Source organism: Sphaerisporangium sp. NPDC049003 (assembly GCF_043197795.1).
In the GTDB taxonomy this organism is placed as follows: domain Bacteria; phylum Actinomycetota; class Actinomycetes; order Streptosporangiales; family Streptosporangiaceae; genus Sphaerisporangium.
In genome coordinates, this window is sequence record NZ_JBICTU010000021.1 from 30,965 (window position 1) to 87,221 (window position 56,257).

52 protein-coding genes (1 of these 52 only partly in view) are annotated in these 56,257 nt (G+C 70.7%); 23 read left to right on the forward strand and 29 right to left on the reverse strand.

From position 1 onward, the window contains the following. The 6 genes from ACGFIV_RS22860 to ACGFIV_RS22885 all read right to left on the reverse strand — a co-directional run. Positions 1 to 771 (reverse strand): CocE/NonD family hydrolase (locus ACGFIV_RS22860; protein ID WP_392837642.1); only part of this gene is annotated, 771 nt, incomplete at its 3' end. A gap of 131 nt (positions 772 to 902) precedes the next feature. Beyond that, a complete protein-coding gene (locus ACGFIV_RS22865) occupies positions 903 to 2,093 on the reverse strand; it encodes a Glu/Leu/Phe/Val dehydrogenase dimerization domain-containing protein (protein ID WP_392837644.1) in 1,191 nt (396 codons plus the stop codon). Between the two features lie 5 nt (positions 2,094 to 2,098). Then, a complete protein-coding gene (locus ACGFIV_RS22870; protein WP_392837493.1) occupies positions 2,099 to 3,820 on the reverse strand; it encodes a thiamine pyrophosphate-binding protein in 1,722 nt (573 codons plus the stop codon). Then, complete coding sequence (locus tag ACGFIV_RS22875; RefSeq protein WP_358557794.1) at positions 3,817 to 4,986, reverse strand: acyl-CoA dehydrogenase family protein; 1,170 nt, start codon at positions 4,984 to 4,986, stop codon at positions 3,817 to 3,819. Before ACGFIV_RS22875 ends, ACGFIV_RS22870 begins: the two co-directional genes overlap by 4 nt. Further along, positions 4,983 to 5,933: a DMT family transporter gene (locus ACGFIV_RS22880; RefSeq protein WP_392837496.1), complete on the reverse strand. Its 951-nt coding sequence runs from the start codon at positions 5,931 to 5,933 to the stop codon at positions 4,983 to 4,985. Before ACGFIV_RS22880 ends, ACGFIV_RS22875 begins: the two co-directional genes overlap by 4 nt. Then, positions 5,930 to 7,153, reverse strand: a complete 1,224-nt coding sequence (locus ACGFIV_RS22885) for an amidohydrolase family protein (RefSeq protein WP_358557800.1) — start codon at positions 7,151 to 7,153, stop codon at positions 5,930 to 5,932. Before ACGFIV_RS22885 ends, ACGFIV_RS22880 begins: the two co-directional genes overlap by 4 nt. A gap of 144 nt (positions 7,154 to 7,297) precedes the next feature. Between ACGFIV_RS22885 and ACGFIV_RS22890 the strand changes: the two genes are divergently transcribed. Together ACGFIV_RS22890 and ACGFIV_RS22895 are read left to right on the forward strand one after the other, a co-directional pair. Then, complete coding sequence (locus ACGFIV_RS22890) at positions 7,298 to 7,903, forward strand: TetR family transcriptional regulator C-terminal domain-containing protein (RefSeq protein ID WP_358557803.1); 606 nt, start codon at positions 7,298 to 7,300, stop codon at positions 7,901 to 7,903. A gap of 314 nt (positions 7,904 to 8,217) precedes the next feature. Then, positions 8,218 to 8,544 (forward strand): hypothetical protein, encoded by a 327-nt coding sequence (locus tag ACGFIV_RS22895; RefSeq protein WP_358557806.1) that lies wholly within the window; start codon positions 8,218 to 8,220, stop codon positions 8,542 to 8,544. Positions 8,545 to 8,622: 78 nt separating this feature from the next. Here ACGFIV_RS22895 and ACGFIV_RS22900 read toward each other — a convergent pair whose 3' ends face one another. Continuing rightward, complete coding sequence (locus tag ACGFIV_RS22900) at positions 8,623 to 9,477, reverse strand: hypothetical protein (protein ID WP_392837499.1); 855 nt, start codon at positions 9,475 to 9,477, stop codon at positions 8,623 to 8,625. 188 nt (positions 9,478 to 9,665) lie between these two features. Then, positions 9,666 to 10,958 (reverse strand): isocitrate lyase, encoded by a 1,293-nt coding sequence (gene aceA / locus ACGFIV_RS22905; protein ID WP_358557812.1) that lies wholly within the window; start codon positions 10,956 to 10,958, stop codon positions 9,666 to 9,668. A gap of 368 nt (positions 10,959 to 11,326) precedes the next feature. Here aceA and ACGFIV_RS22910 point away from each other — a divergent pair, with 368 nt between their 5' ends. Continuing rightward, entirely contained in the window at positions 11,327 to 12,796 is a 1,470-nt protein-coding gene (locus ACGFIV_RS22910) for a helix-turn-helix domain-containing protein (RefSeq protein ID WP_392837502.1), read from the forward strand. A gap of 446 nt (positions 12,797 to 13,242) precedes the next feature. After that, positions 13,243 to 13,971 carry a class I SAM-dependent methyltransferase gene (locus tag ACGFIV_RS22915; RefSeq protein WP_358557815.1) on the forward strand — a complete coding sequence of 243 codons (729 nt, stop codon included), beginning with the start codon at positions 13,243 to 13,245 and terminating at the stop codon, positions 13,969 to 13,971. A gap of 121 nt (positions 13,972 to 14,092) precedes the next feature. On the opposite strand, the gene ACGFIV_RS22920 is transcribed toward ACGFIV_RS22915, so the two are convergent. Both ACGFIV_RS22920 and ACGFIV_RS22925 read right to left on the reverse strand, forming a co-directional pair. Further along, a complete protein-coding gene (locus ACGFIV_RS22920) occupies positions 14,093 to 14,311 on the reverse strand; it encodes a DUF397 domain-containing protein (RefSeq protein ID WP_358557818.1) in 219 nt (72 codons plus the stop codon). An 18-nt stretch (positions 14,312 to 14,329) separates the two neighbouring features. Beyond that, a complete protein-coding gene (locus tag ACGFIV_RS22925; RefSeq protein ID WP_358557820.1) occupies positions 14,330 to 15,181 on the reverse strand; it encodes a helix-turn-helix transcriptional regulator in 852 nt (283 codons plus the stop codon). A 243-nt stretch (positions 15,182 to 15,424) separates the two neighbouring features. Here ACGFIV_RS22925 and ACGFIV_RS22930 point away from each other — a divergent pair, with 243 nt between their 5' ends. The 3 genes from ACGFIV_RS22930 to dnaE all read left to right on the forward strand — a co-directional run bounded on the left by ACGFIV_RS22930 (position 15,425) and on the right by dnaE (position 20,097). Next, positions 15,425 to 15,694 carry a hypothetical protein gene (locus ACGFIV_RS22930; RefSeq protein ID WP_392837505.1) on the forward strand — a complete coding sequence of 90 codons (270 nt, stop codon included), beginning with the start codon at positions 15,425 to 15,427 and terminating at the stop codon, positions 15,692 to 15,694. A gap of 57 nt (positions 15,695 to 15,751) precedes the next feature. Next, positions 15,752 to 16,306, forward strand: a complete 555-nt coding sequence (locus ACGFIV_RS22935; RefSeq protein WP_392837507.1) for an ATP-binding protein — start codon at positions 15,752 to 15,754, stop codon at positions 16,304 to 16,306. 206 nt (positions 16,307 to 16,512) lie between these two features. Continuing rightward, on the forward strand, positions 16,513 to 20,097 hold the full coding sequence (dnaE, locus tag ACGFIV_RS22940) for a DNA polymerase III subunit alpha (RefSeq protein ID WP_358557829.1): 3,585 nt from the start codon (positions 16,513 to 16,515) through the stop codon (positions 20,095 to 20,097). Between the two features lie 70 nt (positions 20,098 to 20,167). Here the strand turns inward: dnaE and ACGFIV_RS22945 are convergent, their stop codons facing one another. The 3 genes from ACGFIV_RS22945 to ACGFIV_RS22955 all read right to left on the reverse strand — a co-directional run bounded on the left by ACGFIV_RS22945 (position 20,168) and on the right by ACGFIV_RS22955 (position 24,009). Continuing rightward, positions 20,168 to 21,007: an ABC transporter ATP-binding protein gene (locus tag ACGFIV_RS22945; RefSeq protein ID WP_392837510.1), complete on the reverse strand. Its 840-nt coding sequence runs from the start codon at positions 21,005 to 21,007 to the stop codon at positions 20,168 to 20,170. A gap of 97 nt (positions 21,008 to 21,104) precedes the next feature. Further along, positions 21,105 to 22,688 (reverse strand): serine/threonine protein kinase, encoded by a 1,584-nt coding sequence (locus ACGFIV_RS22950; RefSeq protein ID WP_392837512.1) that lies wholly within the window; start codon positions 22,686 to 22,688, stop codon positions 21,105 to 21,107. Positions 22,689 to 22,911: 223 nt separating this feature from the next. Further along, positions 22,912 to 24,009, reverse strand: coding sequence for an alpha/beta hydrolase (locus tag ACGFIV_RS22955; protein ID WP_392837514.1), 1,098 nt, complete (start codon positions 24,007 to 24,009; stop codon positions 22,912 to 22,914). A gap of 316 nt (positions 24,010 to 24,325) precedes the next feature. Between ACGFIV_RS22955 and ACGFIV_RS22960 the strand changes: the two genes are divergently transcribed. From ACGFIV_RS22960 to ACGFIV_RS22970, 3 genes are read left to right on the forward strand one after another with little or no spacing between them, the layout of a single operon-like run. Continuing rightward, complete coding sequence (locus ACGFIV_RS22960; RefSeq protein ID WP_392837516.1) at positions 24,326 to 25,099, forward strand: ABC transporter permease; 774 nt, start codon at positions 24,326 to 24,328, stop codon at positions 25,097 to 25,099. A 39-nt stretch (positions 25,100 to 25,138) separates the two neighbouring features. Continuing rightward, entirely contained in the window at positions 25,139 to 25,936 is a 798-nt protein-coding gene (locus ACGFIV_RS22965; RefSeq protein WP_392837518.1) for an ABC transporter permease, read from the forward strand. A 1-nt stretch (position 25,937) separates the two neighbouring features. Continuing rightward, positions 25,938 to 26,714 (forward strand): ATP-binding cassette domain-containing protein, encoded by a 777-nt coding sequence (locus tag ACGFIV_RS22970; protein WP_358560879.1) that lies wholly within the window; start codon positions 25,938 to 25,940, stop codon positions 26,712 to 26,714. Between the two features lie 9 nt (positions 26,715 to 26,723). On the opposite strand, the gene ACGFIV_RS22975 is transcribed toward ACGFIV_RS22970, so the two are convergent. After that, complete coding sequence (locus ACGFIV_RS22975; protein ID WP_358560882.1) at positions 26,724 to 27,233, reverse strand: hypothetical protein; 510 nt, start codon at positions 27,231 to 27,233, stop codon at positions 26,724 to 26,726. 149 nt (positions 27,234 to 27,382) lie between these two features. Here ACGFIV_RS22975 and ACGFIV_RS22980 point away from each other — a divergent pair, with 149 nt between their 5' ends. Beyond that, positions 27,383 to 27,958, forward strand: a complete 576-nt coding sequence (locus ACGFIV_RS22980) for an MFS transporter (protein WP_358560885.1) — start codon at positions 27,383 to 27,385, stop codon at positions 27,956 to 27,958. Positions 27,959 to 28,067: 109 nt separating this feature from the next. After that, positions 28,068 to 28,829 (forward strand): YcnI family protein, encoded by a 762-nt coding sequence (locus ACGFIV_RS22985; protein WP_392837521.1) that lies wholly within the window; start codon positions 28,068 to 28,070, stop codon positions 28,827 to 28,829. A 79-nt stretch (positions 28,830 to 28,908) separates the two neighbouring features. On the opposite strand, the gene ACGFIV_RS22990 is transcribed toward ACGFIV_RS22985, so the two are convergent. Genes ACGFIV_RS22990 through ACGFIV_RS23000 form a run of 3 tightly spaced genes read right to left on the reverse strand, consistent with a single transcriptional unit; the run spans position 28,909 to position 31,992 of the window. Continuing rightward, entirely contained in the window at positions 28,909 to 29,829 is a 921-nt protein-coding gene (locus tag ACGFIV_RS22990) for an ABC transporter permease (RefSeq protein WP_392837523.1), read from the reverse strand. Then, entirely contained in the window at positions 29,816 to 30,835 is a 1,020-nt protein-coding gene (locus ACGFIV_RS22995; protein ID WP_392837525.1) for an ATP-binding cassette domain-containing protein, read from the reverse strand. Before ACGFIV_RS22995 ends, ACGFIV_RS22990 begins: the two co-directional genes overlap by 14 nt. After that, positions 30,832 to 31,992, reverse strand: a complete 1,161-nt coding sequence (locus ACGFIV_RS23000; protein WP_392837527.1) for an outer membrane lipoprotein carrier protein LolA — start codon at positions 31,990 to 31,992, stop codon at positions 30,832 to 30,834. Before ACGFIV_RS23000 ends, ACGFIV_RS22995 begins: the two co-directional genes overlap by 4 nt. 238 nt (positions 31,993 to 32,230) lie before the next feature. On the opposite strand from ACGFIV_RS23000, the gene ACGFIV_RS23005 reads away from it, so the two are divergent. The 3 genes from ACGFIV_RS23005 to ACGFIV_RS23015 all read left to right on the forward strand — a co-directional run bounded on the left by ACGFIV_RS23005 (position 32,231) and on the right by ACGFIV_RS23015 (position 35,812). Continuing rightward, complete coding sequence (locus ACGFIV_RS23005; protein ID WP_392837529.1) at positions 32,231 to 32,905, forward strand: response regulator transcription factor; 675 nt, start codon at positions 32,231 to 32,233, stop codon at positions 32,903 to 32,905. Further along, positions 32,895 to 34,262: a sensor histidine kinase gene (locus tag ACGFIV_RS23010; protein WP_392837531.1), complete on the forward strand. Its 1,368-nt coding sequence runs from the start codon at positions 32,895 to 32,897 to the stop codon at positions 34,260 to 34,262. The genes ACGFIV_RS23005 and ACGFIV_RS23010 overlap by 11 nt, the downstream gene beginning before the upstream one ends. A gap of 122 nt (positions 34,263 to 34,384) precedes the next feature. Beyond that, positions 34,385 to 35,812 carry an aspartate aminotransferase family protein gene (locus ACGFIV_RS23015; RefSeq protein ID WP_358560388.1) on the forward strand — a complete coding sequence of 476 codons (1,428 nt, stop codon included), beginning with the start codon at positions 34,385 to 34,387 and terminating at the stop codon, positions 35,810 to 35,812. Here the strand turns inward: ACGFIV_RS23015 and folP are convergent. Continuing rightward, the gene (gene folP, locus ACGFIV_RS23020; protein ID WP_358560390.1) at positions 35,803 to 36,651 is read right to left on the reverse strand and encodes a dihydropteroate synthase; all 849 of its coding nucleotides are present in this window, start codon (positions 36,649 to 36,651) and stop codon (positions 35,803 to 35,805) included. The genes ACGFIV_RS23015 and folP overlap by 10 nt on opposite strands. A gap of 86 nt (positions 36,652 to 36,737) precedes the next feature. After that, positions 36,738 to 37,607: a LysR family transcriptional regulator gene (locus ACGFIV_RS23025; protein ID WP_358560392.1), complete on the reverse strand. Its 870-nt coding sequence runs from the start codon at positions 37,605 to 37,607 to the stop codon at positions 36,738 to 36,740. Between the two features lie 322 nt (positions 37,608 to 37,929). Here ACGFIV_RS23025 and ACGFIV_RS23030 point away from each other — a divergent pair, with 322 nt between their 5' ends. Both ACGFIV_RS23030 and ACGFIV_RS23035 read left to right on the forward strand, forming a co-directional pair. Then, a complete protein-coding gene (locus tag ACGFIV_RS23030; protein ID WP_392837534.1) occupies positions 37,930 to 39,300 on the forward strand; it encodes a neutral zinc metallopeptidase in 1,371 nt (456 codons plus the stop codon). A 213-nt stretch (positions 39,301 to 39,513) separates the two neighbouring features. After that, the gene (locus tag ACGFIV_RS23035) at positions 39,514 to 41,145 is read left to right on the forward strand and encodes an LCP family protein (protein ID WP_392837536.1); all 1,632 of its coding nucleotides are present in this window, start codon (positions 39,514 to 39,516) and stop codon (positions 41,143 to 41,145) included. A gap of 353 nt (positions 41,146 to 41,498) precedes the next feature. On the opposite strand, the gene ACGFIV_RS23040 is transcribed toward ACGFIV_RS23035, so the two are convergent. The 8 genes from ACGFIV_RS23040 to ACGFIV_RS23075 all read right to left on the reverse strand — a co-directional run bounded on the left by ACGFIV_RS23040 (position 41,499) and on the right by ACGFIV_RS23075 (position 48,602). Next, positions 41,499 to 42,056 carry an NAD(P)-dependent oxidoreductase gene (locus ACGFIV_RS23040; protein ID WP_358555401.1) on the reverse strand — a complete coding sequence of 186 codons (558 nt, stop codon included), beginning with the start codon at positions 42,054 to 42,056 and terminating at the stop codon, positions 41,499 to 41,501. Between the two features lie 30 nt (positions 42,057 to 42,086). Then, positions 42,087 to 42,344, reverse strand: coding sequence for a hypothetical protein (locus ACGFIV_RS23045; RefSeq protein WP_358555404.1), 258 nt, complete (start codon positions 42,342 to 42,344; stop codon positions 42,087 to 42,089). A gap of 510 nt (positions 42,345 to 42,854) precedes the next feature. Then, entirely contained in the window at positions 42,855 to 43,625 is a 771-nt protein-coding gene (locus tag ACGFIV_RS23050) for a hypothetical protein (protein WP_358555407.1), read from the reverse strand. Beyond that, positions 43,622 to 44,473: a class I SAM-dependent methyltransferase gene (locus ACGFIV_RS23055; protein WP_358555408.1), complete on the reverse strand. Its 852-nt coding sequence runs from the start codon at positions 44,471 to 44,473 to the stop codon at positions 43,622 to 43,624. The genes ACGFIV_RS23050 and ACGFIV_RS23055 overlap by 4 nt, the downstream gene beginning before the upstream one ends. Positions 44,474 to 44,507: 34 nt before the next feature. After that, positions 44,508 to 45,026 carry a topology modulation protein gene (locus tag ACGFIV_RS23060; RefSeq protein ID WP_358555410.1) on the reverse strand — a complete coding sequence of 173 codons (519 nt, stop codon included), beginning with the start codon at positions 45,024 to 45,026 and terminating at the stop codon, positions 44,508 to 44,510. A 99-nt stretch (positions 45,027 to 45,125) separates the two neighbouring features. Then, complete coding sequence (locus ACGFIV_RS23065) at positions 45,126 to 45,785, reverse strand: hypothetical protein (protein WP_358555414.1); 660 nt, start codon at positions 45,783 to 45,785, stop codon at positions 45,126 to 45,128. A 250-nt stretch (positions 45,786 to 46,035) separates the two neighbouring features. After that, positions 46,036 to 46,395 (reverse strand): hypothetical protein, encoded by a 360-nt coding sequence (locus ACGFIV_RS23070; protein WP_358555417.1) that lies wholly within the window; start codon positions 46,393 to 46,395, stop codon positions 46,036 to 46,038. Between the two features lie 161 nt (positions 46,396 to 46,556). Continuing rightward, a complete protein-coding gene (locus tag ACGFIV_RS23075; protein ID WP_358555420.1) occupies positions 46,557 to 48,602 on the reverse strand; it encodes a spermidine synthase in 2,046 nt (681 codons plus the stop codon). 209 nt (positions 48,603 to 48,811) lie between these two features. Between ACGFIV_RS23075 and ACGFIV_RS23080 the strand changes: the two genes are divergently transcribed. The 4 genes from ACGFIV_RS23080 (at position 48,812) to ACGFIV_RS23095 (ending at position 51,993) form a co-directional block, all read left to right on the forward strand. Beyond that, positions 48,812 to 50,176: a S8 family serine peptidase gene (locus ACGFIV_RS23080; RefSeq protein WP_358555423.1), complete on the forward strand. Its 1,365-nt coding sequence runs from the start codon at positions 48,812 to 48,814 to the stop codon at positions 50,174 to 50,176. Between the two features lie 46 nt (positions 50,177 to 50,222). Further along, complete coding sequence (locus tag ACGFIV_RS23085) at positions 50,223 to 50,459, forward strand: hypothetical protein (protein ID WP_358555426.1); 237 nt, start codon at positions 50,223 to 50,225, stop codon at positions 50,457 to 50,459. A 56-nt stretch (positions 50,460 to 50,515) separates the two neighbouring features. Beyond that, the gene (locus ACGFIV_RS23090; protein WP_392837542.1) at positions 50,516 to 51,082 is read left to right on the forward strand and encodes a nitroreductase family deazaflavin-dependent oxidoreductase; all 567 of its coding nucleotides are present in this window, start codon (positions 50,516 to 50,518) and stop codon (positions 51,080 to 51,082) included. Positions 51,083 to 51,174: 92 nt separating this feature from the next. Next, on the forward strand, positions 51,175 to 51,993 hold the full coding sequence (locus ACGFIV_RS23095) for an ion transporter (RefSeq protein ID WP_392837544.1): 819 nt from the start codon (positions 51,175 to 51,177) through the stop codon (positions 51,991 to 51,993). Between the two features lie 11 nt (positions 51,994 to 52,004). Here ACGFIV_RS23095 and rpsD read toward each other — a convergent pair whose 3' ends face one another. Beyond that, positions 52,005 to 52,619, reverse strand: a complete 615-nt coding sequence (rpsD, locus tag ACGFIV_RS23100; RefSeq protein ID WP_392837545.1) for a 30S ribosomal protein S4 — start codon at positions 52,617 to 52,619, stop codon at positions 52,005 to 52,007. A gap of 92 nt (positions 52,620 to 52,711) precedes the next feature. Here rpsD and ACGFIV_RS23105 point away from each other — a divergent pair, with 92 nt between their 5' ends. Next, positions 52,712 to 53,434 (forward strand): DUF2470 domain-containing protein, encoded by a 723-nt coding sequence (locus tag ACGFIV_RS23105; protein ID WP_392837548.1) that lies wholly within the window; start codon positions 52,712 to 52,714, stop codon positions 53,432 to 53,434. A gap of 25 nt (positions 53,435 to 53,459) precedes the next feature. On the opposite strand, the gene ACGFIV_RS23110 is transcribed toward ACGFIV_RS23105, so the two are convergent. After that, positions 53,460 to 54,695, reverse strand: a complete 1,236-nt coding sequence (locus ACGFIV_RS23110; protein ID WP_358555441.1) for an ROK family transcriptional regulator — start codon at positions 54,693 to 54,695, stop codon at positions 53,460 to 53,462. A 307-nt stretch (positions 54,696 to 55,002) separates the two neighbouring features. Between ACGFIV_RS23110 and zwf the strand changes: the two genes are divergently transcribed. Then, positions 55,003 to 56,257 carry the 5' portion of a glucose-6-phosphate dehydrogenase gene (zwf, locus tag ACGFIV_RS23115; RefSeq protein WP_392837646.1) on the forward strand. Its footprint extends 227 nt past the window's final position, so the window shows 1,255 of its 1,482 coding nt (coding positions 1-1,255); its start codon is at positions 55,003 to 55,005; the stop codon falls past the right edge of the window.

A 56,257-nucleotide genomic window follows, 5' to 3' on the forward strand; every position in this document is an offset into this window, starting at 1 on the left:
CGAGCCCTGCCCGAGCGAGCCCTGCCTGGACGAGCCCTGCCCGAGCGAGCCCTGCCTGGACGAGCCCTGCCCGAGCGAGCCCTGCCTGGACGAGCCCTGCCCGAGCGAGCCCTGCCTGGACGAGCCTTGGCCGCACGAGTCCTTCCTGAGCGAGCCCTGCCGCCAGTAGGCCCCGTCGTGCCGCTCGCTCATCCAGCGCAACAGCCACGGCTCGGAGGCGTCCAGCCGCCGCAGCCACTCCTCCCGCCAGCCCTCGCCGTACACCCCGGGCACGGGAGGCAGCGCGTTCATGGCCGCCATGTAGGCCGGGTAGTCCACGAGGTCCAGCCAGCGATGGACGCCGCCCGCGTAGTGGACGTCGTCGGTGTACCGGTCGTCGGAGGCGTAGATCGAGCAGATGGCCCTGAGCGCGGGCGGCCGGGCGGCGGCCACGGACAGGGCGTTGAACCCGCTGTAGGAGGTGCCGTACATGCCGACGCCGCCGTCGCACCACTCCTGCGCCGCCAGCCAGGCGATCACCTCGCAGAGGTCCGCGACCTCGCTCGCCGGGTACTCGTCCTCGGGCACCCCCTCGCTCGAACCCGTGCCGCGCACGTCCACCCGGCACACCGCGTACCCGTGCTCGGCCGCCAGCCTCTCGTACTCGGGGCGATAGCCGTACGTCACGTCGTCCTTGCGGTACGGCAGCGCTTCCAGCAGGCAGGGCGCCGGTAGCCGTTCGGGCAGGTACAGCGTGGCCGCGAGCCTGGTCCCGTCCGCGAGCCCGATCATCGTCAGCACCGCTCCCCCTCCACGACGCGCGCCGCTCTCAACAGCCTGCTCCCCATCGGGAACGGCCCCCGTCACCACGGACTCCGCTTCCGGAGCGGCCCCGTCACCGCTCCCCTTCCGGAGCGGCCCCGTCACCGCGCGCTCCCCTCCTGACCGGCCCCCGTCATCGCATGGTCTTCCGCGGAAGGTACGCGACCGCTGAGCGCGTACGCGACCTCTCGGGGCGTCCTTCCGGTACGTCCGGCCTCGTCCAGGACCTCGCCCACGACGCGCCGCATCCACGAGCGGATCTTGCCGAAGGCGCCCCCGGCCTGCGCGGGGATGTCCCCGAACAGGGTCCACCACCACCAGGAGTTGGTCGCCGAGTTGGCCACGACATCGGGGACGACCAGCACGCCGCGCTCGCGCAGCAGTTCCTCCGCCCCGGCGGTGACCGGGCAGTTCGCGGCCTCGACGATCAGCCGGGCGCGCACGCGGGCGGCCTCGGGCACGTCGACGCAGTAGGAGACTGCGGCGGGGATCAGCACGTCGCAGCCGACGTCCAGCCACCTGTCCCCCGGCAGCTCGTGGTCGTCCTCGCGCAGGCGCGTACGGTCCATGCGCCCGTGCGCGTCCCGGCTGAGCAGCAGGGTCTCCACGTCCAGCCCGGCCGGGTTGACGACCAGGCCCTCGGTGTCGCTGATGCCGACGATCCGCACCCCGGCCCGCGAGAGGAACCTGGCCGTGGCCCCGCCCATCGACCCGAAACCCTGGACGACGGCCGTGGCGTCCCGCAGCCCGAGATGCTCGATGGCGGTGAGCGCCGCCTCGGCCACGCCGCACCCGCCCGCGAGGTCGCCCAGCCCGATGCCGTCCACCTCCACGGCGAACGCGGCGTCGAGCCTGGCCAGAGCCGCGTCGGCGTCGTCCAGCAGCGGCAGCACCGCGTCGATGGAGGTGCGCAGCCCCGCCTCGCGGCAGGCCGCGTCGATCGAGTCCTGGCGCAGGCCGAGGTCCTCGCCGGTCGCCCAGTACGTCTGCAGGAGGGGCTTCATCGCCGCGATGTACCGCCGCAGGAGCCCGTCCGCCTCCGGGTCGAGCGGATCGCAGTCGATCCCGCCCTTGGCCCCGCCGAGCGGCTGGTACAGGTTGCCCGGCTCGTAGGCGAGCGCCTCCTTGTGGCTCATCCCGCGCGCGAGGTCGGCGACCTCGGCCAGGGTCACGCCCTCGCGCATCCGCAGGCCGCCGCTGCCGACCCCGCGTCCCAGCCGGTCGATCACCACGTAGCCGTGGCGGCCGGTGACCTCGTCTGTCCACACGACCTGCAGGAACGGCTGCGGCATGGGGGTCACTGGCTCTCCTTGACGACGATGACGGTCGGGACGGGGGCGCGCACCGCTTCTCGTACGGCCCCACGCAGCTCGCCGGGGGTGCCGGCGGCGAGACCCCGCGCCCCGTAGGCGCGGGCGAGCAGGACGAAGTCGGGCGCGTGCAGGTCCACGGCGACCGACGGCATTCCGCGCTCGGCCATCTCGGCGCGGATCTCGCCGTAACCGCCGTTGACCGACACGACGATCGGAAGCGAGAGGCCGAGCTCCACGGCGGTGGCCAGCTCCTGCAGGCTGAACTGGAACGCCCCGTCTCCGGCGAGCACGGCCACGGGCGTGCCGGGACGCGCGACGGCGGCGCCGATCCCGGCGGGCAGCGCGAACCCGAGCGTGCCGTAGCCGGTGGGGAACAGGAACCTGCCGGGCGGGTCCAGCGGCAGGCCGCCTAGGGCGCCGTAGTAGCACATCATCGAGTTGTCCGCGACGACGATCGTCTCCGGTGGCAGCGCCTCGCGCAGGGCCGTGAGGTGGCCCGCCCACCTGCGCGTGAGCACTCTCAGCTCGGCGTCGCGCGCGTGCCACGGCGCGGGGCCCGGCTCGGACGACGCGACGTGGGCGGGTCCCAGGCGTTCGAGCAGGCCGTGCAGCGCCTCGCCCGCGTCGCCCACGACGGGCACCGCCGCGACGTGGTCCCCGTGCATCTGGCCGGGATCGACGTCGACCCGGATGAGGGTGCCGTCCAGCCGGAAGTCGTCCACCCACAGGTCGGAAGGCGCCAGCTCGGTGCCCGCCGCGAGGACCACGTCGCACCCGGCCAGCCACTCGCGTACGGCCGCCAGGTGCAGGGTGGCGCCGAGGCACAGCGGGTGGCTCTCGGGGACGGCGCCCTTCCCGTTCGCCGTGGTGACGATCGGCGCCCCGAGCACCTCCGCCAGCTCCACCGCGAGCCCGCCGGGCGACCCCGTACGGGCGGGCGGGTGCGGCCCGTCCGTACGGGCGGCGGGGTGCGGCCCGTCCGTACGGGCGCGCTCCGGTGGCAGGGGCTGGTCATGTGCCTGCGGGTGGCAGCCGCCGCCGAGGACGATGGCGGGGCGGCGGGCGGTGCGGAGGGCGGCGGCGGCCAGGTCAAGGGCGGCGGGGTCGGGTGCGCGGCGGGACAGCCGGAGCGGGGGGCCGAGCCCGGCGGTGCCCTCGGCGTCGAGCAGGTCGACCGGGATCTCGATGTGGACGGGCCGGGGACGTCCCTCCCCGAAGAAGGCGAACGCGCGCGCGACCGCCGCCGGGATCTCCGCGACCGAGGTCACCCGGTGGCTCCAGGCGCACACCGCGTCGAGGGCACGGGACTGGTCCTTGCTCTCGTGCAGGTACCCGCGGCCCTGGCGGGGATGCGAGGACGGGACGCCTGGCGAGACCAGCAGCACGGGCACCGAGTCGGAGTAGGCCTGGGCGAGCGCGGTCGCGGCGTTGAGGGCCGCGGGGCCCGTCGTGGTGACGGCCACGCCGGGACGGCCGCCCGCGCGGGCGTACCCGTCGGCGGCGTACCCGGCCCCCTGCTCGTGCCGGGGCGTCACGCAGCGGATCCCGGCCTTGACGAGCTCCTGGTAGACGGCCAGGTTGTGGGTGCCGGGGATCCCGAAGACGGTGTCCACCCCGTACGAGGCGAGCGCGGCCACCAGCGCCCCCGCTCCCGTGACACCGGGGCCGCCCGTGGCGGTGGGGCCGGGGTCTCCAGGGGCGGTCATGCGTTCCTCGCCAGGGAGCGGGAGATGATCAGGCGCTGGATGTCGGAGGTGCCTTCCTCGATCTCCTCCAGCTTGGCGTCCCGCATCCACTTCTCCACCAGGTACTCGCGGGAGTAGCCCCAGCCGCCGTGGGTCTGGACCGCCGCCCAGGTACACCACATGGCGTTCTCCGAGGCGGTCAGCTTGGCGATCGCGGACTCTTCCGCCACAGGCTCCCCCGCGTCGTACAGCGCCGCAGCCCGCATGGTGACAAGATGCGAAATATCGGCTTTAGCGGCCATATCGGCGAGCCGGAACGCCACCGCCTGATGCTCGATGATCTTCACCCCGAACTGCTCACGGTCCCGCGCGTACGCGAGCGAGGCGTCCAGGGCCGCGCGCGCCAGGCCCGTACAGGCGGCGCCGATCAGGATCCGGGAGGCGTCGAAGGTGCGCATCAGCCCGTAGAACCCCTGCCCCTCCTCGCCGAGCCGGTTCTCCACGGGCACCCGCACGTCGTCCAGGAACAGCTCGGCGCAGGCGATGCCGCGCTGGCCCATCTTCGGCATCGGGGTGCCGACCGTGAATCCCTCCGTGCCGCGCTCGACCACGAACGCCGTGATCCCGCGCGACCGCGTCCCGGGCGCGACCGTCGCGAACACCACGAACAGGTCCGCGTACGGGCCGTTGGAGATCCACGCCTTCGAGCCGGTGAGGAGGTAGGAGTCGCCGTCGCGCACGGCCCGCGTCGTCAGCGAGGCCGCGTCCGATCCCACACCGGGCTCGGTGACCGCGAGCGCCGTCAGCGGCGGGACACCGGTACAGAGCGGGGCGAGGAAGCGGCGCTTCTGCTCCTCGGTGCCGAGCTCCAGCACCGGGGCCGCGAAGAAGCCGTTGGAGGTGACCAGGTTCCCGATCGACACGTCACCGTGGCACAGCTCCTCCTGGATGAGGCACTGGGTCACCAGGTCCGCCACGCCCCCGCCGCCGTACTCCTCGGGCAGCATGTAGGAGGTCAGGCCCGCCTTGGCGGCCTTGTCCCAGATGTCGCGGGGCAGTTCGTGGTCGGCCTCGTCCACCTCGCGGGCGCGCGGCCTGATCTCCGCGGCGGCGAACTCGCGCGCCAGCCGTACGAAGTCCCGTTGCTCCTCGGTCAGTGCCGATCCGCTGCGTATGGGGCGAGTCATGGCGTTTCTCCTCCGGGGACGGGGGTGAGCGGGCGAAGGGGAGGCGCCGGGGCGGCGCGTGCGGGCACGGCGACCAGGACCATCGCCACCAGCAGGCATCCGCCGCCCACCAGCAGCGACCACCCGGCCGCCTCGCCCCACAGCAGCACGGCGAAGGCGGTCGCCCACAGCGGCTCGACCGACATGACGACGGCGGCGGTGGTCGAGGGCACGTGGGACTGCGCCCAGGTCTGCGCCAGGAAGGACAGCGCCCCGGCGGCGGTCGCCAGGTACACGAGGCCCGCCCAGTCCCCCGGCGACCCCGGCACGGCGATGCCGCCGGGCGCCGCCGCGACCGTCAGCACGCAGGCCAGCGTGCCGATCTGGACCAGCGTCAGCGCGTAGGCCTCCTCGGAACGGCTCCACCGGCCGAGCGCGACGACGTGGACCGCGTACAGGGCGGCGGACACCAGCGTGAGCGTCAGCCCGGCGCCCGGGATGGGCCCCCCGCCTCCCCCGGCCATCAGCATGAACGCGGCGAGCCCGGCGACGGTCAGCCCCACGGCCGTCCAGGCCCGCGTGGTGATCCTCGTGCGGAACCACATCAGCCCGAGCAGCGGGGTCATGACGACGTAGGAGCCGGTGACGAATCCGGAGACGAAGGACGGCAGCGTCGTGAGCCCGTACGTCTGGGTGACCAGCGCCGCGCTGTACACGAGCCCGAGCCCGACGCCGGCCCGCCAGGCCCGGGGGGCGAGCCCGCGCAGGGCCCCGGGGCGGATCGCGAGGAGCAGCGCCGCCGACATCAGGTAGCGCACGGCGAGCAGGTCCGTCACGGGCAGCCGGGTGACCATGTCCTTGACCAGGGGAAAGGTGGTGCCCCACACGGCCGTCACGCCCAGCAGCGCGGCGACGCCCGCGAGGTGCCGCGCGGCACGCGGCTCCAGAAGGCCTTCGCGGGCCTTCACCGCAGGTCGTTCCTCAGGATGGCGCCGTTCTTCATGACGAAGGCGACCTCGGTGAAGGCGCCGACGTCGAAGGGACCCCGGACGGCGATCAGGTCGGCGTACTTGCCCGGCGCGACCGAGCCGACCCTGTCCTCCCAGCCCATGCACTCGGCTCCGGTCAGCGTGGCGGCGCGCAGCGCGCCCATCGGGCTCATGCCGTACTCGACCATCGTGCGCAGTTGCCGCGCCTGCATGCCGTGCGGGAAGCCTCCCGCGTCGGTGCCGAAGCCGATCCTGACCCCGGCGCGCACCGCCTTGGCGAACGCCTCGCGCTGCGCCTCCGCGGTCTCGTCGTTCTTGCGCAGCCCTTCGGCGTCGAAGCCGTTGGTCGCGGCGGTCTCACGGATCCAGTCGGCCCACCAGATGTCGGCGGACAGGTAGGTGCCGTGCTCCAGCATGAGCTCGATGCCCTCGTCGTCCAGGTAGCAGGCGTGCTCGATCGAGCGCACCCCGGCCCTGACGGCCATCTTGACACCCTCGGCGCCGTGGGCGTGGGCCGCGACGTGCGCGCCGTACCAGGATGCCTCCTGGACGGCGGCGCGCATCTGCTCCTCGGTGAGCTCGGGAGCGCCGGGCACGGTCCCCGCGGCCATCACCGCGCCCGTCGCGATGAGCTTGATCAGGTCGGCCCCGCCGTGCAGGATCTCGCGGACCCGCTCGCGCACGTCGTCCACGGTGCGTACGGACCCGAACCGCAGGTCGCGGGGAAGCTCGATGTCGTGGGCCAGACCGGTGATCATGCCGCCGCCGGACGACACCGTGACGTAGGCCCCGGCGACGGCCATGCGGGGCCCGATGACCGTGCCGTCGTCGATCGCGTCACGCAGGGCCGTGTCGACGAAGGCCCGGAAGGTGCCGACGTCGCGCACCGTCGTGAAGCCCGCGAGCACGGTGTCGCGTGCGTTGCGCACGCCGGCGAGGGCCTGCCGCGCGGCGCTGAGCTTCAGCTCCTGGACGAAATCGGCGCAGGCCGCGCCCCCGACCAGATGGGTGTGCAGGTCGATGAGGCCGGGCGCGAGGGTCACGTCGCCGAGGTCGGCGATCTCCACGCCCTCGGGGACGGGGGCCGTCCCGGGCAGGACCGCGGCGATCCTCTCGCCCTCCACGAGCACCGTCTGGTCGTCCCGTACGTGACCGGCCTCGACATCCACGAGCCGCGCGCATCGCAACGCGATCGCCATCAGAGATCCCTCCCACGCGTTTCCTGAGTCGCAACTCAAACACATCGGTGCTGAGCATGACAATGGGTGATTTGACTAAGTCGCGCCTCAGCTTTCGCGAGACAATTCCCGCTGTCGGCGCGCCAGGCGCGCTAGGGTTCCCCTGTGGCACGAGGATTCGGCCGGATACGTCGCGAAGATCTGCTCAGGACAGCCTGTGAAGTGATCACCGCGCAGGGCTTCGGGCACACGCGCACCGTCGACATCGCCCAGGCGGCCGGGGTCAGCCAGGGGCTGCTCTTCTACCACTTCGAGACCAAGGACAACCTGTTCGCGCAGGCGTTCGCGTACGCCGCGCAGCGCGACCTCGACGCGCTCACCAAGCTGGAGGAGGCGGGCGGTCCGCCGCTCGACCGGCTGCGCGACCTGCTCAAGCTCTACTCCCCCAGCGGCAAGTCCAAGTCGTGGGCGCTGTGGATCGACGCCTGGTCGGAGTCGCTGCGCGGCACCGCGCTCGAAGAGGTGTCCCGCACGATCGACCTGCGCTGGAAGCAGGCGCTGCGCACGATCCTCGACGACGGCATCGCCGAGGGGATCTTCCGGTGCCCCGACCCCGACGCCGCCACGTGGCGCATCGTGTCCCTCATCGACGGGCTCGCCGTCCAGGCCACCGTGCACAAGCGCGTGCTCACCCGCGCCCGCCTGGCCGAGCTGGTCCGTACGGCCACGGCCACCGAGCTCGGCATCTCCCCCGACGCCCTGGCGAGCTGACCCGGCGCCCGCGCCCAGGCCCCGTGATCGCGGTGGGGACCGGACGGGCCGCCGTTCCGGAAGCCCCGTGGTGTCCAGCGGCGGACTGGCAGGAAGCGGTCACCGGAGCGCAACTTGCTGCCTTTGATTCATCTGGTCCGCGGGCCGTGGAAACCGCAGAGTTGTTCTTGCGAGGACAAAATCCACAGCCGCAGGAAAAGAGCCCGAGAAATGAAGAACCCGATCGTCGCCCCGGCCCCTCCCAGGCCCGGCACCACCTGGGACGCGCCTTTCCCCTCCGACGGAAACCCCTGGAACTGAGGGGACACGCAGCGATGCTGGTCGTTCTGACGCTGCGCCGTATCATTGGAAAGCCGTCGGGCGAACCGCCGCTCGACGGAGAACGGATGCTCGCGCTGTTACCGCGACAATGGCGTAAGGATTTCAGGGAGGGCTCCGGATACATCGCCATCCGAATTCACACCGACGAGGACATCACCACCGCCCAGATACGCGCGCAGGTGGTCGCCGTTCTCACCAATCCGGAGGTCACCCGCTGGCGGCTGGTCTCCTGCGAGACCCTGACACACCACCAGAACCCCAAGAGAGGAAACCCGGCCACCATCACCCGGCACACGACCCAGCGCGCCCAGTGGAACTGACGTCGCGGGGCAGTGGGGGTCGTGGGCACCTGCCCCGGTGCGACTGAGGCCCGGAATGGCGGTGCGACGCCTGGTCACTCACATGTGGAGCGGGTAGCCCCGGGTGTCGAGGTCGAGGGCGAGGACTTCGCGGCGGTTGTGGCCGGCGAAGGTCACCTGTGGCCAGTCGCCGAACCGGCCGGCGGTGCCGGCGGGGATGCCATGTCCGGGGACGACGATGCGCTCCAGATGCGCCAGGTGCCGCCGATGCCCGAGGAGGGCGGGAAAGCCGAACGGGCCGGGGTGGTTGACCTTCCACAGGTCGAGGGTGGCCAGCCGTGCGACGACCGGAGAGCGGCTCAGCGTCGCGATATCCACGTGGGTTTCCCACAGTGCGAGATGGCGGAGGGCGGGCAGGGCGAGACCGGACAGCGTGTCGACCAGGGTCCACAGACACAGGTGGGTGAGGCGGTCGGTGGCGGAGAAGAAGCGCAGGACCGGGTCGAGGTGAGCGGTGCCGCCCCAGGTGCGGAGGAGCAGGTGGTCGTCCAGCAGACCGTAGAAGTTCACCTGGGAGTCGACCCGCTCGATCGCCTCGCGCTCCGCGTGCCGCGCGGCCTGATCGTCCTCCCACAGGCGCAGCGCCTGCGCCTGGATCAGCGCGCCTGTCGCACCGCCGATCATCGCCGCGAACGCGAAGGCGTAGCCGGCGTCGTCCGCCGGGGTGCCCAGCACGCAGGGCGACGCCGCCTGCGGGCGTGGGGAGTAGCCGTCGGCGGCGTAGCGGTCGGCGGCCAGTTCGAAGTGTACGGCGGCGACGTCCTCGTCCACCTGGTCGATCAGCACCTCGACCCGGCTCCCACGACGCTCGCTGACCCGCGATCCCTGGCGTCGCAGCTCCACGTCCTCGCCGTGCGGATCGGCCAGCCGCATCGTCACATCGGGGGCGATCACGGTGGGATTATCCCTGATCGCAGCCGGACATACGCGGGCATGGTGCGCGGGTCCGTCCGGAGGGGGCCGCTGCCCAAGGCGGATCTTTACCGGACGAACCCGCGGTTCAGGGGTCCCGATCCCGGACGGTGCCGTGGACGGCCCGGGATCGCGTGCGGGTGGGCGCCGTGCGGCGCCTCCCGTGGTTCTCAGTGCGTGCTGGCGAACTGCTCGGCCTCGGTGGAGCCCTTGAGCGCCACCGTCGAGGAGTCCGGCGCGACGGCCGTGCTGATCAGGTCGAAGTACCCGGTGCCGACCTCCCGCTGGTGGCGGGTGGCGGTGTAGCCCCGCGCCTCGGCGGCGAACTCGGCCTCCTGCAGCTCGACGTACGCCGTCATGCCCTCGTCGGCGTAGCCGCGTGCCAGCTCGAACATCGAGTGGTTCAGCGAGTGGAAGCCCGCCAGGGTGATGAACTGGAAGGTGTAGCCCATGTGGCCCAGCTCTCGCTGGAACTTGGCGATGGTGGAGTCGTCCAGGTGCTGCTTCCAGTTGAACGACGGTGAGCAGTTGTAGGCGAGCATCTGGTCGGGGTACTCGGCCTTGATCGCCTCGGCGAACCGCCGCGCCACGTCCAGGTCGGGCGTGGAGGTCTCCATCCACAGCAGGTCGGAGTACGGCGTGTAGGCGAGCCCGCGCGCGATGCAGGCGTCCACCCCGTTGCGCACCCGGTAGAAGCCCTCGGCCGTACGGTCGCCGGTGGTGAAGGCCTGGTCGCGGGGATCGACGTCGCTGGTCAGGAGCGTCGCGGCCTGGGCGTCGGTCCGAGCGATGATCAGGGTGGGCACGTCGCACACGTCCGCCGCGAGGCGCGCGGCGTTGAGGGTCTTGATGTGCTGGCCGGTGGGGATCAGCACCTTGCCGCCGAGGTGGCCGCACTTCTTCTCCGAGGCGAGCTGGTCCTCCCAGTGCACCCCCGCCGCTCCTGCGGCGATCATGCCCTTCATGAGCTCGAAGGCGTTGAGGACGCCTCCGAAGCCGGCCTCGGCGTCGGCCACGATGGGCGCCAGCCAGTGCGGGGCCTTGGCGTCACCCTCGGACCAGGTGATCTGGTCTGCCCGGAGCAGGGCGTTGTTGATGCGGCGCACCACGGCCGGGACCGAGTTGGCCGGGTACAGGCTCTGGTCGGGGTAGGTCTGGCCGCCGAGGTTGGCGTCCGCCGCCACCTGCCATCCGGACAGGTAGATGGCCTTCAGCCCCGCCTTGACCTGCTGCACGGCCTGGTTGCCGGTCAGGGCGCCCAGCGCGTGCACGTACTCCTCGTTCTGCAGCAAGGACCACAACCGCTCGGCGCCAAGCCGTGCGAGAGTGTGCTCTTCCTGGACGGAACCGCGCAATCGAACGACGTCTTCGGCCGTATAGGTCCTCTCGACGTTCTTCCAGCGCGGGTTGCTCTCCCACTCTCGCCGCAGCTCGTCTGCAGCTCCCTTGAGGCGATCTTTCATTTTGACTCCTTTGGCGTCCTCTGGGCGCTTGCTTCGAGTCTGCGTTGGATCGGTGATCAGCGGCAAGGTTGATCGAGAGAAATATGCCTGATGTTTCGGGAAAAGTGAATACTCGCCGGTATTTTGCTGGCAAGAAATGCAAAGTTTTCATTATGGACTAGACCAATTCCTGTGACGCGGGTCACGCGAGAGCCGCGCCCCATATCGTGATTTATGCCGACAAATCAGGATGTTTCGCACAGGCAGTGATCTTCGCCGGCGGGTCAACGGCGGCATGACCCCAGCCGGACCCGTACCGACGCGGCCGTACGGCCGGACCTGGCGCGGTCGGGTGGAAGATGTGGCGAAATTGCGCTTAGGATCGTGGTATGGCGTCCTTGGTGGGAGAAGAACCGCTGTCTTTGACGCAGGAGCTCGACCTCCTCGCGTTCGGCCAGCGCCTGAGGCATCTGCGCAAGCAGCGCGGCCTCACCCTGTCCGAGCTCGGCGAGCGCGTCGGACGGGCGCCCAGCCAGCTCTCCCTCCTGGAGAACGGCAAGCGCGAGCCCAAGCTGTCGCTGCTGAAGTCGCTCGCCGCCGCGCTCACCGTGCCGGTGGAGGAGCTGCTGCGCCGGCAGGCCCCCAACCGCCGCGCCCAGCTGGAGATCGCCCTTGAGGAGGCGCAGCGCGACCCGATCTACGCCTCCCTCGGCCTGCCCCGGCTGAAGGTCTCCGCCCGAGTCCCCAACGACGTGCTGGAACACATCCTCGGCCTGTACGAGGAGCTGCGCTCGCGGCAGGCCAAGGGCACGGCGACGCCGGAGGAGGCCAGGGCCGCCAACGCCGAGCTCCGGCGCAAGCAGCGCGAGCAGGGCAACTACTTCGCCGAGATCGAGGCCGCCGCCGCCGAGGCGCTCGCGGCCGTGGGCTACCGTACGGGCGCGCTGTCGGCGGGCACCGTCCAGGCGCTCGTCACCCACTTCGGCTACGCGGTGCAGACCGCGCAGGACCTGCCCCGCTCGGTGCGGTCGATCACCGACCTGCGCAACCGCCGCATCTACGTCAAGCACGAGCAGCTCGGCATGCACACCCCGCGCACGATCCTGCTGCAGACCCTCGGCCACCTCGCGCTCGGCCACCACAAGCCCCGCGACTTCGCCGACTTCCTGCGGCAGCGCACCGAGGCCAACTACTTCGCCGCCGCCGTGCTGGTGCCCGAGACCGCGGCCGTGCCCTACCTCAAGGAGGCCAAGCAGGACCGGGCGCTGTCGGTCGAGGACCTGCGGGACGTGTTCGCGGTCTCGTACGAGATGGCCGCGCACCGCTTCACCAACCTGGCCACCCACCATCTCGACCTGGTCTGCCACTTCGTGCGCAACAACGCGGGCGGCATCATCTACAAGGCGTACGAGAACGACGGCATCGTGTTCCCCGCCGACGAGCAGGGGGCCATCGAGGGGCAGCGCATGTGCCTGCAGTGGTCGGGGCGGCAGGTGTTCCTCTCCCCGGACCGCTTCTCCGTCTACCACCAGTACTCGGACTCGCCGACCGGCACGTACTTCTGCAGCGCCCACGTGGATCCCTCGCGCGAGCGCGACTTCGCGATCACGCTCGGCGTGCCGTACAAGGAGTCCCGCTGGTTCCGTGGCAGGGACACCACCAACAGGTCCAAGTCGAACTGCCCGACGGGGGACTGCTGCCGCCGGCCCCCCGCCGAGCTGACGCAGCGCTGGGAGGGTTACGCATGGCCCTCGGCCCGCGCGAACTCCCACGTGCTCGCCGCACTGCCCCCCGGGTCCTTCCCCGGCGTCGACGAGGCCGACGTCTACTCGTTCCTCGAACGCCACGCGGGCGTCTGATCGCCCCACCGGCGGCGTCGTGCTGACCGACCGCTGCGACGCGCCGTGCTGGACGCGCCCTCCCAGGTCGCGCGAGGGTCGGTGACCCATTGACAGGAAAGCGCGGACCCTGCATCTTTGCAATGACAAGTTCGGCGTGCGGAAACAGCCTGCGGAGGTTTCCGCTACCGGTCGTCCCCGTGCAGATGTTCGGCCCGGTGTCGCCTGGTGATCGCGCAGGACAGGGTCGCGCGCGAGATCATGATCGACACCGCTCGCTTCGCCAACTACATCGGCATGGGGCGCTGGCAGCGCCCTGAAGAAAGATCATCAAAATGCGCTCTTTGTGGAAGATGCCGTTGATCGCGGCCCGCGATCGACGGTCCCCCGCCGGCAGAACGCGAATCCCCGAACCCATGGTCATGGACGACCCGGAATCCGTCGCGCAGTTTCACCATGGCGGCGTCATGGGGAGCGGATTCCGTTCGGTGTACGACCTCAACGCGCGGGCGCTGAATGTCCTGCTCCCGAAGGGCGGGAGGCTGCTGGACCTGGGCTCAGGCTCCGGCCAGGCCCTCGCCTACCTCGCCGGAAGACGCCCTGACGTCACCATCACCGGTCTGGATCTCTCGCCCACCATGCTGTCGACCGGACGCGCCATGCTCAGGTCGGAGCACCTTGACAAGCGCGTGAGCCTCGTGCGGGCCGACATCACGGCGATCCCCGATGAGATCGCGGAGCAGCACTGGGACGCGGTCTCCTGCGTCTGGACGCTCCACCAGCTACCGGACGTCGAAATCCTGTCCGCCGCGCTGCGGCAGATCTCCGTTCTCCGGAAGTCGCACGGCGCGGCGGTGTGGATCCTCGATTTCCAGCGCCTGCGCGACCCCCGCACGATGCCCGACGTGATCGACGTGGCCGAACCGGGGTATCCCGCGAAGCTGCGGCAGGACGGCATCGACAGCGAGGCCGCGGCCTTCACGCGGGACGAGCTCCAGTCCCACCTGGCGTCCGCCGGGCTCGGGGACCTCGAATCGGGACTCGCCTCTCCGATTCCGTACCTGCATGCCTTCTGGAGTCCGGGCGCCGAGCGCAAGCCTCAGGACGAAACACTCTGGAACGACCTTCGCCAAACGGGCCGTGCGCGCCTGGACACCGCGCTGCTGCGACGTGGATTCCACCCACGGCCGTTCTGACGCCCGGGGCCGGCCCGCCGAGCCGCTGCTCGGCGGTCACCGGCGCCGCGTGCCGATGGTCCTCTTCAAGCAGCATCAGGCCCCTGTCCGAATCGGCACGCACAGGCCCGGCGGCGCCTTCCTACTGAAAGTCGAACTCGTCGGCGCGAACGCCGGCCAGGAAGGCGTCCCACTCGGCCCGGGTGTAGATGATCACCGGCCCCTCAGGCTGACGACTGTGCCGCACCGCGATCCGCCCACTCCCATCCAGCAACGGACCAGCCTCGACGCAGTTAGGACCACCATCCGGGCTGAAGCTACTGATGTGCCACGCTGCTAAGGGTTCGTACTGAGAGGTCATCAGTTTCCTCGCCTGAGACTACGTCAGCCCATCGACAATATTTTGAATCAACTTGCTTGACTCTGATAGATCCAGAGCGTCCGCTCGGATGTGTTCGAGCTTCAGCATAAACCGCCGCACTTCACTCGTCTCCACGTAAATACCTCCCCCAGGCGTATCCATGTAGGCCACCTCAGGGTATGGCTCCGGCATGTCGAAGATCCTAAATGCCCCCTCCGGGCTTGCATGCGCGCCGGAGGAAAAGGGCAAGACGCGGATCTCGATGTGAGGACGTTCGGTCAGCGCAAGAAGATGCTCAAGCTGGGCCTTGAGCACGGCCTGGCCCCCTTGGCATCGGTGCAGGACGCTTTCATCCAAGATCGCCTCGATGTATGGCGGCTCGGGATCCGTGAGGATCTGCTGGCGGGTGAGACGGAACCGGATACCAGAGGTGATCTGGATCGGGGAGGAGTCGACGATGGCCGCCTGAACGGCCTCCATGTACGGGCGGGTCTGGAGCAACCCTGGAATCACCAGCGCGTCGAACGAACAGATTCGGCTGGCGCGGGATTCGACCCAGGCGTAGTCGACCATGACTTTGGACAGGTCCTCTGAGTAACCGTCCCACCAGCCGCTCTGCCACACCTCCCCCGCCAGTTTGAGCAGCCCGTCCCGGCGGCGTGCTTCGGTGACACCGTACAGATCCAGCATCGCGAGCACATCCGGGGTCCTCGCGGGATAGATCCCAGCCTCTATGCGGCTCACAGTTCCACCATCGCGCTGGATGAACCCACCGGCCTCCTTGAGTGTGAGACCGCTCATCTCTCGCAGTTCTCGTAGCTCCCGCCCGAGCCATTGCGCTCGCAAGGTTAGCGCTCGCTTCGCGTTCATAGGTACTGCACCCCTTGTCACGATTTTGGGTTATAGATTCCGCTTCCGGCCAATACAAATTTGTCTTTTTATGCGAATGACCTCGCATGACTGCCTCAGACATGTCATCTTCAGTGACGGATCGTACACACAGAGTTGCGTCCCCGATGTCGGTCCGAAGAAGTGGGGCATTGGACCTGTTATGACAAGGAGGCGAATCCATGGACGCCGATCAACCCTCTCGGTGTCCCAAGGACCCGGCGCATGACCAGGCCATGCTTGCTGGTACGGACGCTCAATCGGCGGTTCGAGGGGTGGAGCGTCTGGTACGGCGAAGCGACCGGGCGCTGGTGGGCGGTCGGACCGCGATGGGGTCACGGCCTGGCGGGGCTGGTCGAGGCGGGCACCCCGGAGGAACTGGTCCTGCGCATGAACCGGATCGAGCAGTCCTATCCCTACACCGCATGCGACCCACCCGCTGACCCCCGCGAGCTGCCCGGACCGCCACCGGCAGACCAACGCCCTCGACGCTGATCAACCTCACACGGTTCTGGAACGTTCCTCAGCACAGAACAGAAAGGGAAGTATCCGATGATCGCGATGCGTCCTCGCGCACTGGCCTCGGCCCTCGGCGGCATCACCGCGTTCCTGCGCTCGACTCCCAAGCCCACCCAGGGCTCCGCCCCGAAGTCCACTTCGGCTCCGGCACCTGCCGCACAGGCACGAACGCTCTCCGGTCCCGCCGCGCTCGCTGGCCTCCCGACGCTCTCCCGTCGGTTCGCTCCCTCGGCCTCCCAGGTGAAACCCGCCCGCGCGTTCGTCGCCGGTCTCCTCGGTGACGAACACCCCTGCCTGGACGACGCCATGCTCCTCACCAGCGAGCTCGCGGCCAACGTCGTACGGCATGCCGTCGAGCGCGAGTTCCTCGTTTCGGTGGCCTTCCCGGGCACCGCGGTGATGGTCACGGTCGAGGACGGCGGCTCGTCCAAGATCCCCCATCTGAGAAGGCCCGCCGACGACGAGACCGATGGCCGTGGCCTCGCGCTCGTCGACACCCTCGCGTCCCGCTGGGGCTTCGAACGCCGCCCCACCGGCACCCTCGTCTGGTTCGAACTCGCCCACCCCACCCCCGACCATACGTACTGACCCGGCCGCTGTCCGGCACGTCGCGCGGGCGCGGGCGCGGAAGGAAGAAACCAGGCATGGGGGCGACGTGCCTCACGGTCCCCTGCTCTGCCAGCGGGTCATCCTTTCGGGTTCGTGGCGTTTCTCGAGCGGTCACAGCGGCTGTGGTGGTCGATCGATAGAGTTGGGACGGATCTGGTTCCACCGCGAAAGGCTCAAGATCACCCGTGGCTGATTCATTCGTTCACCTGCATGTTCACACTGAGTACTCGATGCTCGACGGCGCGGCCAAGATCAATAAGCTGGCCGCGCGAGCGGCCGAGCTCGGCATGCCGGCGATCGCGATGAGCGACCACGGCAACATGTTCGGCGCCTACGAGTTCCAGTCGAAGATGAAGGCCGCCGGGGTGAAGCCGATCATCGGGATCGAGGGCTACGTCAGCCCCGAGTCCCGCCACTACAAGAAGCCGGTCTTCTGGGGAGAGCCTCACCAGCGCAAGTCCGACGAGCGCACCGGCCTCGGTGGTGACGTCTCGGCCACCGGCACCTACCTGCACAAGACGATGTGGGCCGTCAACGCCCAGGGCCTGCGCAACCTGTTCCGCATCTCTTCCCTGGCCTCGCTCGAAGGCCACATGAAGAAGTACCCGCGCATGGACGACGAGCTCTTCGAGCAGTACCACGAAGGGATCGTCGCCACCACCGGCTGCCCGTCTGGCGCCGTCCAGACCCGCCTTCGGCTCGGGCAGTACGACAAGGCGCTGGAGCACGCCGCCAAGTACCAGGAGATCTTCGGCCGCGACAACTACTTCCTGGAGATCATGGATCACGGTGGGATCCCGATCGAGACGGGGGTCCGCAACGAGCTGCTGCGGATCGGCGAGACCCTCGGCATCCCGCCGCTGGTCACCAACGACTCCCACTACGTCACCGAAGACCAGTCCACCGCGCACGACGCGCTGCTCTGCGTCGGCACCAACTCCCAGATCAGCGACCCGACCAGGTTCCGCTTCTCCGGCAACGGCTACTACGTTCGCTCCGCCGAGGAGATGTGGGCGCTCGATCCGAGCTCCGAGATCTGGGCCCAGGGCTGCAAGAACACCCTTCTCATCGCCGAGCGCGTCGAGTCCTACGACGAGGTGTTCGCCCACCGCGACCTCGCCGCCAAGTTCCCGGTCCCCGAAGGGGAGACCGAGATGAGCTGGCTGCGCAAGGAGGCCCAGCGCGGCGCGGTCCGCCGGTACGGCGACCCTGTGCCGGCCGAGGTCCAAGAGCGCATCGAGTACGAGCTCGGCGTCATCGAGAACATGGGGTTCCCCGGCTACTTCCTCGTCGTCGCCGACATCTGCCAGTACGCCCGTGACAACGGCATCTGGATCGGCCCGGGCCGCGGATCGGCCACCGGCTCCATGGTGGCCTACGTCACCGGCATCACCGAGCTCGACCCCATCGAGCACTCCCTGCTGTTCGAGCGGTTCCTGAACCCCGAACGCATCTCCATGCCCGACGTCGACCTGGACTTCGACGAGCGCAGGCGCGGCGACATGATCCGATACGTCACCGAGCGCTACGGCGAGGACAACGTCTCGCTGATCATCACCTACATGACGATCAAGTCGAAGGCGGCCGTCAAGGACGCGGCCCGCGTCCTCGGCTACCCCTTCCCGGTCGGGGAGAAGATCACCAAGGCGTTCCCGCCGGCCGTCATGGGCAAGGAGATCCCGCTCACGGGCATCTTCGACGAGAAGCACCCCCGGTACGCCGAGGCGACCGAGCTGCGCAAGCTGTACGAAGAGGACCAGGACGTCAAGCAGGTCATCGACACCGCGCTCGGCCTGGAGGGGCTGACCCGGGGCACCGGGGTCCACGCCGCGGGCGTCATCCTGTCGTCCCAGCCCCTGCTCGACGTCATGCCGATCTTCATGCGGCCGGACGACGGCGCGCGCATCACCGGCTTCGACGGGCCCAGCAGCGAGAACATGGGCGCGCTGAAGATGGACTTCCTCGGCCTGCGCAACCTCACCGTCATCGGTGACGCCGTCCAGAACGTCAAGGACAACCGCGGGGTCGACCTCGACATGCTCACGCTGGCCCTGGACGACAAGAAGACCTACGAGCTGCTGGCCCGCGGCGACACGCTCGGCGTGTTCCAGCTCGACAGCTCGATGATGCGCGACCTCACCAAGCTGATCGCCCCGGCCCGGTTCGAAGACATCTCGTCGGTCCTGGCGCTGGGCCGCCCCGGTCCGATGGGGGCCAACGCCCACGTCAACTACGCGCTTCGCAAGGCCGGGCAGCAGGACATCACGCCGATCCACCCCGAGCTCAAGGAGTCCCTGGAGCCGATCCTCGGCACGACCTACCACCTGGTGGTCTACCAAGAGCAGGTCATGGCCATCGCCCAGCAGCTGGCCGGGTACACCCTGGGCGGCGCCGACATCCTCCGCCGCGCGATGGGCAAGAAGAAGAAGGAGGAGATGGACAAGCAGTGGGCCACCTTCTCCTCCGGCATGGTCGGCAGGGGGTACACCGAGGAGGCGGCCAAGGCCGTCTGGGACGTCCTGGAGCCGTTCAGCTCCTACGGGTTCAACAAGTCCCACACCGCCGGCTACGGGCTCGTGTCCTACTGGACCGCCTACCTCAAGGCCAACTACCCGGCCGAGTACATGGCCGCCCTGCTCACCTCGGTCGGCACCAACAAGGACCGCATGGCGCTCTACCTCGCGGAGTGCCGGCGCATGAAGGTGAAGGTCCTGCCGCCCGACGTCAACGAGTCAGGGCTGCGGTTCAGCGCCGTCGGCGAGGACGTCCGGTTCGGGCTCGGCGCGGTGCAGAACATCGGTGAGAACGCCATCAACGGCATCATCACCTCCCGCACGAAGAAGGGCGCCTTCAGCGACTTCAACGACTTCCTGACCAAGGTCCCGCAGGTCGTGTGCAACAAGAGGACCATCGAGTCGCTGATCAAGGCCGGGGCGTTCGACGGGCTCGGCCACACCCGGCGGGGACTGGTCCAGATCCACGACCAGGCCGTCGACTCGGTCATCGACGTCAAGCGCAAGGAGGCCCTGGGCCAGGACTCGCTGTTCGGCGCGTTCGACGACGACGACGGCGGAAGCAGCGTCTTCCGCGTCGTGGTCCCCGACGGCGAGTGGGACAAGAAGACCAAGCTGTCCTTCGAGCGCGAGATGCTCGGCCTCTACGTCTCCGATCATCCGCTCAACGGCGCCGAGCGCGTCCTTGAGCGCAACCGCGACCTTTCCATCGCCCAGGTCCTGGAGGGCCAGGCGGGGTTCGGCAACGTCCGCATCGCCGGCATCATCTCCGGCGTCGACAAGAAGGTCACCAAGAAGGGCGACGTCTGGGCCATCCTCAAGATCGAGGACCACGACGCGTCCATCGAGGTGCCCTGCTTCCCCCAGACCTACCAGCTGTACGGGAGCAACCTCGCGCCAGACCTGGTCGTCTCCGTCACCGGCCGCATCCGCTCACGCGGCGACGGTGAGGACGCCACCGTGTCGTTCAACGCCACCGACATCGCGTTCCTCGACATCTCCGGCATCCAGGCCGACGGGCGCGAACCCGTGGTCATCGCCCTGCGCGAGGAGCGCGTCACCGAGGACCTCGTCAGCGAGCTCAAGCGGATCCTGATGGTGCACTCCGGCGACACGCCCGTCCACCTGCGCATGGAGCGCCTCAACCGGAGGATCAGCGTCGTCGAGCTGCCCGACTACCGGGTGAACGTCAACACCGGAGCGTTCGCGGGCGACATCAAGGTCCTCCTCGGCCCCAACGCCCTCGTCGGCCCCTGACATGGCGCTCCCCTACAGGGCTCCCGACGGTGGACGCGAAGGCGCCCACCGTCGCCGAGCGTGATGGCCCTCAGAGGCGGGGGCGGGCGGCGCGGACGTACCAGCGGCCGTCGGCGCGGGCGAGGGCGAGCCTGCGGCCGAAGCACTCGCTGAGGTTCTCGCCGGTGAGCACCTCGTCCACCGGGCCGGCCGCCAGGACGCGCGCGTCGCGGACGAGCAGCGCGTGGGTGGTGGTCGCCGGCACCTCCTCCAGGTGGTGGGTGACCAGCACCGTCGTCAGCGCCGGACGGCTCCCGGCCAGGTCCTCGATCGCGGTGATCAGATCCTCCCTGCCGGGGAGGTCGAGACCCGCGAACGGCTCGTCGAGCAGCAGGATCGCCGGGTCGGCCATGAGCGCCCGCGCGATGCGCACCCGGCCCCGCTCACCCTGGGAGCACACCCTGAACGGCCGGTCGCCCAGGTCCTTGCAGCCGAGGTCGGCCAGCAGCGCGTCGGCCCTGTCGCGCTCCCTCGGCCCGTAACGGTCCCACAGCGGAGCGCTGCTGCCTGTGTAACCGGTGAGCACGACCGTCTGGGTGGTGAGCCCCTCCTCCTCCATCAGCTCCTCGTCGACGAGCCGCTGGCTCGCGGCGACCAGGCCGATGTGGCGGCGCAGCTCGCGAAGGTCGACCCGGCCCAGCCGATGGCCGAGCACCCTGGCCGTGCCCGAGCTGGGGTGGCGTACGGCCGCGGCCACCGACAGCAGCGTGGTCTTCCCCGCCCCGTTCGGCCCGAGGACCACCCAATGCTCGCCGTACTCCACCCGCCAGTCGATGCCGGCCAGGAGTGTGCGGCCCACGACCTTCACGGTCACGCCGGTCACCTCCAGCGCGGCCCCGGCGCTGCGGTCATGGTTGATCTGCGAACCCATCGCGCCAGCATAGGAGCAAAGCCCCCGCGACGGGTTCGCAGGGTGATCTGATCCAGTGACCTTGGGCCGCATCGCCCTGATCCTTCTACACCGGCGGTCAGGCGGGCGGGGTGTCGCTGAGCGTGGGGTCCGGCGGGGACGGCGTCGGCTCGGGGGACTCGCCGTCACCCCACTCGGGGACCTGGCTGATGCTGATCGTCGGCTTGGGAGGGCTATTGGTGGGCGAGGGTTCCTGCGTCGGGCCCTTGGTCGGCTTGCAGGGCTTCTCCTTGCCGCGCTTGTTCGTACACGTCTCGGGGTCGTCGGGAGGAGGCTGCTGGGTGGTGCGCACGGACGTGGGCGAGGGCATGCGGGTCTGCCACTGGGCGTCGGGCACGGGCGTGCCGCCGCCGCTGGGCTCGCCCTGCCGCGACATCGCCAGGGTCGGGGTGGGCGTGAACCCCGGCAGCCGCCCGGGGCCGCGGGTGCTGGAAGGCTCGCCGGCCGCGGCCCTGGACCCCGAGGTCTCCAGCACCTCCACGGGAACGCGGGAGCCCTCGATCGGCACCACCACCGGGATCCGGCCGGGGCCGCTCAGGCTCGGGACGGCCTCGCCTCCCCCGGTGCCCGCCGCCACGACCGTCACCGCGGCGATCGACACCGTCGCCAGGGCCGCGAACCCCGCATGGGAGGCGTGACCGCGCCGAGCGGCCGATCGGCGCGCCGACCGCGCGCCCGTCGTGGCCGCGCCGTCGGGAGCCGCGCCGTCGCCGGTGGGGCCGGTGACGTTCAGGCGCCCCGCGCCCGCCGGGTACGGGACCGGGACCCAGATCTCCTCCAGCACCGCGGAGACGGCCTCCCGCTGGTCCCAGGAGCGGTCCACTCCCCCGGCGTCCAGCAGCCAGGCCAGCAGCGCGGCGGCGTTCGGGCGCTCGCCCGGCTCCTTGGCCAGCGCGGCGGAGACGGGGTCCCACAGGAGCTTGGGCACCGAGGCGAGACGCGGCTGCTCCACCAGGATGCGCCGGGTCAGCACGTCGGCCTCTCCTGTGCCGAACGGGTGGTGGCCGGTCGCGGCGTAGGCGACCAGGCATCCCCAGGCGAAGACGTCGGAGGCGGGGATGGCGGGCCCGCCGGTCAGGCGCTCGGGCGCCACCCATCCCGGGCTGCCCATGATCTGGCCGGCCTGCGTGTGCGCGACGGCGGCGTCCAGGTCCCTGGCGATGCCGAAGTCGATGACGCGGGGGCCCCTCGGGGACAGCAGCACGTTCCCGGGCTTCAGGTCGCGGTGGACGAAGCCCGCCTCGTGGATGGCGACCAGCGCCGCCGCGGACCCGAGCGCCACGCCGTAGGCGAGGTCGGGGGTGAGCGGGCCGCGCGCGGCGACGATCTGGGACAGGGACGGGCCGGGGATGTGCTCGGTGACGAGATAGGGACGGTCGCGGTCGGTGCCGTCCTCAAGGACCGGAGCGGTGCAGAACGGCACCACGCGGCGGGAGAAGGCGACCTCCTCGGTGAACCGCGCCCGGAGCGTCGGATCGCTGAGATGGACGGCGTGCGGCGTCTTGAGCGCGACCAGACCTCCCTCTGGCCGCTCGGCGAGGTACACCACGCCCATCCCACCGGCGCCGAGACGGCCGAGCAGAAGGTAGCGACCGATGATCACCGGGTCGCCCACCGTCAGCGGCCGAACGCCTGGAGGCATCCCGCTGGGGACACCTGCTCCGCCACGTGCCATCCGGAGGTGACCTCTCTTCGAGACGTACGGCACAGGCCACTGTGTCCCTCGCGAAGGCCATTCGGCGCAAATTAGTTCGAAGCGGCATGAGAGGTAAGGCGAATCATCCCTCAAGGTAAGGAACCTGAGGGTCTTATGTGACTCAATGGGCGGTTGTGACCTCTGTGCCGGGTCGACCCGCCCCCGTACGTCAGGCCGCCGCCGAATCGGATCCCTGACCCGCGAGGGACGGCTGCGGCGGGTCCGCCGCCACCGAGAGCACCGGCGACTCCCCCGCCGGAACAGGCTCGGGAACGGGCGAGGAGACCGGCGTTCCAGAGGAGACCGGCGTTCCGGAGGATGCCGCGACGGCGTCGAGGAAGCGCTGGATGTGGCCGAAGACCAGGCGGGCCTCGGGCACGACGTCCGCCAGGATGGCGAACACGTGCGGCATGCGGCGCCACTCCTCGTAGGTCACCTTCACCCCGGCGCCACGGGCCTTTCGGGCGACGCGCCGGCCCTCGTCGCGCAGCACCTCGGTGGACCCGGTGACGACCATGAGCGGCGGCAGGCCGGTGTAGTCGCCGAAGACCGGCGAGACCAGCGGGTCGCGGCGGTCGAGCCCGGCGGTCCACCGGCGTGCGAGCCAGTCGACCCGGCTCGCGGGCAGCATCGGGTCGACCCATCGGTTGACCGTACGGCGGCTGTCGGAAAGGTCGGCCCACGGCGACAGGCAGATCGCGGCCGCGGGCAGCGGCAGGCCGCGGTCCCGCAGGGCCAGCAGCGTCGCCAGGGTCAGGTGCCCGCCCGCCGAGTCGCCGGCGAGCAGGATGTCCGCGGGCTCGTACCCCTGGTCCAGCAGGCCCTGGTACGCGCCGAGGGCGTCGGCCAGCGACTCGCTCAGCGCGTGGACGGGGCCCTGGCGGTAGTCGACCGCGAGCACGGGACGCCTCGCGGCGGCCGACAGGCGCCAGGTGATCGGCCGGTGCGTCGCCGGGGAGCAGAAGAAGTACGCTCCGCCGTGGAAGTAGAGCAGCACCTTGCTCTCGTCCAGATCGTCTCCGGCGCGCACCCATTCGGAGCAGGAGGGGGTGGTGTCCTCCTTGACGATGGATACGTGCGCGGGAGGGGGAAGCGGGAGCCGCTCTCCAAGGGCCATCAGCCGGACGACGAGTCCCATCCCGATCTCGTGTCTGAGCAGCAGGGCCGAAATGGGCTTGGTCGTACCGCGCAGCAGGCCGTTGAGCGCGCTCGCCCGCCAGCTGATCGGGTACACCGGGTGAATGTCCACGTCGATCTCCTGCTGCATGTGACCCTCCATGAGCAGCCTTGCCGAATCTTGTTCTATCTACCTGCCCGTATACCCCGGTTTACATGGGTGTTACACACTTTGTCGAGGGTTACCCGGAACATTTGACCTGGTAGGGGTGCCTAAGGGCTCGGCGTGGATCAGCCTAGCTCCCCGGGGGACCTGGCCGGCCGGTCGCGCCCGGCGGCGTCGAGGGCGCGCCGGGCGCGCCCACCGAGACGGACGGGCGGCGCGGTGAATCGCGGGTCGCCCGGGGCGGGGGTGGTTACAATTCCAGTTCCGCCCATCCTGGAGGTGCCCGACCTTCCCGCTCTATGTGACGATCTTCACGTACGGCTTCCGCCGTCACGCCACCTACCGGGCCGCCGCCCTCGCGGGGGCGTTCACCAACACGATCTTCGGCATCCTCCGCGCGTACGTGCTGATCGCGTTGTGGCAGGCCCGGCCGGGCCTCGCCGGGTACGACGTCACCGACGCGATCACCTTCTGCTTTCTCACCCAGGCGTTCATCGGGCCCATGGAGGTCTTCGGAGGCGGCCTGCAGTTGGCCCAGCGGGTGCGCACCGGTGACATCGCCCTCGACCTGGTGCGCCCGGCGTCGCTCCAGATGTGGACCCTGGCCGACGACCTCGGGCGGGCCGCGTTCCTGTTCTTCGTCAGGAGCATCCCGCCCGCGGCGGTCGGCGCCCTGCTCTTCGGGATCCACGTCCCCGCGAACCCGGTCACCTGGGTGGCGTTCCTCGTCTCGATCGTCCTCGGCGTCACGGTCAGCTTCGGCCTTCGCTACCTGGTGGCGCTGTCGAGCTGCTGGGTCGTGGACGACCGGGGCCTGCAGTCGCTGTCGCTGGTCATGACGACCTTCTTCAGCGGCATGGTGCTGCCGCTGGTCCTCTTCCCCGGCCGGCTCGGCACAGTGGCGCAGGCGCTGCCCTGGGCGGCCATGGTGCAGGTCCCCGCCGACGTCTACCTCGGCAAGCGCGACGTCCTCGGCGCGCTCGCCTTCCAGGCCATGTGGGCGGCCGTCGTGCTCGCCGCCGGCGCGCTCGTCACCCGGTCCGCGCGCCACAAGGTGGTGATCCAGGGTGGCTGACTCCCTCGCGGGACGCCCCCGGAGGGAGGCGTGCCCACGGTGATCGAGTTGGTGAGGAGCTACGTGCTCCTGGCGGCCGCCTGGATGCGCGCCGCCGCGCAGTACCCCGTGTCGATGGCGCTGCTCACGGTCGGCTCGTTCCTGGTCACCGGCCTCGACATCGCGGCGATCGCGGTGATCTTCACCCACACCGGCTCCCTCGGCGGCTTCACCCTGCCCGAGGTGATGTTCCTGTACGGCACCGCGGGCATGTCGTTCGCGCTCGCCGACCTGCTCTTCGGTAACGTCGACAAGCTCGGCCAGCACGTCAGGGCCGGCACGTTCGACGCGATGCTGATCCGGCCGGTGAGCCCGTTCGTGCAGATCGCGGTCGAGCGGTTCACCTTCCACCGCCTCGGCCGCACGGCGCAGGCGGCGACCGTGCTCGCGATCGCCCTCACCCGGCTCCACGTGCCGTGGCAGCGCGCGTGGATGATCCCGCTCATGGTGCTCTGCGGAATCGTCCTGTTCACCGCCGTGTGGACCCTCAGCGGGGCGCTCCAGTTCCTGCTGACCGACGCGGCCGAGGTGGGCCACGCGTTCACCTACGGGGGCGGCCAGCTCACGCAGTACCCGCTGAGCGTCTACGGGGGCGACCTGGTGCGCGCGGTGACGTTCATCGTGCCGCTGGCGTTCGTCAACTGGCAGCCTGGCCTGTTCGTCCTCGACCGCCCCGACCCGATGGGCCTGCCCTACTGGCTGCGCTTCCTCGGCCCGGTCGCCGCGCTCACGCTGTCCTGCGTGGCGGCGCTCGCGTGGCGCGCCGGGCTCCGCCGCTACCGTTCGACGGGGAGTTGACATGATCGAACTCGACGGGGTGGGCCGTTCCTTCACGGTCCGCGGCAAGACGGGACGGCTGCGCCGGAACTCGCGGGTCGTGCACGCCGTACAGGACCTGTCCTTCCAGGTGGCCGCCGGGGAGTTCGTCGGCTACCTCGGGCCGAACGGCGCGGGCAAATCCACGACGATCAAGATGCTGACCGGGATCCTGACGCCCACCAGCGGGCGCATCCGGGTGGCGGGCCTCGATCCGTCCCGGCGCCGCACGACGCTCGCCCGGCGCATCGGCGTGGTCTTCGGGCAGCGGACGACGCTGTGGTGGGACCTGCCGCTCAGGGACAGCTTCACCCTGATCCGGCACCTTTACAAAGTAGATCAAGTGCAGTACCGGAAGCGGCTCGCCGAGCTGGTCGAGGTGCTGGACCTCGGCGCGTTCCTCGGCACGCCCGTACGGCAGCTCAGCCTGGGGCAGCGCATGCGGGGCGACATCGCGGCGGCGCTGCTGCACGACCCCCCGGTGCTGGTGCTCGACGAGCCCACCATCGGGCTCGACGTGGTGAGCAAGGCGGCGGTGCGCGACTTCCTGCGCGGGCTCAACGCCGAGCGGGGCACCACCGTGCTGCTCACGACGCACGACCTCGGGGACATCGAACGGCTCTGCCGGCGCGTCATGCTGATCGACCACGGCAGCCTCGCCTTCGACGGGACCGTCGCCGAGCTCATGGCCACCGCCCCCGGCGACGCGTCGATCGAGGATGTCGTCACCCGCCTCTACACGCGGGCCGTCCCTTCATGAACGGCCGGCTCAGTAGTAGCCGCCGCCGGCGGGCGCGGAGGCCTCCTCCTCGTAGTCGTCCTCCTCGTCCCTGTGCCGGCCGGCCCACCGCGAGGGCATCAGCACCGGGATGAACAGCGCGATGCCCAGCATCGCGAAGACCCCCGTGCCCAGCAGGCCCTGCATGCCCTTGCCCGCCTGGACGACCATCGGGTTCATCGAGGGGCCGGTCGGCGCGAGGCCGAGCGCGCGGTTCACGTCCAGCACGTAGATCACCGTCCACGCCAGCAGGGCCATGGACGGCACGAACGTCGCGAGGGGCGAGACCCGGCCCGCCACCACCAGGCCGAGGATCAGGCCGGCCACCAGCATCGCCCCGAGGCCGACCAGCGCCTTGGTGTCCCTCACCGGGTCGACGGCGCCCGTGGCGTTCGCGACGCTCGCCATGCCGCGTAACGCGTCCTGCGAGGCCCACCCGGCGCCGGCCAGCAGCACCGCCGTCACCACGACGCCGAGCAGCAGCCCGAGAAAGTGCCGCATGGTCACCCACCTCGTTCTTCACAGAACCAGCGAACGCGGGCAACAGTAGCGAGAAAACCCCTGAAACGGCAGATGTCATATTGAGACGGGGAAATGCGGATCGCCCACCAAGACAGGCGGTCCCCGGGCATGACACGATGTGGGGCGTCATGCGTGCCCGCCTCCCCCTGCGCCTCGCGCGGTCGGCCGCCTTCACGGTCGTCTGCGTGACCCTCGCCGTGCTCGGCCACCGGGCGGCCGGCGGGTCGGGGCCTTCGTCGTGGGCGGCGGCGTCCGGAGGCGTCGCGGTGACCGCCGCGGCCGTGCTCCTCGCCGGGCGCGAGCGCTCACCCCAGACGATCATCGGTTTCCTGGTCGGAGCGCAGCTGTTCCTGCACCAGCTCTTCGGCCTCTCAGGGGACATCGGCTCGCCCCTGAGCGTCCACCTCTCCCACGGGCAGGGGCTCGGCGCCGACGTCGGCATGGTGGTCGCCCACCTCACCGCGACGCTGATCACCGGCTGGTGGCTGGCCCGGGGCGAGTCGGCCCTGTGGTCGGTGCTCCGCAGGCTCGGCGCGCTCGCCGTCCGCCGGCTGCGCCACCTGCTGGCCCTCCTCGACGAGGGCACGGGCGGCCCCGTACGGCCCGCCGCCCGCGCCCCCCGGCACCTCGATCCCGCCCCGGTCAGGCGGGAGCTCCGTCACACGGTCACCAGGCGCGGTCCTCCGCTTCCCGCCGCCTTCTGACATCTCGCGAGCCGCCGCCCCCCGGTGGAGCGTCCACCGGCGCCCGCCCGGACCCCGGCGGCATGGCCCGCGCTTTCGCCTGATCCCCCGTACGAAGTGGAGAATTCCCATGTCGTTGAGCTCTGCCGGCCGCCGCCTGGCCGCCGTCGCCGCCGGTGCCCTCGCCCTCACCATCGGCCTCGCCCTGCCCGCCCTCGCCCACGTCACCATCAACCCGGGGACGGCGGAGAAGGGCGGCTTCACCAAGGTCGCCTTCCGCGTCCCCAACGAGCGGGACAAGGACTCGACGACCAAGCTCGTGGTCGACCTGCCGGTCGACCACCCGCTGCCGTTCGTCTCGGTGCGCCCGGTCCCCGGCTGGAAGGTCGAGGTCACCAAGAGCAAGCTGCCGAAGGCCGTCCCGTCCAAGTACGGCGACATCACCGAGGCCGTCACGAAGATCACCTGGTCCGGGGGGAAGATCGACCCGGGCCAGTTCCAGGAGTTCGAGGTGTCCATGGGGTTCATGCCCGAGGACACCGACCAGCTCGTCTTCCCCGCGACCCAGACCTACTCCAGCGGGGAGGTCGTGAAGTGGGCGGACGAGCCCAAGGCCGACGGCACCGAGGCCGAGCACCCCGCCCCCACCCTCAAGCTCGTCGCCCCGGCGGCGGGCGAAGGTGACGAGCACGGGATGAGCGCCGCGCCCGCGAGTCCCGCCTCCTCCGCGCCCACGATGGCGGTCAAGGCAGACGCGCACGAGGGCGCGGGCACGTCCGACGCCGACGCGACGGCGCGGCTGCTGGCGGGCGTCGGCATCGCCGTCGGAGTCGCGGGCGTCGCGACCGGTGTCGCGGGCCTGCGCCGTGGCCGGAGCACCCCGCAGGGCTGACCCACGGCCGGGTCCGGGTGCGCGAGCGCCCGGACCCGGCTCAGCTCGTGATGTCGCGGCCGGAGAAGCGGCCCCACCCTCAGCTGGTGATGTCGCGGCCGGAGAAGCGGCCCCAGGCGATCGAGCCGAACACCACCGCGTAGGCGGCGAAGACGAGCAGCCCCTGGCCCATGACGTCGGTCGCGACCGGATCGCGCAGCGCCCCGTCGAACGAGCCCCACCAGGAGGTCAGAAGGTACGGCTCCACCGGCGCGAGCTGCGGGATCACGCCGAGGACCTGGGAGAACACCACCGTCACGACGGTCGCCGCGACGGCGCCGATGGGCACCTCGGTCAGGGTCGAGACGGCGAGGCCGACGGCCCCGAGCGCCGCCATCCCCGCGGCGCTGTAGCCGGTGACGATCAGGACGCGCAGCAGCCCGTCCGCGAGCGGGACCGTCGTCCCCGACAGTAGCGTGACCGGCCCCACCGGGAACAGGGCGAACCCCGTGACCAGCGCGGCGACCCCGACGACCGTGCAGGCGGCCAGCCCGAAGACGGCGACGTTGGCGAACTTGACGGCCAGCAGGCGGGTGCGCCCGGCCGGGGCGGTGAGCAGGTAGCGCAGGGTCCCGCCGTTCGCCTCGCCCGCGATCGCGTCCCCCGCGACGACCGCGACGGCCAGCGGCAGGAGCAGCGGGACCAGCATCGACAGCGCCACGAAGGTCAGCATCAGCCCGTTCCCGCCCACCTGCGTGATGATCGACGGCGCGTCGCCGTCTCCGCCCACCACGCGCAGCACGATGCCGATCAGCACCGGGACGACGGCGAGCACGACCAGCATCGCGATGTTGCGCGGCCTGCGGAAGGTCAGGCCCAGCTCCGAGCCCAGCAGCCGCACCGCCGCGCGCGCCGCCCCCGGGCGCGCGGCCACGGCCAGGGCCGGCTCCGCGGCCTGCCCGCCGGGGCGCGCGAGCGCGAGCGCCGGCGCCGCCGTTTCCGCCGAGTTAACCGTCGACATCGAATCCCTCTCCTGTCAGGCCGACGAACAGCTCTTCGAGGCTCGGCCGCAGGACGGCGAAGCCCCGTACGGAGACCCCGTCCCCGACCAGCTCGGCGACGACGCGTTCGGGCGCGACCGCGCCGATCTCGGCCGTGACCTCGTCGATCCCGGCGCGCACGTCGGCGAGCCCGATGAGGTTCAGCACGGACGCCGCCTGGGCGGCGTGCGGGGTCTCCACGCGCACGCGCGGCGCGTGGCCGTCGCGCAGCCCGGCGATCGGCCCCTGGGCCACCAGGCGGCCGGTGCGCATCACACCGACGTGGGTGCACATCTGCTCGACCTCGGTCAGCAGGTGGGAGGAGACGAAGACGGTGGTGCCGTCGGCCGCGATCTCCTTGATGAGCGACCGCACCTCCCTGGTGCCCTGCGGGTCGAGCCCGTTGGTCGGCTCGTCCAGGACGAGCAGCTCGCGCGGGCCGAGCAGGGCGCCGGCGATGGCCAGGCGCTGGCGCATGCCGAGGGAGTACGCCCGGTAGCGCTTGCCGGCCGCCGCGGCGAGCCCCACGCGGTCGAGCGCGGCGCCGACGCGGGCCCGCACCGTGCGGGGGTCGGCCGTGGGGTCGGCGGCGTCGTACCGGCGCAGGTTCGCCTCGCCCGACAGGTACGGGTAGAAGGCGGGGCCCTCGACGAGCGCGCCGACCTTCGGCAGGGCGGCGCCGAGCCCGGCGGGCATCGCGTGCCCGAGCACCTCGCACCCGCCGCCGGTCGGGTTCGTCAGGCCCAGCAGCATGCGGATCGTCGTGGTCTTTCCTGACCCGTTCGGGCCGAGGAACCCGAAGACCGAGCCGCGCGGCACGGCCAGGTGGAGATCGTCGACGGCGACCTGCCCACCGCGGAAGCGTTTGGTGAGCCCGCGCGAGACGATCGAGCAGTCTTCGGCGGGGACCGTTTCCGAGGCCGGGTGCGGGATCCCGCGAGGGGGCGCCGCCTCGTACGCCCCCTCCCCCGTCATCGTCGTCGTCACTCGCGGCCGGCCGCCTCGGTCAGCGCCTCGGGCGTGACGGCGCCCACCAGCAGCCTGCCGTCGTCGGTGATCAGCGCCGACACGAGCTTGCTCTGGATGAGCCTGCCGCTCCCGAAGGGCCCGGAGACCCGCTTGGCCGACTTCAGCAGCGAGTCGACCGCCCCGGCCGGGTCGCCGCCCTGCCGGTCGCCCCGGTTTCCCGTGGCGGGCCCGCGCAGGTCGGCGAGCGAGAACGGCACCTCGGCCACGGTGGTCCAGCCCTGGCCGATGGTGCGGATCTTCTTGGCGTCCTTCTCGAAGCCCGGCCCGCCGGCTTCGGTACCCTTGTCACCGCTCGGCGCGTCCTCGGCGCCGAGCGTCTTCTCCTCGACCTTGGCGCCGGCCGGCGGGGTGAACGCGAAGTTCTCCGGCGCGGGCGCCGAGAAGCTCACCTGGGTGAAGCCGACCTCGAACGCGGGCTCGGAGGCGCCCTTGGCGTAGACCTGGACGCGCAGCGGGATGTGATTGTCCCCGTCGAGGGCGAGCTTGACCTGCTTGACCAGGGACGAGGTGTCCTTGGGCGTGAGGACGAGCTGGTAGGCGGCGCGGCCCGCGACGTGCTGGCCGTTCTCGACGGTGATCGCGGTGCTCGCGTCCGCCATCTTCAGCACCTGGGCGGCCATGTCGGCCGGGGTCGTGGCGGTGGGCAGCGCGGTGGGCAGCGTGGTAGGCACGGCCTTGTCACCGCTGGTCCCGGCGCCTTGTGGCACCTTGTAGCGCGTGGCGGTGTTCAGTTCGCTCTGCCACAGCCACGCCTCGCCGGCGCCGGTGGAGATGACGTCGGTCTCGCTCATGCGGCCCGGCAGGGCGAGCCGGAGCCGGCCGTCGCCGCCGTACCAGACCTTGAGCGTGTGGGATCCGGACAGCAGGGACATCGGCGAACTGCTCGACCCTCCGGGCAGGGGCAGCGCCGGCAGGCCGAGGGAGGCGGTCTCCACCACGGTGCCCGACATCGCGGGCGGCGCCTTGTGCCGGGCGGTGTCCGCGACCTCCGCGAGCAGTTGGGCGGCGGTGCGGTCGGGCAGGGACGGATCGCCCTGGACGGCGGCGATGACCGGCCCCGCGCCGACCGCGGCTCCCACCACGGCGACGGCGACGACCGGGACCCCCCACCTCACGGCGCGTGCTCTTCTGGACTCAGGCGACATGTCACTCCTCAACGGTATGTCTTCGCGATCCGATATTCGGCAGACTGCCTCCCGGCCCCTGTGCCGAAGCTGAGACAGGCTGAGAGTGCTCTCAGGCCCGGCGACTTTCCGCAGCTCGCGGGGCCGGCGACCGGGCGGGCGCTCTCAGGCGGGTCTCAGCCGGGACAGGCCAAGATGGGGGGCCACATACGTTTTGGGGGGAGTCCGGATGCGCGTGCTCGTCGTCGAGGACGAGAGGCGGATGGCCGCCGCGCTGCGGCGCGGGCTGCAGGCGGAGGGCTTCGCCGTCGACCTGGCCCACGACGGCGAGGACGGCCTGCACCTGGCCCGCGAGGGCGACTACGACGTGGTCGTGCTCGACATCATGCTGCCGAGGCTCTCGGGCTACAACGTCTGCAAGCGGCTGCGGGCCGAGGAGAACTGGGTGCCGATCCTGATGCTGTCGGCCAAGGACGGGGAGTACGACCTGGCGGACGGCCTGGACCTCGGCGCCGACGACTACCTGACCAAGCCCTTCTCCTACGTCGTGCTGGTGGCCCGGCTGCGGGCCCTCATGCGGCGCGGCGCCCGGCGCCGCCCGGCGGTGCTCCGGTCGGGGGACCTCACCCTGGACCCGGCGGGGCGCGCCGTCGCGCGCGGCGGCACCCCGATCGAGCTGACGCCGCGCGAGTTCGGCCTGCTGGAGTTCCTGCTGCGCCGTCCCGGCGAGGTCGTGTCCAAGACCGAGATCCTGGTGCACGTCTGGGACACCTACGACACCGATCCCAACGTGGTCGAGGTCTACGTGGGCTACCTGCGCAGGAAGATCGACGTCCCGTTCGGGCGCAACGCCCTGCAGACCGTGCGCGGGGCGGGCTACCGGCTGGTGGGCGATGGAGGCTGACCGGTCGCCGCTGACCTGGTGGCGGCGCAAGAGCCTGCGCTTCCGGCTGACCGCCACGGCCTCGGCCGTACTGGCGCTGGCGCTCGCGGCGGCGGCCTCGGTGCTGGTCGGCGTGCTCGGCAGGGCGCTGGTCGCCTCCACCGACGAGGTCGCCTACCAGCGGGCCAGGGAGGTGGTGGCCCTGGCGGACGACGGGCGGCTGTCCGACCCCGTCGCCGTCTCCGACGGCACGATCATCCAGGTGCTCGACTCCCGGGGCCGCATCACCCACATCACGCTCGGCGCCGACCGCCTGGTCCCGCTGGTGAGCGCCGGCGCGCGGCGGGAGGAGCCGCCCGACGGGCGCGGCCGGTTCGTGGACGGCGCCCCGTACGGCATCCCGGGGCCGCTGCGCGTGGTGGTCCTGCACGCCGACCACGGCAGGACGGTGATCGCCGCGCGGTCGTTCAAGGACGTCGCGGACAGCCTCACCGCGACCGTCCACATGCTGGCCGTCGGCACGCCCGTGATCCTCGTACTGCTCGGCGCGGCGAGCTGGCTGATCATCGGCCGCACGCTGCGGCCGATCACGGCGCTGCGCCGGGGCGCGGCGGAGATCAGCGGGACCGCCAGGGCGCGGCGGCTCCCGGTGCCCGAGGCGCGCGACGAGGTTCACGAGCTGGCGACCACGCTCAACGACATGCTGGCCCGGCTGGAGGCGGCCGAGGCCTCGCAGCGCGCCCTGATCTCGGACGCGGCCCACGAGCTGCGGAGCCCGCTGGCCAGCATCCGCCTGCAACTGGAGGTCGCGCTCGGCCACCCGGACGGGCAGGAGTGGTCCGAGACCGCCGAGGGCGTCCTGGAGGACACCCTGCGCCTCAGCCGGCTGGCCGAGGGGATGCTCACCCTGGCGCGCCTCGACGAGCGGCGGCGCCCGGCCCGGTGGCAGCCCGTGGACCTCGCGGAGCTGATCGAGGCGACCGCCGCCCGGTACGACGAGACCGTGGTCAAGGTCCTGGCGGCGGGCCCGGCGGTCGTCGACGGCGACGCGATGGACCTTAGCCGGGTGCTGGTCAACCTGTTGGACAACGCCGTACGGCACGCGGGCGCGCACGTGGGCGTCGAGCTGCGCGTGACCGGGGCCGAGGCGGTTTTCACGGTGACGGACGACGGGCCGGGGATCCCCGAGGCCGACAGGGAGCGGGTGTTCAACCGGTTCACGCGCCTCGACAGCTCCCGCAGCCGCGACGACGGCGGGGCGGGGCTCGGGCTGGCCATCGTCCGCGAGACCGTCCTTGCCCACGGCGGGTCGGTGCGCCTGGAGGACGCCTCCCCCGGGCTGCGCGCCGTCGTGCGGCTGCCGCTCTCGCGTTCTTGATCTCCTCGTACGGATACGCGACGATCTAGTGTCCGTTATGTATGGGCTGGCGTGGTAACGTCCGTCGCCACCCGTAGGTCCGGCGCCGCCCTGTGCCACCCCGTGCGACGAGGGAGAACCGCGTGCTTCCCGAGAACGGCCGTACGGCCGACGAGCTCCTCGCCGAGATCGCCCGGCTCAGGCGCGACGACCTGCCGGTGCGCGGCGGCAAGGTCACCGCGTACGTCTACGACACCGGCCGCCCCGAGGTCCACGAGGCCGCCGCGCGGGCCTACTTCGAGATGCTCGAAGTGAACACGCTGGACCCGACGGCCTTCCCGAGCATCGTCGCGATGGAGAAGCAGGTCGTCGGGGCGGTCGCGGAGCTTCTCGGCGGCGGGCCGCACACCCCGGGCATCTTCACCAGCGGCGGCACCGAGTCGATCATGCTCGCCGTGAAGGCCGCCAGGGACGCGCGCCCCGTCGCGGGGACGCCGCGCATGGTGCTGCCGGTGACCGCGCATCCGGCGTTCCACAAGGCGGCGCACTATCTCGGCGTCGAGGTGGCGCCGGTGGCGGTCGACCTCGGCACCTACCGGGCCGATCCCGCGGCCGTGGCGGCGGCGATCACGCCCGAGACCATTCTCGTCGTGGCGTCGGCCCCCTCCTACCCCCAGGGCGTGATCGACCCCGTCGCCGACATCGCCGCGCTGGCGGCCTCGCGCGGGGTGCCGTGCCACGTGGACGCCTGCGTCGGCGGCTGGCTGCTGCCCTGGCTGGCGGAGGCCGGGGCGGCGGTCCCGCCCTTCGACCTGTCGGTGCCGGGCGTGACGTCCATCTCCTGCGACCTGCACAAGTTCGGCTACGCGCCCAAGGGCGCCTCGGTCGTGCTCTTCGCCGACCCGGCGCTGCGCCGCGCCGCGTACTTCGCCTCGGCCGCCTGGCCGGGGTACACCGTCATCAACACCACCGTGCAGAGCTCGAAGTCGGCGGGCCCGCTCGGAGGCGCGTGGGCGACGCTCAACGCGCTCGGCCGCGACGGCTACCTCGCGCTCGCCCGCAGCACGCTGGAGGCCACCCGCAGGCTCGTCGCGGGCATCGGCGCGATCCCCGGCCTGCGGGTGCTCGGCGAGCCCGAGTCCTCGCTGGTGGCGTTCACGGGCGAGGACGGCGTGGACGTCTTCGTGCTGTCCGACGAGGCGCGCGGGCGCGGATGGTTCCTGCAGCCGCAGCTGTCGTACGCGGGCATCCCCGCGAACCTGCACGTCACGGTCACCGGGGTCACCCTCGCCGGGGTGGAGGCGATGCTGGAGGTGATCGCCGCGTCGGCGGCGGCGGCCAGGGACAGGGGTCCCGCGCGGATCCCGGACGGGCTGACCGGCATCCTCGCCTCGCTCGACCTCGACGCGCTGGACGACGCGACGTTCGCGGAGCTGGCCGCGTCGGTGGGCGTGGACCTGGGCGGCGACGGCCAGCCGGAGATGGCGGTGGTCAACACGGTGCTGGACGCCCTGCCGGCCGGGACCCGCGAGGCGATCCTCATCAGGTTCCTGTCGGTGATCTACAGCTGAGCCCGGCCCCGCCGCAGCCGCTCGACGGTGGCGAGGGCGGCCCGTGCGGAGGCGGCGTCGTGGACGCGGAAGACCCGCGCGCCCTGCCAGGCCGAGACGGCCAGCGTGGCGAGGGTGCCCGCGTGGCGCTCCCCCACCGGCAGCCCGCCCAGTGTCTCTCCCACGAAGTCCTTGTTGGAGACGGCGACCAGGACCGGCCATCCGGTGGCGACCATCTCCGAGAGCCTGCGGCTGACCTCCAGCGAGTGCCAGGTGTTCTTGCCGAAGTCGTGCGCCGGGTCGATGAGGATCGCGTCCTCGCGCACTCCGGCCCGTACGGCCCGCCCGGCGAGGCCGACGGTGTGCGCGACCACGTCGGCCACCACGTCGTCGTAGGCGACGCGGTGCGGCCGGGTCCTCGGGGTGACGCCTCCGGCGTGGGCGCAGACAAGCCCGATGCCGTGCTTGGCGGCGACCTCGGCCAGACCGGGATCGGGACCGCCCCAGGTGTCGTTCAGCAGGTCGGCTCCGGCCTGGGCGACCACCTCGCCGACCTCGGCCCTCCAGGTGTCCACGCTGATCACCAGGTCGGGATGGGCGCTTCTCACGGCGGCCACCAGGTCGGCGACCCTGCGGATCTCCTCGGCGGCGTCCACGGTCTCGCCCGGGCCCGCCTTCACCCCGCCGATGTCCACGATGTCGGCCCCGGCGCGCACCGCACCGGCGACGGCGGACAGCGCGGCCTCGAAGCCGAAGGTCCTGCCCTGGTCGTAGAAGGAGTCGGGGGTACGGTTCACCACGGCCATGACGGCGAATTCGCCTGGCCGGAACTCGCGGTCGCGCAGGCGCAGAGTATGCATCGCCGCAAGCGTACGCCAGCGTGGCAGGACTGGGTTCCGATGCCGCCGGACGGCGTCCCGATGCCACGGGAACGCTCCAAAACGGCTCAGATCGCCGAACCGCTCTCGGCGACGGTGAGGAAGTCCTGCGCCATGCCCGGGAGGCGCTTGCGCGCGTGCACGAGCGCGATGATCCGGCGCAGCGGCGGGTCGAGCGAGCGGACCACCAGCCCCGCCCTCACGGCCTGCTCCGACATGCCCCGGTATCCGAGCAGGGAGGCCGAGGCGGACCGGATCGTCGCCGGCCAGCCGCCGCGCTCGTCGGTCTCGGCCGCCACGACCGGCCGTACGCCGTAGGTGGCGAAGAGCTGGTCGAACTCCCTGCGCCTGGCGCTGCCGGGGAGCGGCAGCACGAGCCTCATGCCGTTCATGCGGATCATGGGGATCGACTCGGGGAGGTCCAGCCCGGGAGGCGAGATCAGCACGATCTCCTGCCGTTCGAGCGGATGGCTGACCAGGTCGGCCGGCACGGGCAGGTCGGTCAGCCCGAGGTCGGCGCGCTGCTCCCGGATGGCGTTCACGACGCCGTCGCGTCCGTCACACCGAACGATCTGCACGCGTACGCCCGGATGCTCCGAGACGTAGGAGGGAAGGAGGCGGCCCGCCAGGCCGGGCTCCAGGCTCGGAGGCGAGGCGATGCGCAGCTCGCTTCCCCCGGAATGCGTGTGCGTGGCGAGGGCCTCGATCTCGTGGACGGCGTCGAGCGCCTCCCTGGCGAGCTTGACGACGCGGCGGCCCTGTGCCGTCACGACGACGCCCCGGCCCGAACGAGCGAAAAGCGTCATGCCGAGCTCGCGTTCGAGGTCGCGGATCGCGCGCGAAAGAGCGGGCTGCGCGATGTAGAGCGATCTGGCCGCGTCGGTCATGGTGCGGTGCTCCGCAGTGGCGACCACATAACGGAGCTGCTGCAGATTCATGGAATCGAAGCTAGGGCAGAGGGGGTCGGCGAATCCGGAACATCGCAGAGATCACCTTGGATGATTTCAGAATGTAACCAGATACCGCTACTTCCGTGACTACTGGGAAATCAGTGCACTTCTGCCCCAAATGCTCCAGAATGTGGATCTTGTGACTGGGGAGTCGGCTCGGCCTTCTGAGGCCGGGAAGGGGGCGCACGGCATGAGTACCAACGGGAACCATCCTCCACCGCCCCCGCCGGGGGGACGCCACCCCTACCCGCCCCCGCCGGATCCGGAACAGAGCGGCCCGACACCGCAGGAACCGGACCGGGGCGGCCATGTGTCGCATGACGGGGCGCGGCAGCCGTACCCGCCCCGTGGACCGCGGCAGCCACCCCCGGGATACCAGCAGCAGCACTACCCGGGACCCGCCCAGGGCCCGGCACAGCCCCACCCCGGGCCTCAGCCCCATCCGGGGCAGCGGCGTCAGGGTCCCGCGCGGCCGTCCCCTCCCCAGGGCGGCGGCCGGCCCTACCGGCAGCCGTACCCGCCCGCGCGGCCTCCCGGGCAACCCGGGCCGGCGCGCTCCGCCCCTTCCCCGCCTCCCGGCGGCCGGGCGCCCGCGCCGTTCCCGCCGCCTCCGGGCGGCCGGCCGGGCGGGCCGCCCGGATGGAACGGGCCGCCCGGCCCGCCCCGGGGTCCGTACGGCCCCGGCCCGTACGGCACGTACGGGCATCTGGCGCCGAACTGGCGCCCGCCGAAGCGCAAGTCGAGCGCGGGTGCGGTGGTCGGCGGCCTTCTCGGGGTGGTCGCCGCCGTGTTCGTGCTGCTCGTGATCGGTTCGGCGGCGCTGAAGAGCGCGAGGCAGGCCGAGCCGATCTCGCCCGTGGCGCTCCCGACGTCCGACCCGTACACGCCGATCCCGCACCTCACCCGATCTTCCCCCGACGGCACCGCCCGGTCGGCCCGCCAGGCGCTGAACACCACCCTGACCGGGAACACCGTCTACCGGGCGGGCACGCTGCCCCGCGTCGCCTGCCTCGCCCCCGCCACCGACATCTTCAACGACGCCCAGCTGAAGGCGCTGATCCTGAAGACGGGGCAGTGCATGAGCCGGACGTGGTCTCCCGCGCTGCGCCGGACCGGCATCGCCTTCGCCCCTCCGAAGTACGCCGTCACGCCGCGCGGCGGCCGGGGCGCGTGCGGCGACTTCCCCCAGCGGGGCAGCATCGTGCCCTACTACTGCCCCCGCAACACGACCATCTACGCCTCGACCACGGCGCTGGCGCGCGGCAGGGGCGACCAGCGCGGGTACGGCTCGCTCTCCACCTGGCACGGCGCGATCATCGGCATGATGGCCCACGAGTACGGCCACCACGTCCAGCAGCTGTCCGGGCTCGCCAACTCCTGGTGGGGCAAGACGCTGGCCGCGCGGTCGCAGAGCGCCAGGCTGGCGCTGAGCCGCAAGTACGAGCTCCAGGCGAACTGCTTCAGCGGCATGTGGATGAGGTCGGTGGCGGCGAGCTACCCGATCCCCGCGACCCGCCGCGGAAACCTGTTCTATTTCTTCTCCAACGTCGGAGACTGGCCCGGATACCCGCGTGACCACGGCACTCCCGCCAACAGCGGGCGCTGGTTCAGGCAGGGATACGAGCGCCAGAAGGCCTACCAGTGCAACACCTGGCTCGCCCCCGCCTCCAGCACCTCATAGGAGCCCGATGTCCGGCTCCGGCCGCTTGACAACGGTTGTCAGGACGGATACTGCGTTAAGCGACTTGTTACCGACCGATTCCCCAATATTGGCTTTGCGTCAGTGATGTCCAGGTATGGGGGTTAGAATCCTGGAATTCCGTGAACCTACGGGGGCCGGCCATGGGTTTTCGCTGGTTGGCGGCTGGATTCCGATAGTCATGAGGGAGAGCTTGTGACCACGCCTCTGGGCGGCACCGCGGGGGAGGCGGCCGGGGACGGCCCGGAGAAACCCGCCCCCGAGCGGAAGGCGGCCACGCCTCCCCGCTACGCCAAGACCCCCACCACCGCCTCCATCATCGGGTGGACGGGGCTATCCGCGCTGGTCCCCGGCGCGGCCCACCTCCGGGCGGGGCAGCGGCGCACGGGTTTCATCCTTCTCGGGGCCTTCGGTGTGCTCCTCGTCGCCGGCGTCGTGTTCGCGCTTGTCATCCGGGCGAACCTGGGCCTCGCCGTAAAGGACGGCGTCCTTGTGACGGTGACCGTCGCGGCGGCCGTCGGCGCGCTGGCGTGGTTCGCCCTCGTCATCACCTCCTACATCGCCCTCGGGCCCGACCGGCTCCCCCAGGCGGGCCAGGTCGCCTCCGGCATCGTGGTCGGCGTCCTGTGCGTGAGCGTCATGGCGCCCTTCGCGCTGACGGCGAGCAGCATGCTGACCGTCCGCCAGACCGCGGACGCCATCTTCACGAGCGACCCGGCGGTGCCGGGCGAGACCGTGACCCCGGTCAGGCAGGAGGACCCCTGGAACGGCCGGCGCCGGGTCAACTTCCTGCTCATCGGCGGTGACGCCGCCGGCGACAGGACGGGCGTGCGGACCGACAGCATGACCGTGGCCAGCGTCGACGTGAAGACCGGCAACGCGGTGATGTTCAGCCTTCCCCGCAACCTGCAGTTCGTCCACTTCCCCAAGGGCGACCCGCTGGCCGCGAGGTTCCCGAACGGCTTCACGGGCGACTCGGGGCAGGGCCTGCTGAACGAGGTCTGGCAGTACGCCGAGGACCACCTCGGCAAGGGCAGGGGCCCCCACGAGCTCAAGAGCGCCATCGGCTACACCCTGGGCCTCAAGGTCGACTATTACGCGATCGTCGACATGTACGGCTTCGCGGCCCTCATCGACGCGATCGGCGGGCTGAAGATCCGCGTGGAGACCGACATCAGGTGGGGCGGCCACTTCGGCACGGCCGGCACGATCAAGGCGGGCTACCAGCGGCTCGACGGCGAGCACGTGCTCTGGTACGGCCGGTCCCGGGTCGACAGCGACGACTTCTCGCGCATGGGGCGGCAGCGCTGCGTCATGGGCGCGCTCCTCGACCAGGCCACGCCCAGCGTGGTGCTCGCGAACTTCGGCAAGATCGCGACCGCCACCCGGCACATGTTCCGCACCGACATCCCGCGCGACCTGCTCGAACATCTCGTGCCGCTGGCCTTGAAGGTCAAGGACGCCAAGACGACCAGCCTGCAGTTCGTGCCGCCCACCATCTGGCCGGGCTCCGCGGACTGGGTCAAGATCCGCCGCCTCACCGCTCAGGCGATCAAGGACTCCGAGCGCTCCTCCCGGACGGCCCTGGCCGCGGGCGTCACCGCCAGCCCGGGCGCGCCCACCGGCGCCACTGGCGGCGCCGGCTCGGCCACCGGCCCCGCGGCGACCCCGTCGGGATCCGGGAGCCTCGCGGCCCCCACGCCCGGCGGCTCCTCCGCCGGCGCGACCCCGTCCCGCACCTCGAAAGCCTCCACCCCCCTCGACACACCCACCCCCAACCACCAGAACAAGCCGGCCAAGACCCTCTCGGAAGCCTGCGGCCTCTGAACACGCTGTCAACGAACTGAGGGGTTCCCGGTGGAGCGGGGCAAGACTGAGGAGCCGGGGGCCGTCCTGTTCATCAGGAGTGCGACGGCCCATGGGGTGTACGAGTGGGGTTAGGTGCTGGTGGGAGGTCAGCCAGTCCAGTTGCGTCGCCATACCGGTAACCAGGTCCACGTTGGCCCGCCAGCCCAGCAGTCGCTGGACTGTGGTCGCGTCAGCGTGGGTGGCAGGAACATCACCGTTGCGAGTGGTTGCAGCCTCGACCGCCACAGGGACCCCGGTGAGCTGACTGGCGATGTCGATGACGTCGTTCAGCGACGCACTGGAGCCCGCACCAACGTTGATCACGCTGTTGCCTATGGGAGCTGTCCCGGCGGCAAGGGTCGCGGCGACAACGTCGGCGACGTAGGTTTGGTCACCGCGTACGGCGAGGCAGGCCGTGGATGGTCGCTCTCCTTGCTCGGAGTGCCGTCGGTGGCTCCGTAGACGCTTGAGGAGGAGGCGACAACGAGTCGCGGCACGCGGAGACGGGTGGCGGCGGCCATTATTCGCTGGGTGGCGAGGACGTTACAGGCAACGTAGTCCCCGAACTGCGGCCCCCAGGAGGGCCGGACACCGGGAATGCCTGCGAGATGGAACACGGTATCGTCGTCGAGCAGGAGAGGTTCTACGGCGCAGGTGAGCAGATCCGCAGTGATCGAGATGAACCCGGGCTGGTTCTGTAGGGCGGCAAGGTTCGTGGTAGCCGCATGATCGGCTTCGGCGTCGCGGCGGTCCACCCCGATCACAGTCACGCCGCGCTGGAGCAACGCCAGCGCCAGGTGGGAGCCGATGAACCCGGCCGTACCGGTGACGACAGCCCGGAACGGTATGCCGGAGCGAGCGCCGCAACGAGATGACAGGGCCTCGTACATTGAAGATCTCCTGCTGGATTGTGGGCGTGGTCAGAAGAACTGGCTGATCAAAGTACGGCCATACGCGACGAGCTGGGAGTCACCGCGCTCATGGCCACGAACCAGGGCGGTGAGCGCTTCTATGACGCCCAACCGAGCCAGGAGATCATGTTCCTCCTCATGCGGCGGCTGCCCGTAGCCGGCGAAGAACTCCCGACGTAGGTGAGGGCTCAGCTTCCAACGACGGTGTTCCAGCCGGGCAAAGTCCCGCACGCGGGCGTCGAGCCGCGCGTGTTCGAAGTCGAGCACGCGCACCACCGCGTCCGGGCCGATGAGCCAGTTCTAGGCTGGTAATCCAGGTGGCAGATCCCAACATCCATGACAGCGATGGCCACGGCATCGGCGCAGCCACGCAGAATGTTCCGCTCGCCTGCGCTGACAGGCTGGCCGCATGCGCTCGCTCGGCCCACCAGCGGATACGTTCGGCCAAACGGGTAAGGACGTCGTCCTCCCGTTCCTCTGGTTCGAACTGGTGGAGGGCATGGAGGGTGGCACCTGCCGCCCGATGAACGTGCCGTTCCGAAGGCGAGCCCGGTGTGATTTCGGCAGCGCTCTTGCCGGGGAGAAAGGTCAGTAGAAGCGAGCAGGTGGCCAGGTCTGCGGCGATCATCTGGGGAGCCAGGTCCCCCAGCTGCATGGTCAAGGTCGCCTGGCGCCGTCCAAGGCCGGTCAGGCCGGTACAGGTGCGCGGGCCGCCGACCAAGCCATCGATGTTGCACTGGGCCTGTCCATGCCGGGTGAAGACGAGTTCCATGACGATCATGCGAGTCCTTCCGGCTCCATTGAGAAGGGCGCCTGCGACCACACGTAGTGATATCCGCCACGTCCCAGGTAAGGAGCGGTGAAGACACGGTGCAGCTCCGCGTGGTCGAGGAGTTGCGCCATGCTGGTGCCGCTCAGCTGGGCGTTGTGTCTTGCGGCTGCCTGGTTGTAAAGGGTGAGCGCGTGCCGGACGGCTGCCGGAGGCAGCATGCCGTACGTCATGGCGAGGGTGACGATGAGCTTGGCCAGGTCGTAGCCGAACGGGGCGAGTGTGAGGTCATCGACATCGACCGCGACTGGGATTCCCCCTTCGGTGATCAGGATGTTTCGCGAGTTGGTGTCCTTATAGAAGGCCGCGGGTCCAGTGGCGCTGGTGTGCAGGAGTCTCTTCGCGCTGGCCAGCTCTTCATCATCAGCCAGGTGACAGCTACGGCGTCGTGCGTCGAGCGAGGCAAGGCGGACAGTGACGAAATCGGCCATCGTGTACCCCGATGTCGTGCGATGGGGCACGTCGAGGCGCGCCTGGTACAGATCGCTTACCCAGGCGGCTCCATGCGCGTCCCCCAAGAGAACGGCGAGCATCGGCAGGTCCTCGACACATGGATGCCGACCATCGATGTAGGTGAAGTCGATGGATGTCACTCCAACCGCTTCGATGGCGGGCTGCCGAAGCGGGCGGACGTGTTCAGCCAGCCAGGTGTGATGTCGTAGGGCCTGCGCGCGTTCCTGAGGGGTTTCATAGGCCTTGGTGAACACGCGGGTTTTCATCGCCGCCCTCCCGGTTGCCGCGCCAGGAGGTAGGTGATGACCGAAGTGGCACTGACCGGCGTGTCTGGCAGCCGCCTGCGCAGCGCGGCGGCGATCGCGGCAGGATCTCCCCGCAGCGCGGCTGGGAGATGGTACTTCGGGCTGGTGGCGAGGTATTCGGCGACATGGTCATAGTCAGTGAAGGTGAAGCCGTGCACTTCGTGTTCCAGGTGCTCGATGGACAGCACCGGTTCGGTCAGGTTTGCCAGGTTGGCGCTGTGCGCCGCCGCGTACAGGCTTTCCCGACACGGGGCATCCGGGTCGAGTCCGGCGGCGGCGACAAGAGCGTCCAGTTCGTGGTAGCTGTCGGCGGATTTGGTGACCAGGATGGTGACGCCGTCCGGAGCCAATACCCGAGCGATCTCGGCGATGACCACCTCCGGCCGCATTGCGTGGTAGAGGCAGAACGCGGCGACGGCCAGGGCGCATGCACCGGTCGGCAGGGGCAGGTGGTGGAAGTCGGCTTGGACGAAGGACACCGCACTGTCCGTGCCGCGCTCAGCACCGAAGCGGATACGGGCAGCCTTCAGCATGGCCGCAGAGACGTCGATGCCGACGAGTCGACGCGGACGCAAGCCCTCGGCCAGAACACGGCTGCTGGTCCCCCGCCCACACCCGAGGTCAGTCACCAACGCCGGCCTGCCGACAGGTAGATGGACAGCGGCCAGGACGGCGATGACGTCGGCGACAGGTCGGCCACGCTTCTTCGCTCGGTGCAGGGCCGACGTGCGGGCGGCCAGCCGGGAGGCGTGCCCGTACAGCTCGCCTTGCGCCGTCGCATCAAGGAACGGGTTACTGGAGACGGTCACCGGATCCGCCTCCCGACGAGGGCGGCGGAGAAAGCTACACCTGGCGGGCGGTGACCTGCTCCAGCCAGTGACGAGTACGACTCCGGCTGGTCAGAAGGATCACCTCGGCGTGCCCGCCGAACTCCCGAATCTTGCCCAGCACGCGGGGCCGCATCCTGCGCCGGTAGGTCGCCACATAGCGCAACACACCCCAGTCGATGCGGTTGTACACCCCATTGCGCTTGTGCTGGCCATGGCCGTACCTGACCTGCCGGGAGAAGATTCCCCATAGCGCCGCCCAGGTCGGCACGTCCATGAGGATCACGGTGTCGCAGGCCTCCAGCCGCACCTGAAGCGTGGAGTTGTAGTTGCCGTCGATCACCCAGCACTCGCCGGCCACCAGGTCGCGTTGGAGTGCCTCGAACTTCTCCTGTGGCAGCGGATTCCAGTCGTCGTCGTAGTAGACAGCGTCCAGGTGGGTCACCGTCACGTCCAAGATCTTGCCCAGTTCGCAGGCAAGGTGGGACTTGCCACTGCCTCCACAGCCGATGATGGCGACCCTCTGCATTCGCATGTCGCTCCACGCTAGTCGAGGCGACGGCCCGCAGTCGCGTGTCGGCCTGGACTCGTTCCCGTACGAAGGACATGCCGCGTACCAGAAGGAGTGAAGGAGTCAACGCGGTCCCCTCCCAGAACCGACCGGCTTCAACGGGACAGGCGATGTGGTGAGCTCGGTCAGCATCACGTGAAGAGCCTCGATCTGGGTGCTCAGCCGAAACAGCTCCATATAGCGCAGGCACTCGGCGATCAGCTCGACGTACCCCTGGCTACCGGCGATGGCGCGTAGATGGGCCAGTTTGCCGATGACATCGGCCCCGCTTCTGACGACCAGCGAAGGAGGCACGAAGCGATCAACGTGCCGGATGTCCGCAGGTGCTAACGGTAGGCATCCGGCCAAAACCGCCTCGAAGATGCGCTGGGTCATCTGTCCAGCCGCCGCATATCGCTGAGGCAGCAACAGCACGGTGGCGAGCGCGCCACCATGCAGTTCCCGCACACGCGGGAAGGGGATGCGGCCGAGAAAGGTGACGTGAGGCCAGCGGCCGGTGTCGGGCCACTTCCCGGCGACCTGGTGAGAGTAGCGTGCGGCAGCGGGCGCGAGGTAGGCGTCGAATTCCTCGTCACGGTCGTACTGGTTACCGACGTAGCAAAGGGTGATCGGCCGCGGGACAGCGGCCAAGATGCGCGGATCGGCACTGTCCAGCAGGATGTCATCGAGCGGGAACAGCAGGCTGCGCGCCCCCGGAGTCGGCGAGAGTGCGGCCTCGCACACGATCACCCCTGGCCGGCGACGCCAGGGGCTGCCGGCGGGAAGCTTCCGGTCTTTGTCCCAGATCACCGTTGGGGTGCGGCGCAGGATGGCGTAGTGGTCAAGAAGGTCGCGCTGCCGGTGAAGGTCACAGGTGTGGCCCGGAGCATCGCAGGGCGTGGTGTTGCGGCCGGAGATGTCCCATCGCCACTCCAGGAACAGCAGGTCGATCCCGGGAAACCGGGGATCGAAGGCGTAGTCGCCCCCGATGTCGTCACCGGCCTCCAGCTACCTCGGTGCTGAGGTAGTGCACGACACTGCTCCGCACGTGTCCGCCACCGAAGCGATTGTCCATCTCGTCGAACATCGCGATCATCGCGTAGACCCGCTCAGCGGGCCCACCGCTCGCGAGCCATTCGGCCAGCGCGGCGGCGATGAATTCCGGGACCCGACCACGGGGGTGCATACCCTGTAACCAACGGGTGACAGATGCCTTGTCGTAGCGCGTGGTCACCCCTTGACGGCTCGCCAGCTCGTTCACCCGACGCGCGAGTGCGCCATGGGAACACCCTGCCTCGGAGAGGATCGCGGCCAGCGTCGCGTTACCCCCAAGTAGTGCCCTTTCACCGCCCATGCGTCGATGATGCCCGCCCACGCGGTGCCCACCCAGTATTCAGGCACGGGTCGGTGCCAATACAACCCCTCGTACAACCGGACAATGCCAGTTTCTTCTGTCATCTGCGATGGCCGAATCAGCGCTCCGATTCGTCGAGCACGCCCCCTCCACCGAAAGCGCTAAAGGGCTCTGGCGGTGCGGGGAAGGAGGGCGAAGGCGCCCAGGTAGAGGAGGCCGGCGACCACCAGGAGGCCCTCGTAGCCGATGACGAGGGCCAGGTATTCGAGGCAGCCGCCGAGGATCGCGCCGAGAAGGTTGGCGCCGAAGGCCACGGTCGCGTCGGCGGTGTCGGCGAAGCGCTTGGCGAAGACCACGTTGGCGGCGAAGATCGGCATGAAGGCCACGACCACCGCCACCAGGGCGCGCAGGGGCAGGGGCAGCCCGAGCAGCCAGGAGTTCGGCACCAGGGCGGCGACCACCAGGCCGCCGAGCAGGATCGCGTACATGACGGGCAGCGGCGGCGTGCGGAAGCGCCGTGTCACCTCCACCGCGGCGAGCACCGCCACGAGCACCCCGGCGAACACGATGGCGTTGACGACCCACGTGGTGCCGAACAGCAGGGCGAAGCCCGTGACGTTCTTGGTCTCCAGCAGCAGGAACGACACGCCGAGCAGGAACAGGTCGGCGTAGGGGCGCATGCGGCGGAACGGACCGGCGACCGCGCGGACCGCGACGATGCTCACCAGCAGGATCAGGCTGAGCGCGATGAGGTAGATGGACGGGATGTCGCGGCCGTGGAGGTAGAGGAACGGGCGGTCGTCCACCGCCGGGGGCGGGGTGTCGGCCTTGGCGCCGGCCCACTCGCCGGCGCAGCGCTGCGCGTCGGCGGTGACCCCGGCGGTGATCACGGCCTGCTGCCCGGAGCCGACCTCGTCCACGCACGGCTTGTGGCCGAAGGCGGCCTGCGCGGTGGAGGCGAGCCGGTCGACCAGCCACTGCTCGCGGTAGTAGTTGTACATCGAGAACGCGCCGCCAGGCTTGAGATGGTCGTGCGCGGCGCGCATGGCCTCCTGGGTGAACAAGTAGCTCTCCAGGCGCAGCGAACTGGCCCCGGACACCAGGGTGAGCGAGTCGGGCAGGGCGAACAGGATGAGGTCGTACTTGCCGTCGGTGCGCTCCAGGAAGGCGCGGCCGTCGGTGATGTGGGTGGTGACGCGCGGGTCGCTGTAGGGCTGGTCGGGGTGGAAGGTGCCGCCGAGCTCACGGAGCTTGGGGTCGATCTCCACCGCGTCCACGTGCTTGGCGCCCTTGGACAGGGCGATGGCCACGTCGGTGCCGCTGCCCGCGCCCACGATGAGCACGTCGTCGAGGCTCGCCGCCGCCGACCGCTCGTACGGCAGGGCGTACTGCCGTTCCCACTGCAGGCGGTTGGCCGCGGGGATCGCCTGCTGGTGCGGGATGCCGTTGACCGCGATGTTCAGGATCGGAACGCCGCTGAAGTCGGCCCGTTCGTACGTCACCTTGTAGTACGGGGACCACAGCGTGCCCGGGCTGACCGTCTCCACGGTGAGGGCGCCGACGACCACCAGGGAGGGAAGGGTGACCAGCCCGAGGTAGCGGATCAGTGAGCGGGGCTGGAGCAGCGCCCCGTAGGCGACGGCGGCGATCAGGCCCCACGCGACCGGGGGCGCGCTCGCGAACGACAGCAGCGAGAACATCGCGATGCCGGTGAGGCTGCCGATGAGGTCGTAGCGGTAGGCCTCCAGCCGGGGAAGCTCGGGGAAGCACCTGCCGACCAGCTCGGCGGGCCCCATCAGCACGAGCGCCGCCGCGGTGAACACCACGGGGAGGATGGCCCAGGCGGGCGGCCCGCTCGTGGACAGGCTGGTGAAGTAGAGCACGCCCTCGGTCTCCCGGTTCACCGTCACCGGGAAGAACAGGACGATCAGCACCAGCACCGCGAGGACGATCGGCGAGTAGTACGGCTGCAGCGTGGTGCGCCCGACGCGGAGGAAGCCCAGTCCTATGCCGAGGAAGGAGCCCAGCAGCACGAAGTTCGTGAAGTAGCTCAGATGCACGATGTTGGAGCCGGTCCAGCGAATCAGCGCCAGCTCAAGGAAGAGCATGAACGCGCTGGCCAGCACCAGTCTCGGCCGCACCGTCAGCCAGTGGTCTCCTCCCGTACCGGAGCCGGGACGGGACGGCATGTCAACCTCGGCGATCATGCGTCTCAACGTAGTCAACCACCGCGTCCGGCGGAAGCCTTACGCGCGACCGCGTTCGGGACGGATGACGCCCGGAAATTTCCCACGATGCTTCGCATGCCTTCGCGGTGAATTACACGTTGACGTGGCATTTCTGCTGGTGGACGCGGTCGTGGCGGATGCAGGAACGTTGTGGCGTCTCGTCTTCGCGATCTCAGGGTGGTGTCCTCATGCGGGTCCTGATCCAGCTCCGTCCCTCCCCCGACGTCGTGGCCGCCGTCGCCGCCCCCGGCCTCGTCGCGACCACCGCCGACGTCACCGACGGCCTTCCCGGGGTCGCGCTCGACCACTCGTTCACCCCGGTCGCGCTCCCGAGGGCCCAGCCCGCCACCCTGGGGGGCGACCCTCTGTCGCTGCACCAGCCGCTGGTCTTCTCCATGGCGCCGGAGGAGGCGTCGGTGCTGGTGAGGGGCGAGATCTCCGACGACGAGGGCTCCGCGCGCCTGGCGCTGCTGCCCGGCGGCCGTCGCGACGTGGTGGGCATCTACGCCGATCCCGTCATCGAGACCAGCCTCACCTGCGGCGGCACCCCTCCCGTGGGCACCTGGCAGGACGTCGCCCGCCTGCTCGACGTGACGCGGCTCCAGTCGGAGGGCTACGACGGCACGGGCGTGGCGCTCGCGGTGTGCGACACCGGCATCAACGCCGCCCATGTGACCCACCAACTGGGCAAAGAGGTCACGATCGACGGCGAACGGAGCTGGACTCCCGGCGGGGTCTCCGGAAAGGCCGGGTCGTTCGCGGTCGACCATGGCACGATGTGCGCCTTCGACGCGCTGATCGCCGCTCCGGCCGCCTCTCTGATCGACGTCCCGGTCCTGCTGTCGCGGCGGCAGGGGGGCACGGCCATCGACGGGCTGCTCTCCGACGCGGTGGCGGCGTTCGCCCACCTGCGCACGGTCCTCGAAGCGCAGCCCGCCGCGACCCGGGCCCTGGTCATCAGCAACAGCTGGGGGTCGTTCTCCCCCGAGTGGGATCTGGCCCCCGGGCAGCCGGGGAACTACTCCGACAACGCGGCCCACCCGTTCAACATAATCGTCGGCAGCCTGGAGCAGGCGGGGGCCGACATCCTGTTCGCGGCCGGCAACTGCGGGTCCGAGTGCAAGGACCGGCGGTGCGCCTACAAGGGCCGTCCCATCGTCGGCGCCAACTCCCACCCGCAGGTCCTGTCCATCGGCGGGGTCGACACCAACGGCGAGCGGGTGGGCTACTCCTCGCAGGGGCCGGGACGGCTGAGCGACCGCAAGCCCGACATCTGCACCTACACGCACTTCTCCGGCTCGAAGGCGTTCGGCGAGGGCCGGCCCGACTCGGGCACCTCGGCGGCCTGCCCGGTGGCGGCCGGGCTCGTCGCCGCGATCCGCACCCGCTGGCCCGCCTCCCGGCTTTCCCCTGGGCAGCTCCGCACGCTGCTTCACCGCACCGCCGACGATCGCAGCGACGTGGGCTTCGACTACGACTACGGCTACGGCATCGCCGACACCACGGCGGTCCTGCGGGCGCTCGAACGACGGGCGGTGCGCGGCGCGCTGTGAGATGCCCTGCGCGTACCGGGGCCGGGCGGCGCGTAGCGTGGGGGGCATGGTCCTGGTCACGGTACAGCTCCCGCCGAAGGCGACCCTCGAACAGGCCATGCGGCAACTGGGCCTGAACGAGGACGAGGTGGACACCGCCTACGGCCTGGTCCCGCTCGACCCCGCCCAGGGCCTCTACGCGCTGCGCGTCACCGAGGACGCCGGCGACCGCGTCACCCCGGCGGACGGCGGCCCGTACGCGGACCCCCCGATCGAGCCGTACGGCCCGCCCGCCGACCTTTGACCGAGCGGTACGGCCCGCCCGCAGACCTTTGACCGAGCGCTTGCTAGGGGTTAGCCTTGGCCGGGCCGACGAGGGCCGGAGCCGGACACGAGGTCGCCATGGTGCAGCAGCCGTCCAGCGGCGGGGTCATGCGGCGCGTCAGCGTCGCGCTCCGCCCGTTCTTCCGCCGGCTCGCGACCAGCCGGGGATTCTCCCTGGTGGCGCCCAAGATCGTCCCTCCCCTCGACCGGTTCCTCAACCGGGTCAGCGGAGGTCGTCTCCTGCTGGGCGACCAGATGATCCCCCACCTGCTGCTGACCACGACCGGCAGCAAGAGCGGCGAGCCCCGCCGGTCCCCGCTCGCCTGCCTGCCCGAGGAGGGCGGCGCGTTCCTGGTGGTCGGGAGCAACTTCGGCAAGGAGCGCCACCCGGCCTGGAGCGGCAACCTCATCAAGACGCCGCGGGCCACGGTCACCTTCCGGGGGCGCGTGATCCCGGTGACGGGCCACCTGCTCGCCGGGACCGACCGCGAGCGGGCGTGGGAGGCTCTCACCCGCCACTGGCCGGTGTACGAGGACTACACCGGAAGCTCCGACCGGGAGTTCCGCGTCTTCCGCCTCTCCCCCCGGACGGGCACCCCATAGGGTCCCGCGCACGCGGGCGCACCGCGAGACTCCCGTGGAGACCCTAGGATCTTGCGCATTCCGATCTTCTGAGTTCAGGAGTGCTCATCCCCATGCGTGATCGTGTACGTCAGGCCCTCGAATCGACGTGGTTCCAGCGCGCGATCATCACCGTCATCGTGGTCAACGCGGCGACCCTGGGCCTGGAGACCTCGCCCTCGATACTCGCGTCGTACGGCACCGTGCTCCACATTGTCGACCACGCCGCGCTGTACGTGTTCGTCGCCGAGCTGCTGGCGAAGATGTACGCCGACCGGGCGCGCTTCGTGCGCGACCCGTGGAACCTCTTCGACACCGTCATCGTGGCCGTCTCGCTCCTGCCGGCGGCCGGTGGGCTGTCGGTGCTGCGCGCCCTGCGGATCCTGCGGGCGCTGCGGCTGATCTCGGTGGTGCCGAGCCTGCGCCGGGTGGTGTCGGCGCTGCTCAGCGCGGTTCCCGGCATGGCCTCGATCGCCCTGTTGCTGGCCCTTGTGCTCTACGTGGCCTCGGTGATGGGCACCAAGCTGTACGGGGCGGCCTCCCCCGACTACTTCGGCGACCTGCCGACGTCGCTGTTCACGCTGTTCCAGACGATGACCGGGGACGGCTGGTCGGACATCAACCGGGACGTCATGGAGCACCACCCGTCGGCGTGGGTGTTCTTCGTGATATTTGTGCTGATCTGCACGTTCGTCGTGCTGAACCTGTTCATCGCCGTCGTCGTGAGCGCGATGGAGGAGGAGCACCAGCGGGAGCGCGGCGAGAGCGCGCCCCCCGGACTGCCCGGCGAACTGGCCGCCGAGCTGGCCGCCGAGCTGGCCGCGCTGCGCGCCGAGATCGCGGCGCTGCGCGAGGCCATGCCCACTCCCGAGAGCGCCTCCTCCATGCGCTGACGCGGCTCGGCTCAGCGGGAGTAGTGCTCGACGACGAGCTGCTCGTCCACAAGGACGGGGACCTGCTGACGCTCGGGCGTGCTGAGCAGCGTGAAGGTCAGCTCGCGCAGGTCCACGTCCAGGTAGGGCGCCGTGATCTCGTCGGCGTAGGTGCCCTCGGCCGCCGCCACGAACGGCTGCATGGCGCGCGACCTGGGCCGTACGGCGACGGTCTGGCCGGGCCGTACGAGATAGCTGGGGATGTCGACCTTGCGCCCGTCCACGGTGATGTGGCCGTGGTTGACGTACTGGCGGGCAGCGTAGATGGACGGGGCGAGCCCCGAGCGGAGCACCAGCGAGGCGAGGCGGCTCTCCAGCAGCGAGACCAGCTCGGCGCCCGAGCGCCCCGGCCGGCGCTGGGCGAGGCCCCAGTACCTCCTCATCTGCTTCTCGGAGACGTCGTAGTACCAGCGCAGCTTCTGCTTCTCCATCCGCCGCAGGCTGTAGTCGCCCGCGGCGCGGCGGTTGGTCTTGCGGCCGTGCTCGCCCGGCGGGTAGGGCCGCTGCTCGAAGTAGCGCACGGCCTTTCTGGTCAACGGAAGGCCTGCCCGCCTGGACAGGCGCACTTTCGGTCCGGTGTAGCGCACGATGACCTCGCTGTGATTAGGTATGCCTAAGTAAGGGAAGCCTAACCTTAAATCGCCGTGTGACGCGAACTCGAACCCAAGGAGCCGACGCCATGCACGTGACGGTCCCCCCTATCTCCGAACGTATCCGGAGCCTCGCCACGGCCTCCGCGCCGACCCACGTCTCGCTGGACGGCTCGGCCCACGCCGCCCGGGGCGGGGTCGACGCCGCCGGCCGGCCGCTCCTGCTGGTCAAGCCAGGCGAGCCTCTGCACGCCATCCCCGCCTCCGACGACGTGGTCGTCACCGTCGACCTCGCCGCCACCCGCACCCTGGGCGGGATCGACCACCCCCGCGGCCTGCTCAAGGTGCACGGCTGGGCGCAGGCCGTGCCCGCGGACCAGGCCAGGGACGCGGCCGTGGCCGTGGCGGGGCGCTGCCCGGACGAGGCGCTGTTCGCGGCCGTCGAGGGAGACCCCCGCGGCCCCCGCCTGTTCCGCGTCGACGTCGGCTACGTGATCTACCTGACAGGCCAGGAGTCGGGGATGCTGGACGCCGAGGACTACCTCGGCGCCGGACCAGACCCGTTCCTCGACGCGGCCGAGCGCATCCTGCGCCACGTGAACGAGTCCCACCGCGACCAGCTCCACCGGGCCGTCCAGACCATGCTGGGCGAGCCCGCGCCGGAGGTCTGGCTGTGGGAGCTCGACCGCTACGGCGTGACCGTGCGCTCGGGCATCGAGGACCCCACGCTCATCCGGGTGCCCTGGCCCTCACCGGTCGACGGCCCCGAGGCTCTGGAGCAGGCCCTGAGCTGCCTGATATGCACCCACTGACCACACCGCCCGGCCGCCTCCCCGCCTAACCGGCCGAGCCCACCGGGTGGGGCGGCCACGCGGAATGGGCCGCCTCGAACGGCCCCGTGCCGTCGATGGAGGCGTCGACCACCTCCGGGGCCAGGATGTGGTCGATCACCATGACCGCGCAGCCGGTGATGCCCGCGCCGGCGCCGAGGCGGCTGCGCTCGATGCGCAGGCTCCGGGTGGACAGCGCCGTGGAGCGCCGGTAGACCACCTCGCGGACGCTGGAGACCAGCGGCTGGAAGTTCTCCGCGACGTCGCCGCCGAGGACCACCACGGCGGGGTTGAGCAGGTTGACCGCGCTCGCGATCACCTCCCCGAGCAGCCGTCCGGCCCTGCGCACGACGGTCATGGTCTCGGCGTCACCCGCGCGCACCAGCGTGACCACGTCCGCCAGCGAGGAGACCTCCCGGCCCCGCGCCCGAAGGTCGCGCAGGATCGCGGTGCCGCTGGCCACCGAGTCGACGCAGTCGACGTTGCCGCACCGGCACAGCACTCCCCCGCCGTCGCGCACGGGGATGTGGCCGATCTCCCCGGCCGCGCCGAGCGCCCCGCGCAGGATCTCGCCCCCGGCGATCACCCCGGCGCCGATGCGGGTCGACACCTTCACGAACAGCAGGTCGGCGACCTCCCGCGCGTACGCCTCGCGGTACTCGCCCATGGCGATGACGTTCACGTCGTTGTCCACGAAGACGGGCACCGGGTAGCGCGCCGAGATGAGCGGCGGGATGACCACGCCGGTCCAGCTCGCCATCACGCGCGCGCTCTCGGTGCGCCCCGCCGCGAACTCGACGGTCGCGGGCACGCCGAGCCCGACGCCCCGCACGTCCGACATCGGCCGGTCTCCCAGCAGGTCGGCCCAGACGTCCATCAGCAGCGGCAGCACCACGCCGGGGCCGCGCTCGACGTCGATCTCCAGGTCGGTGCGGGCCAGCTCGCGACCCGCGAGGTCGCACAGGGCGATCTGCGTACGGCTGGCGCCCAGCGAGGCGACGAGCACCACCCCGCCCGCCGCGTTGAAGGCGAGCCTGGCCGGGGGCCGGCCGCCGGTGGAGGGACCCTCGGTGTCCTCCACGACCAGGCCGCGTTCGAGGAGGCCGGCCACGCGCAGCGCCACGGCCGGGCGCGACAGCCCGGTGACCCTGCCGATGTCCGCCCTCGTGACCGCCTCACCGGTGCGGATGAGGTGGAGCACCTCGCCGCCGCTGGCGAGCGCGGACGCTGATCGTCGACCCATCGGCCAAGTCAATCACACCTCTTTTGTAATCTTAAGTTCCTAAGCTCCTCATCTTAAATGCCAAAACTGCGGTTGTGTGTGACCAAAGATCGGGCTAGTGTCCGGTCTGTCCTTAGTTGGTAGATCTACGGAGCTTTCCCCCGTGCCTGAGCCCGCACCCCCGACCGCGTTCGCGCCCTCCACCGCGCCGTCGACCGCGCCGTCGACCGTGCCGTCGACGCTGTCTATGCCGTCGATGCCCTCGATGGCGTCCGCGCCTTCCGCCCCGCCGGCGGCCTCCGCTGATCCCGGGCCCTCCGCCCCGGCGGTGTCCGGGCGCACCACGGCGCACGTGGCCGACCTGATCGTGTTCGGCGGCACCGGCGACCTCTCGATGCGGAAGCTGCTCCCCGCCCTGTATCACAGCGACCGCGACGGCCGGCTCGCGCCGGAGACCCGCATCATCGCCATGTCGCGAGGCGGGCTCACCGATACCGACTTCCGCGGCAAGGTCGAGGCCGAGGTACGGCCCGGCCTGCACGCCGGCGACGCCGAGGGATGGGACCGGTTCCTCCGGCGGCTCCACCACGTGTCCGTCGACGTGGGCGGCCCCGACCACGCCGGCTGGAGCGCGCTCACCCACCTGCTCGCCGGCAGGGAGAACACCGCGAGGATCTTCTATCTGGCAAGCCCGCCGATGACCTTCGGCCCGTTCTGCAGGGGCGCGCACGAGGCGGGCCTGGTGACCCCGCTCTCCCGGGTGGTGCTGGAGAAGCCCCTCGGCCGCGACCTGGCGGGCGCGCGGCGCATCAACGACGAGGTCGGCGCCATCTTCCAGGAGCACCAGATCTTCCGTATCGACCACTACCTGGGCAAGGAAACCGTCCAGAACCTGCTCGTGCTGCGCTTCGCCAACGCGTTCCTGGAGCCGATCTGGAACTCCCTGTGGATCGACCACGTCCAGATCACCGCGGCGGAGTCGGTCGGCACGCCGGGGCGGCGGGGGTACTACGACCACGCGGGCGCGCTGCGCGACATGGTGCAGAACCACCTGCTCCAACTGTTGTGCCTGGTCGCGATGGAGCCGCCGTCACGCAACGACCGCGAGTCCATCCGCGACGAGAAGGTCAAGATCCTTCAGTCCCTCCGGCCGATCTCCGGCACTGAGGCCGACCGGTTCACCGTGCGGGGGCAGTACGTCGCCGGGGAGTCGCGCGGGCAGGCCGTCCCCGGCTACCTCGACGAGCCCGACCAAACCGCGCCCACCGACGCGTCGCGCCGCGTGGAGACCTTCACCGCCATCCGCGCGGAGGTGAAGAACTGGCGCTGGGCGGGCGTGCCCTTCTACCTGCGCACCGGCAAGAGGATGCCCTACCGCCGCTCGGAGATCGTCGTCCAGTTCAAGGACGTGCCCCACTCGATCTTTCCCGGGGGCGGCCCCAACCGGCTGGTGCTGCGCCTCCAGCCGAGCGAGGGCATCCACCTGCACATCATGGCCAAGGAGCCGGGCGCGGGCGAGGTCGTCCCCCGGCCCGTCCCGCTCAGCCTGAGCTTCGCCGACACCTTCCGCACCCGCGTGCCCG

Excerpts from the sequence above, each read along its gene's own strand:
- ACGFIV_RS22915 (WP_358557815.1), top strand. The coding sequence starts at position 13,243 with ATGGGGAGCGGATTCCGTTCGGTGTACGACCTCAACGCGCGGGCGCTG.
- ACGFIV_RS22870 (WP_392837493.1), bottom strand. The coding sequence starts at position 3,820 with ATGACCGCCCCTGGAGACCCCGGCCCCACCGCCACGGGCGGCCCCGGT.
- ACGFIV_RS22925 (WP_358557820.1), bottom strand. The coding sequence starts at position 15,181 with ATGAACGCGAAGCGAGCGCTAACCTTGCGAGCGCAATGGCTCGGGCGG.
- ACGFIV_RS22955 (WP_392837514.1), bottom strand. The coding sequence starts at position 24,009 with ATGCAGCAGGAGATCGACGTGGACATTCACCCGGTGTACCCGATCAGC.
- ACGFIV_RS22865 (WP_392837644.1), bottom strand. The coding sequence starts at position 2,093 with ATGCCGCAGCCGTTCCTGCAGGTCGTGTGGACAGACGAGGTCACCGGC.
- ACGFIV_RS22920 (WP_358557818.1), bottom strand. The coding sequence starts at position 14,311 with ATGACCTCTCAGTACGAACCCTTAGCAGCGTGGCACATCAGTAGCTTC.
- ACGFIV_RS22910 (WP_392837502.1), top strand. The coding sequence starts at position 11,327 with ATGGCGTCCTTGGTGGGAGAAGAACCGCTGTCTTTGACGCAGGAGCTC.
- ACGFIV_RS22945 (WP_392837510.1), bottom strand. The coding sequence starts at position 21,007 with ATGGGTTCGCAGATCAACCATGACCGCAGCGCCGGGGCCGCGCTGGAG.
- ACGFIV_RS22885 (WP_358557800.1), bottom strand. The coding sequence starts at position 7,153 with ATGGCGATCGCGTTGCGATGCGCGCGGCTCGTGGATGTCGAGGCCGGT.
- ACGFIV_RS23040 (WP_358555401.1), bottom strand. The coding sequence starts at position 42,056 with ATGTACGAGGCCCTGTCATCTCGTTGCGGCGCTCGCTCCGGCATACCG.
- ACGFIV_RS23085 (WP_358555426.1), top strand. The coding sequence starts at position 50,223 with ATGGTCCTGGTCACGGTACAGCTCCCGCCGAAGGCGACCCTCGAACAG.
- ACGFIV_RS22980 (WP_358560885.1), top strand. The coding sequence starts at position 27,383 with ATGCGTGCCCGCCTCCCCCTGCGCCTCGCGCGGTCGGCCGCCTTCACG.
- ACGFIV_RS22950 (WP_392837512.1), bottom strand. The coding sequence starts at position 22,688 with ATGCCTCCAGGCGTTCGGCCGCTGACGGTGGGCGACCCGGTGATCATC.
- ACGFIV_RS22930 (WP_392837505.1), top strand. The coding sequence starts at position 15,425 with ATGACCAGGCCATGCTTGCTGGTACGGACGCTCAATCGGCGGTTCGAG.
- folP (WP_358560390.1), bottom strand. The coding sequence starts at position 36,651 with ATGCATACTCTGCGCCTGCGCGACCGCGAGTTCCGGCCAGGCGAATTC.
- ACGFIV_RS22985 (WP_392837521.1), top strand. The coding sequence starts at position 28,068 with ATGTCGTTGAGCTCTGCCGGCCGCCGCCTGGCCGCCGTCGCCGCCGGT.
- ACGFIV_RS23080 (WP_358555423.1), top strand. The coding sequence starts at position 48,812 with ATGCGGGTCCTGATCCAGCTCCGTCCCTCCCCCGACGTCGTGGCCGCC.
- ACGFIV_RS23060 (WP_358555410.1), bottom strand. The coding sequence starts at position 45,026 with ATGCGAATGCAGAGGGTCGCCATCATCGGCTGTGGAGGCAGTGGCAAG.
- ACGFIV_RS22970 (WP_358560879.1), top strand. The coding sequence starts at position 25,938 with ATGATCGAACTCGACGGGGTGGGCCGTTCCTTCACGGTCCGCGGCAAG.
- ACGFIV_RS22875 (WP_358557794.1), bottom strand. The coding sequence starts at position 4,986 with ATGACTCGCCCCATACGCAGCGGATCGGCACTGACCGAGGAGCAACGG.
- ACGFIV_RS23025 (WP_358560392.1), bottom strand. The coding sequence starts at position 37,607 with ATGAATCTGCAGCAGCTCCGTTATGTGGTCGCCACTGCGGAGCACCGC.
- ACGFIV_RS22895 (WP_358557806.1), top strand. The coding sequence starts at position 8,218 with ATGCTGGTCGTTCTGACGCTGCGCCGTATCATTGGAAAGCCGTCGGGC.
- ACGFIV_RS22990 (WP_392837523.1), bottom strand. The coding sequence starts at position 29,829 with ATGTCGACGGTTAACTCGGCGGAAACGGCGGCGCCGGCGCTCGCGCTC.
- ACGFIV_RS23075 (WP_358555420.1), bottom strand. The coding sequence starts at position 48,602 with ATGATCGCCGAGGTTGACATGCCGTCCCGTCCCGGCTCCGGTACGGGA.
- ACGFIV_RS23070 (WP_358555417.1), bottom strand. The coding sequence starts at position 46,395 with ATGGGCGGTGAAAGGGCACTACTTGGGGGTAACGCGACGCTGGCCGCG.
- ACGFIV_RS23110 (WP_358555441.1), bottom strand. The coding sequence starts at position 54,695 with ATGGGTCGACGATCAGCGTCCGCGCTCGCCAGCGGCGGCGAGGTGCTC.
- ACGFIV_RS23105 (WP_392837548.1), top strand. The coding sequence starts at position 52,712 with ATGCACGTGACGGTCCCCCCTATCTCCGAACGTATCCGGAGCCTCGCC.
- ACGFIV_RS22935 (WP_392837507.1), top strand. The coding sequence starts at position 15,752 with ATGATCGCGATGCGTCCTCGCGCACTGGCCTCGGCCCTCGGCGGCATC.
- ACGFIV_RS22975 (WP_358560882.1), bottom strand. The coding sequence starts at position 27,233 with ATGCGGCACTTTCTCGGGCTGCTGCTCGGCGTCGTGGTGACGGCGGTG.
- ACGFIV_RS23095 (WP_392837544.1), top strand. The coding sequence starts at position 51,175 with ATGCGTGATCGTGTACGTCAGGCCCTCGAATCGACGTGGTTCCAGCGC.
- ACGFIV_RS23010 (WP_392837531.1), top strand. The coding sequence starts at position 32,895 with ATGGAGGCTGACCGGTCGCCGCTGACCTGGTGGCGGCGCAAGAGCCTG.
- ACGFIV_RS23050 (WP_358555407.1), bottom strand. The coding sequence starts at position 43,625 with ATGAAAACCCGCGTGTTCACCAAGGCCTATGAAACCCCTCAGGAACGC.
- aceA (WP_358557812.1), bottom strand. The coding sequence starts at position 10,958 with ATGAAAGATCGCCTCAAGGGAGCTGCAGACGAGCTGCGGCGAGAGTGG.
- ACGFIV_RS23005 (WP_392837529.1), top strand. The coding sequence starts at position 32,231 with ATGCGCGTGCTCGTCGTCGAGGACGAGAGGCGGATGGCCGCCGCGCTG.